This window comes from Thermomonas sp., assembly GCF_029945965.1.
Taxonomy (GTDB): domain Bacteria; phylum Pseudomonadota; class Gammaproteobacteria; order Xanthomonadales; family Xanthomonadaceae; genus Thermomonas.
This window is the reverse complement of sequence record NZ_JAQSDO010000015.1, coordinates 809,952-867,622: the sequence shown is the minus strand read 5'-3', so window position 1 is coordinate 867,622 and position 57,671 is coordinate 809,952. Positions and strand designations below refer to the sequence as shown.

The following is a 57,671-nucleotide window of genomic DNA, read 5'->3' as shown; positions in this document are numbered from 1 at the left end:
GCCCGGGTGATGGCAAGTCGACGACTGCCTTGGTACTTGCGCGCAACTTCGCACAGCTTGGCAAGCGCGTGCTGTTGGTGGAGGCCGATCTGCGCAATCCGTCACTTGCACGCACACTGGGTCTGACCGACAGAACCATTGGCCTGAGCAACCTGCTGGCTGGTGGCTGCAACCTGAGCGAAGCCACGTTCGATACCGACGACCCCCTGCTACGCGTGATATTGGCAGGTCCCTTGCCGCCCAACCCCGCTGAACTGCTTTCGGGTTCGAAGCTGGTCTCGATGCTGACTGTTGCGGTCGAGCACTACGACCAGATCGTGATCGATGGGCCGCCTGTGCTTGGTCTGGCGGATACGCCGATCCTCTCGAATGCAGCCGATGGCACCCTGTTCGTGGTGGCTGCGGCAAACACCAAGATCAGTGCCGCACAACTTGCGGTCAAGCGAGTGCTGGCGGCAAGGGGACGCTTGGTCGGCGCGATCCTGTCCAAATACGATTCGAAAGCTGCCGGTTACGGTTACGGTTACGGGTACCAGTACAGTGCCTATGACGCACAAGAAACCAGGCCGAAGTTGACGAAGGGGTGATGGCATGAGGGGCGGCGTGTCGGGGAGCGCCCTGGAGTGGGCAGTTGCGCTGCTGCGTGCACCAGGTGAGCGCTACGTACTGCGTTTGCGCTCGTTGCCGCCAGAGATGGAAACGCTGCTGGCGGTGGCGGCGGAGGCCTCCCCGGAGGCACTGGCGGAGAATTCACGAAAGCTGGGCGAGCCAGAGGGCCGGGTTCGTGAAGCGGCCCGGTTCTATGCGCGCGAGGTGCTGTTCCATCCCGATGCAGATGCATATCGCACCCTTGGCGTGGCCCCCGAAGCTAGTCCGGAACAGATCAAGATCCATCACCGACTTCTGCAGCATTGGTTGCACCCCGATCGGCAACGAAGCGAGGACGACTCGGTTTTTGCCGCGCGCGTGAACACGGCATGGAACGAACTGCGCAACCAGAAGCGCAGGACTGCCTATGACGAAACCTTGCGTGAAAAACAAATGGCCAATCTCGCTGATCCCCATCAGGACCTGGTTCCAGGGCCAGCTGTGCGACGCAGTCCTGGCTGGGTGCAGCTTGAAGAAAACCCGCAGCCCAGTCACGGATGGCGGCATCGCCTGCCTGTGCTGACCCTGCTTGGTGTCTGTGTCCTGCTGGGTTGGCTGGCGATCCGTGACGGCCAACGTGAGCCCGCAGCCTGGGACTGGAAGGATGAGGGAGTACGCGTCGCGCAAGTCGATACACCTGACATGGACAAGTTGCAGGTCGCTCCTGCACGGGTAGCTGCATTGGTTTCCGCTCCACCCCCGGCTCATTCAATGCCGGCTCATTCAATCGCTCCTCCGGCACCGGCGACACGCCCATCGCAGCCGCCTGCCAAGCGTGTCGCAGCAATCAGGCCGCCACCGCCTGCCAAGCGTGTCGTAACAATCAGGCCGCCACCTCCTGTCAAGCGTGTCGCAGCAATCAGCCCACCCCCTGCCGGCCTCACCACTGCTCCTGCAGCACCCGCAACTGCGTCAAAAAACACAAAGAGGAAGTCTCCTGCGGCAGGGACTGTCATGGCTTCCAACGGGCCTCCTGCGGCACCGCTCAAGGTGGCTAAAGCCAGGCAACCTGCGGTTAAAGCTCTGGCAAGACTCTCGCCATTGCCGCAAGTCGTGGCTGCAGTGGCGCCTCCGAGCGCGCCGTCGGCACCGTCCGCACCAGCACCGGATTTCGCGCGAATCAATCAGGCAAGGCAGGTCGGTAGCCAATTGCTGCAATATTTCCGGAAGATCCGGCAGCCCCCACCGCCCATCTGGAACAGTCCCGCCATCATGTCCAGTGCGGGTGGCATGCGCACTGCATTGCATGATCAAGGCCAGGCCAGGCTGGACGAGCCCCAGTGGCGGATCAATGCCACGTCCGCGACGATGACCACTGCATTCCATGCAGGTGATACGGCAGCTTCGATGCGCGGGGTACTCGCGGTGGATATGGTGTGGCGGGAAGATCATTGGCTGGTGACAGGGGTCAGCATGGAGCGCGCCCAATGACGGCCATGGTCCGTGGCTTGGTTGCCGCGTGCGTCATCGGCTTCGCATTGCTGGCGGGATGGCGAGTCGTCGGCCACATGCAGGCGGAGCGTTATGCGCAAGCGGATCCAGATCAGGCTCTTCGTTGGCTACCAGGGCAACCCACAGCGATGGTTTCGCTTGCCCAGAAGCAATTGAGTGGCGGCCAGGACGAGGCGGCTGCGAGCACGGCACGTTTGCTTCTGGAGCAGGAGCCATTGGGAGGCGTGGCCTATCGCATTTTGGCCGAATCCACGGAACGCCAAGGGCGCCACGACAAGGCGCTTGAGCTCTACAGGATCGCCTCTCGCCGCGCCCCCCGCGATACCCGCGCCAACGCATGGCTGGTCGGGTCCTTACTTGAGCATGGAGCGTATCCCCAAGCACTCGCGTTGGTTGACCGCATGTTGCGGACCGCCCCGGAGCGGACGAAAGCGGTCAATCCCATACTCAGCAGTCTTGCCCCCCTGGCGCAGGACGACAAGTTCGCCGACGCACTTGTTTCTGTGTTGCAGGAATCTCCACCGTGGCGGAGCACGATGCTGCGTTTTCTGCGTGCGTATCCGGATGCGGCCAGCAGGGTGATGCAGGGGCTCCATGACAACGGCGGACTGTCCGCGGTCGAGTACGCAAGCTGGCTTGATGGACTCATCTCGGCGGGTAAGTGGGGTGAAGCCTATGCGCGCTGGGCGGGTGGCGCTGTCATGACAGGAGGGCGGTTGCCATTGCTTTACAACGGCGACTTTTCCCGCATGCCATCCAATGTAGGGTTCGATTGGCGGCTCAAGCTGGTGCCTGGCGTACTTGTCAGCTTCGAGCAGGTGGCAGGCATCCAGGGGAAATCCGTGCGTTTCCAGTTCCTCGATCAGCGGGTTCCACAATCAGGCCTGGAACAGCCACTGCTGTTGTCGCCAGGACATTATCGGCTTGGGATGCGCATGCGGGCGGATGCCCTGCGCGGTGAGATCGGCCTGCAGTGGGTGATGGCATGCGCCGGCAAGGCGGGTGAAATCGCACGAAGCGATCCGATTACTGGAACGTTTGGTTGGCGGGCCTCGGGCAATGAGTTCACGGTACCGGCAGAAAACTGCCCGGGACAATGGCTGCGACTGGTGAATCCGATTGGTCAGGGGGCGGGGCAGCGGCTGGCTGGCGAACTCTGGATCGCTGATATGGATATCAAACGCCTCCCGGATACTGGCGCTGAATGAAGCCCGGATTCTTGCATTCGTCTCTCGGCATTGTTAAAGTCGATGTTGTCTGAATTCTGCTGGCCAAGGAAGATCACCATGAGTAAATTCATTTATGTGCTGGTTGCATGCTCGGTTGCGATGTCGGCACCTGTGTTTGCGCAAGACCAAGCCCAATCCATTGTGCTGAAGGTTGACTCGGGTTCAATTCTTTCCAGCACGGGTGGGGAGTTCGTCTCAGCCGAAAACGGCCAGCAGGTCGTGAGTGGTCAGAAATTGATGGTCAACTCGGGTTCGTCCGCAAGGGTGGTCTACGACCGCGGAAACAACGACCCCAAGGATGATTGCGTGATTGAATTCAAGAAGCCCGGGGTTTATGACGTGCCTACGGATTGCACGCGTGCGGTTGCCTGGACCGGTTCCGGTTCCAGTCAACTCGGAAACGCGGCAATCATCGTTGGTACGGGCGTGGTGCTGGCAGCGTTGATTGGCAATAGTTCAGACAATAACAAGCCGACGCCTCCGCCCGTGAGCTTGGGCAATCGCTGATATAGGTTTCAGCCTTTCAGCTGCTGATGTAATCGACGGGGCAGGTCTTAAGGACCTGCCCCGTTCCGTTTTGGCAACGCACAAGCTAACCTGATCCGATGTCGAATCCATCACTAGCCGGTGACACCGCGCCGGGAATCCTCGTGCGGATGCTTGTTCCTGCATTGCTGGTTCTACTTGTTGCCAGTTGGTGTTTCGGCGGCGTGGTAGAGGACAGCACCTCGCAGGATGAGTGGTTGCAGTTGCTCGCCTTGCCGGTGTTGGCGCTAGCGGTAATCGCGTTGTCCGCGTCTCCGCCATCGGACCGGCTGCTACGTGCGGGCCTCCTGCTGGCCCTGTTGATCGCCCTGGTACCCGCCATCCAGCTCCTGCCACTGCCGAACGCGTTGTGGTCCATTGCTCCTGGCCGGGCAGGCGTGGCTGCCGACCTGGCGAGGGCAGGCATCGTCCAGCCCGCACATCATTGGAGTCTGACGCCCCATGCGAGCGAGCGGGCAGTTTGGGCGTTGTTACCCGCGCTTGCTGCATTCCTTGCTGCCTGCGCGCTTCCCGTCAGGTTCGCCAGGTTTTTCGCGAAAGCGTGCGTCGCCATTGTGTTGTTGAACGTCCTTTTCGCGCTGTTTGAGTCAGGCTTGCCACGCGACAGCGGCTTGCGCATGTATCCCGATGAGACGTCCGGTTTTGGCGGCCTGCTGATCAATCCGAATCACTTTGCCACTGCACTTGTCATCGGTTTGTGCTTGTCGATCGGGCTTGCAGTTGACGCCTGGCGCCGTGCAGGTGGTGCACTCACATTCGGGATGCAGTGGGTCTATGCAGGCGCAGGGCTGCTGTGCATGCTCGCGATCCCGATCACCACGTCACGCGCAGGCATCGTGCTGGTACCTCCTGCGCTGGTGGGTACTTTTCTGTTGACCGGTGTGCTGCCGATTTCCCGGATCGGGAAGTCCCGAGGCGTTACGATCGCGGCTGCTTTCGCCATGGTCCTGGGCCTCATTGGCGTGTGGTCGGGCTTTGGTTGGTTGGCGGTGGCGAAGCAGGAAGACCCACGCATGGTCATTGCAGACGCCACGTTCCGGATTGGCAAGTCGTACTTCCCGCTCGGTAGCGGGATCGGTAGTTTCCAGCCGGTGTTTGAACAGCACATGCCGGCCAGCCTGTGGATGCCGGAATACGTCAACCATGCGCACAACGAGTATGCGCAATGGTGGTTGACCGGCGGATTGCCGGCGATGCTGGTGCTCGCCTTTGGACTCATCGTATTTGCATTGGCCGGTATCCGGATCTTCAACGCCAAGGGGCGCAGCAGTGGAATTGTGGTTGCTGCGGCGTGTTGGGTCGGCATCGCTGCGGCCTTGGTCCACTCCTGGGTCGATTTCCCGCTAAGTACCACGACACTGATGACCACGACCGCGATGCTTGCCGGATTCATGCTCTCGGCGACTGCCGAGGTTGGCGAACGTGCAAGGCGTAAATATGGACGCCGGCCTGGCATGGAGAACGGCTGAATGGATTTTGCGGAAAAGTTGGCGCGTGCCCGCATCGCCATCGTGGGCCTGGGTTATGTCGGGTTGCCGCTGGCGGTCGAATTCGGCAAGCATTACGACACGATCGGCTTCGACATCAATGCCGAGCGTATCCGGCAACTGCAAGCCGGGATCGACACGACGCTGGAAGTCGATGCCGAGGAACTTGCGAGCATCACGCGGCTGGAATTCACCAGCGCGCTGAGTGACATCGCCGGTTGCAATACCTACATCGTGACCGTTCCCACCCCGATCGACGATGCCAAGCGCCCTGACCTCGGGCCGCTGGTGAAGGCGAGCGAAGCCCTTGGCATCGTGCTGAAGCCGGGCGATACCGTGATTTACGAATCCACCGTCTATCCAGGCTGCACCGAAGAAGTCTGCATGCCGATCCTTGAGCGATTCTCCAAGCTGCGCTATGACGGCCGCGCGTTTGTACCGTTGTCACCCGAGGAAGTGGCGCTGCGCAAGGCCGAGCGGCAGGAAGAATTGGATGAGCTAGGTGACGCCGCCAGCCTGGAGCCGGCGGCATACGATCTGCTTCTGGATCCAGAGGGTGCCGATGCCGATGCAGATGCGGGGCAACATCGCAAGATGTTCTCGATCGGTTACAGCCCAGAGCGCATCAATCCCGGCGACAAGCAGCATCGCCTCACCAGCATTCTCAAGGTGACCTCGGGCTCAACACCCGAGGCGGCCGACTTCATCGATGCGCTCTACGCCAGCATCATCACGGCAGGCACCCACAAGGCCAGCAGCATCAAGGTCGCCGAAGCCGCCAAGGTCATCGAGAACACGCAACGCGACCTCAACATCGCGCTGATCAACGACCTTGCGGTGCTGTTCCGGAAACTCGACATCGACACCCTGGACGTGCTGGAAGCCGCCGGCACCAAGTGGAATTTCCTGCCGTTTCGCCCGGGCCTGGTTGGTGGCCACTGCATCAGTGTGGATCCCTACTACCTGACCCACAAGGCCACACAGGTGGGCCACCATTCGCAGGTGATCCTTGCCGGCCGCCGCACCAACGATGGCATGGGCGCGTACGTCGCCGACCAGGTCATCAAGCTGATGCTGCGCAAGGGCATCAACCCGGTGCAGGCGCGCGTGCTGATCCTGGGGTTGGCGTTCAAGGAGAATTGCCCGGACCTGCGCAACACGCGCGTGGTCGACATCATCGACACCTTGCGCAGCTACAACGCGCAGGTCGATGTGCATGATCCCTGGGTGGATGTAGCCGAAGCCCAGCACGAGTACGGCATCATCCCGGTCGGCGATGTGGAGCAGGGTGCGTACGATGCCGTCATCGTCGCTGTCGGGCACGAGCAGTTCCGCCAGCTCGGCGGGGATGGCGTGCGTGCGTTCGGCAAGGCTTCGGGTAGCGTGGTCTACGACGTCAAATATGTCCTGCCGCGGGATGCGGTAGACGGGAGATTGTGAGGATGAGGAATTACGAAGCGCGCAAGCGCGTGCTGGTGACCGGTGGCGCGGGCTTCCTGGGGTCACACCTGATTGATCGCCTGCTGGAGCGTGGTAGCGAGGTCGTCTGTGCGGACAATCTGTTCACCGGCAGCAAACGCAACATCGAACACCTGCATGGCCATCCACGTTTCGAATTCGTCCGCCATGACGTCACCTTCCCGCTGTACATGGAAGTTGATGAGATCTACAACCTCGCCTGTCCGGCCTCGCCGATCCATTACCAGCACGATCCAGTGCAGACGACCAAGACCTCGGTGCATGGCGCGATCAACATGCTCGGACTCGCCAAGCGGCTGCGCTGCAAGATCTTCCAGGCGTCCACCAGCGAGGTCTATGGCGACCCCAGTGTGCATCCGCAAACGGAAGGCTACTGGGGCAACGTAAACCCCATCGGTATTCGTTCCTGCTACGACGAGGGCAAGCGCTGCGCGGAGACGCTGTTCTTCGACTACCACCGCCAGCATGGTCTCGACATCAAGGTCGCCCGTATCTTCAACACGTACGGTCCGAGGATGCATCCCAACGACGGCAGGGTGGTGTCCAACTTCATCGTGCAGGCGCTGCGCGGTGAGCCGATCACGATCTATGGCGAAGGCCAGCAGACGCGTTCGTTCTGTTACGTGGATGATCTGGTCGAAGGCTTCCTGCGCCTGATGGACACCGAACCGGGGTTCACCGGGCCGGTCAACCTTGGCAATCCTGTCGAATTCACTATCCGTCAGCTTGCGGAGCGTGTGATTGCATTGACCGGATCGTCTTCCGAGTTAGTGAACATGCCTTTGCCAGCCGATGATCCAACGCAGCGCAAGCCGGATATCAGCCTGGCAACCAGCAAACTTGGATGGCAGCCTGGCGTGCAGCTTGATGAAGGTCTTTCACGGACCATTGTCTACTTCGATGCGTTGCTCGGTGAGAATGGTGCGGAGAGTTGAGTGCGCTTGTTTGAATGATGGCATTCCGATACCCTGCGTTCAATCATTGAACGCAGTAGCCTAGTCGAGTGCAAGCCTGGTTCGTCGTCGCCACCAAACCAAGATCGGAAGCAGTGGCCCATGAGCATCTGACTCGGCAGGGCTATGTGTGTCTCCTGCCGCGCGTGCGGCGGGCATTTCGCACGGTTGGTGGGATGCGGGAACGGATCGAATGTCTGTTCCCGAGCTACCTGTTCCTGTCGGCAGATCCGGAACACGAATCGCTGGCGCCCGTGCGTTCCACGCGCGGTGCGATCGGACTGGTGCGTTTCGGTGGACAGCCAGCGCAGGTACCTGCAGAAGTGATCGAGCGTATCCGCGCTCGCGAAGATACCGAAGATGGCCTGGTGCGGCTGGTGGCTCCCGAGTTCGTGCCGGGTAGCAGGGTCTGCATCAACGAAGGTCCGATGAGCGGGATCGATGGCATCTTCCTTGGCGCCAGCGGCGTGGATCGGGTTCGCCTGTTGCTGGACCTGTTGGGCAACATGCGTGAAGTAGTGTTGCCGCGGCAGCAAATCGCCGTCGGTATTTGAGTTGTAGTTGGCGCATCGCGCCAGCCTGAAAACCCGGTCAAGCGGCGCAGCGGATTGTCACAACCGCAGGGCGGTAGCGTTCCAGGAGCAGTGTGAGGACTGCGGAAAATGGATGACGAATTGAGATTGCGGATCCTGCGGTTGCTCTCCGAGCGGCCCGAGATGAGCCAGCGTGAGCTGGCGCAAGCGCTCGAGCTGTCGCTTGGCAAGACCAATTATTGCCTGCGTGCGTTGATTGACCGCGGCTGGGTCAAGGTCAACAATTTCCGCACCAGCCAGAACAAGCTGGCGTATGCCTACGTGCTGACGGCAAGTGGACTGCAGGCCAAGTTGGCTGCTGCGGCACGCTTCTTGAGCCAACGGCAGGCCGAATACAGCCGCCTGGAAAATGAAATCGCACAGTTGCGCGACGAAGTCGCCAACGGAAATACCCCGTCTCTGCGCAGGGCTTCCCATCAATGAGCCATTACATTAATGAAGCAGGCATCAATGAGGGCGTCCCAAGCATGAAAACCGTTCTGGTCACGGGTGGCGCCGGTTACATCGGCAGCCATGCCTGCAAGGCGCTGGCCGCCGCAGGCTATACGCCTGTGGCCTATGACAACCTGGTCCATGGGCACCGCCAGGCGGTGCAGTGGGGACCGCTTGAGCAAGGCGACATCACCGATCGCGCGCGCCTGGATATTGTCATCACGCAATGGCAACCCGTTGCAGTGATGCACTTCGCCGCCTATGCCTACGTGGGTGAATCGGTATCCAATCCCGGCAAGTACTATCGCAATAACGTGGCGGGTTCACTGACGTTGCTGGAAGCGATGCGCGACCACGGCATCGACAAGCTGGTCTTCTCCAGTACGTGTGCGACCTATGGCACGCCGCGGTCGCTGCCGCTGGCGGAAGACCACCCGCAATTTCCGATCAATCCCTATGGCGCTTCCAAACTGATGATCGAACGCATGTTGTCGGACTTCGATGCAGCCCATGCGCTGCGCTCGGCAAGCCTTCGCTATTTCAATGCCGCCGGCGCGGACCCCGATGGCGACATCGGGGAGATGCATGACCCGGAAACCCATTTGATCCCGTTGGTGCTCGATGCTGCATGTGGCCAGCGTGCCGACGTGACGGTCTTCGGCACCGACTATGAGACTCGGGACGGCACCTGTATCCGCGACTACATCCACGTCAGTGATCTTGCCGACGCACATGTGCTGGCTTTGCAGGCCTTGGAAAATGGGGCTGGCACCAATGCCTACAACCTCGGCAATGGACGCGGCTTTTCCGTGCGTGAAGTGATCGATTGCGCCAGCAAGGTCACGGGCAGGCCAGTGCCCGTTGCATTCGGGGAGCGCCGCGCCGGCGATCCACCAGTGCTTGTCGGCGATGCCAGCCGCATCCGGCGTGAGCTTGGCTGGCAGCCGCGGCATGACGCGATCGAGTCGATCATTGGCTCCGCCTGGCGTTGGCATCAGGCTTTTGGCAGCAGGGCAGGTCAAGACGCATGAGCAAGCTGGATGACCAGATTCACGACGCGCATTTCAGTCATGCGCACTTGACCGAAATCAGCGCCTCCGGAAATTCCCTGCGCGAGGATCTGCGGGAGATCTGGGCCTACCGCGACCTGCTGGTACTGCTGATCCAGCGGGACGTCAGTATTCGTTACAAGCAGAGCACAGTCGGCATCGGTTGGGCTGTGATCCAGCCGTTGGTCACCATGGTGATCTTTACCGTGGTGTTCGGCAATTTCGCCAAGCTACCTTCCGAAGGCTATCCGTACGCGCTGTTTACCATGTGCGCACTGGTCCCTTGGACATTCTTTGCGCGTGCCCTGGCTGGTGCGAGTGGCAGCATCGTCGGTTCGGCGAACATGGTGACCAAGGTCTACTTCCCGCGCCTGATCCTTCCGATCAGCAAGACCGTCTCGGGTATCGTGGATTTCGGGGTCGCGTTCGGCGTTCTCGTCGTGATGCTGCTGATCTACCGGGTTCCGCCGAGCGTCGGCCTGTTGTGGTTGCCGTTGTTCGTGCTGCTGGCACTGGCCACAGCCTTAGGTATTGGGCTGTGGCTCACGGCGTTGAACGTCAAATATCGTGACATCGGCCTGCTGGTGCCGTTCCTGACCCAGATATGGATGTACGCATCGCCCATCGCGTACTCGACAACGATCATTCCTGCGAAGTGGATCTGGATTTACAGCCTCAATCCAATCAGCGGCGTGGTGGAGGGATTCCGCTGGGCACTGCTAGGCAAGGCTCCTCCCGCAATGGGACCACTCGCGCTCTCGTGCGCGGTGGTGGTGGTCATGCTGGTGAGCGGCCTGTGGTACTTCCGTCGCACCGAACGCACCTTTGCGGACATGATCTGATGGCGATTGCAGTCAAGGTAGAAGGGCTGGGCAAGCGCTTCCTGCTTGGGCAAACCTTTGAAAGCACACGTTCGAGTCGGGTTAGTGACCTGTTGCGCGATATCCAATTCGAGATTAAAGCCGTTGCGTAATTCTGATGCGAGCGTGGGAACAATTCTGAAAGAAGGACGTGCTCGGGTCGATGCGCTAACAACTTTACGGTTCATAGCGGCCTTTCTCGTGGTTGTGTACCACTTTGGACCATCCGCCGGGATTCCCGTTGCAAGTGGAATGGGTCCGTTAATGGTCACATTTTTCTTCGTGCTATCTGGATTCGTCCTTACAATTGCATATATGAAAGGCCACATGTTCAAGCCGGGCCCTTTCCTTATAAATAGATTATCGAGAGTCTGCCCGGCATTCTATGCCGCGCTCTTGCTTGAGTTGTTTTCTCGCTGGTTATATGGCCGCCCAATTGATTTTTCTGCGGTGGGGTTGAATCTCGCTCTCGCACAAGCTTGGGTTCCCGGGCAGGTAATGATACTGAATCCTCCAGGATGGTCTTTATCAGTAGAGTTATTTTTATATATTTCGTTTCCCTTGATAATTGCGGCCATATTTGCAGCACGAGTATCGATGAAGAATATTTTCATGTTGACTGGAGTTGCTTGGCTTGCAACTCAAGTCGTCAGCACAGTAATTATTGCTTCTGAACTCCCACTGATAACAGCACACGATCTTGTGTCCTATTTCCCCCCCATGCATCTGTGTAGCTTCATTTGCGGGATTTCTTGTGGTGTTTATTTTCTCGGCACTCTTGAATACGAAAATTCTCCAAGTCGATTGGCTGCAGCAGCGCTCATATCAGCGGCATTGGTTGTGCTGGGAAGCTGGAAGTCAAATTGGATTTCGCAGTTGTTTCCATTTCCGCTCGTGGTTGAAACGAGTTTGCTCGCTCCATTATTTGCGGTAATGATTTTTTCCGTGGCAAAGTTGCCCAAGGCTTGGCGCTATCCATTGGAAAAGCCAAGCTTCGTTTTTTTGGGCGAGATAAGTTTCGCACTTTACATATTTCAAGTGCCTGTCCACTGGCTATATGAGCGGTGGATGGGTGCGGCGCTTTCGGATATACCGATTGCTCGGCTTGTCCTGTTTGTGACGGTTCTTTTGTTGGTCTCGGCTGGGTCCTTTGTCTGTCTCGAAAAACCGGCAATGCGATTCATCAGAAGGCTCTATTCGGGAAGAAGTGTTAGTGCATATCATGTTTAACACTTGCCTTGCGAATCCGGTTTTCCAAGGCGCGTCCAGCTCAGCGAATGGGAAGAGTGGTTTGAGTATTCCCTCCATAAATGCCGTCACCATGAATGCGCACAGCTGGCTCTACAGCCTTAAACCGATCAGTGGCGTAGTGGAGGGATTCCGCTGGGCGCTACTCGGCAAGGCGCCAACTGCCGCAGGCCCACTCGCACTCTCGTGCGCGGTGGTGGTGGTCATGCTGGTGAGCGGCCTGTGGTACTTCCGTCGCACCGAACGCACCTTTGCGGACATGATCTGATGGCGATTGCAGTCAAGGTAGAAGGACTGGGCAAGCGATTCCTGCTAGGCCAAACATTCGAGAACACCCTGTCGAGCCGGGTTGGCGATCTGTTGCGCGGCCGTGGCCTGCGCCGTAATTCAGCGCCGACTGAAGAGTTCTGGGCATTGCGCGATGTCGACTTCGAGATCGCTGAAGGCGAAGCCGTCGGCATCATCGGCGGCAATGGCGCCGGTAAATCCACCCTGCTTAAAGTCCTGTCCCGCATCACCCCGCCCACGCTGGGCCGCGCCTCGGTCAGGGGACGCCTGTCGAGCCTGCTGGAAGTAGGCACGGGCTTCCATCCAGAACTGACCGGACGCGAGAACGTGTTTCTCAACGGTGCCATCCTGGGCATGCGCAAGGCCGAAGTTGAACGCAAGTTCGACGAGATCGTCGCGTTCTCCGGCGTGGAGAAATTCATCGACACGCCGGTGAAGCGGTACTCCTCCGGCATGTACGTGCGCCTGGCATTCGCCGTGGCCGCACACCTTGAGCCCGATGTGCTGATCATCGATGAAGTCCTGGCCGTGGGCGATATCGATTTCCAGAAACGCTGCCTCGGCAAGATGAACGATGTCGCCAGTGAAGGCCGCACCGTCATTTTCGTCAGTCACAACATGGCGGCGGTGCAGAAGCTTTGCAGCAAGGCGATCTGGATGAAGGATGGTCGGGTCGCGCGCTTGGGCGAAACGGGAAGTGTGATCGGTGACTATCTTGAATCGTCCAGTCAACCGCTTGAGCTTGATGCACCACGAGCACCAGGTTGCCTCTACACCCATGAACCGGTCGAAGATTCCAAATCTGATGCCCATGTAACCAGTCTGCAGCTGTCAGATATGGATGGCCGACCGCTTGACGAGGCAGCGACGTTCTCACCTTTGCGCTTCCGAATGAGTTTTACCGTGAAACGCCAGTTCCGCAGTTTTTCGGCGGTATTGCAGGTCAATACCGCCGATGGTGTTCCACTCATGTTGACCTCGACCACGCCTGACCAGCAACAGCCGTTTTCGGTAGTTCCGGGTCAATATACGGTGGACTGCGAGTTCGACCAGTTTCCTCTGGCCGCGGGTGAATATGTGTTGGGCTTGGGATTGGCAATCCCCGGTATTGAATACGTCTGGAGAAATGATGCGGTTTGTCGGCTGCACGTAGCTCCACGCGATGTATTTGCTTCTGGGCTCCCGCCGGCGTCGAATCGATATCTGGTCGCGACTCCCCACCGTTGGTCAGCCCCACAACCGGGTGAAGCATCAACCAAGGGCCACGTAGATGCCTGAAGTTCTGCTTTGTCGAGCCTGCGCCAGTGCCGGGTTGGTTGACCTGGGCCCGTGTGCGGAATCCGCTGCAGGCCCTGTGAAATATGCATCAGGACGGCTGTTTCGTTGTCCTGCATGTGCACTGGGTCAGCGTCATCCGATTCCGAGCAAAGAGGCCCTCATTGCGATGTATCGCGAGACTTCCGATGAGGAAATGGCCTACGAATACGAGGACAACGCAGCTTGGTCACTGGCGCGTGCCTCGCTACGCGCACGTTTAGTCGATCGGGCTGGCGTATTAGTCCTGGATATCGGATGTCATACCGGGGCGTTCCTGGCGGGCTTACCCGATGCGTGGCTGCGACACGGCGTAGAAAGTGCCCGCGAACCGGTAAGGATCGCGCAGGAGCAGCACGCGGTTACCGTGATCGGCGAACGCATCGAGACGATCGATGATGCGTGGGCCGGCAAGTTTGACGCCGTCACTATGTTCGATGTCCTCGAGCATCTTCCTGATCCGGGTGCAGCCCTGGCCGCTGCGGCAAGGCTTGTAAAGCCGGGTGGAACCCTGATGGTCAGTTCGGGCGATCTTGATTCGTGGACATGGCGATGGTTGGGCAGTGGACACTGGTACCTGCAGACACCGCAGCATCTGTCCGTCATCTCGAAGCCGTTCCTGCAGGACGTTGCCCGGCGCCAATGCCTGAAAGTGCGGGAAGTCCATTCCATTCCGCACCGGCACGCCAATCTTGCCGCGCGTTCGAGCGACGCAATTCGTGCCTTGTATTGGGGGATGCGGCGACGGGGTGGGGTTTGGCGCATTCCGCATCGCGTATTGCAATCGCTCCCAGGGCTTCGGCATCTGCGGCACATGCAGTCAGTGCCATGGACAATGAGCCTGCGCGATCATTTTGTCGCTACGCTCATTGTTGAGCCCGACTCTTCGTTGGACTGATGACTTGGTCGGCTGACTAGATGGGCTTTCTCAGATTCTACCTGGCGATGTGCGTCGTTATGGCTCATGCCAGCCCAGTACTTCCTTGGCCTGTGCTGGATGGCCGACAAGCAGTCCAGATGTTCTTCATGATTTCCGGCTTCTACATGCAGTTTGTGCTCTCAACGAAATATGCATCGCTGAAAAGTTTCTATACAAGCCGGCTGCTAAGAATATTTGTTCCATATTTCGTTGCATTGGCGCTAGTGGTTGTGATCTCTGTTCTGTCAGGACTCGTTTTGGGTGATTGGCTTGCATTCACTCCGTATTCGGCATGGAGAGAAAACGGAGTAACCGGTGTACTTATAACAGCGACAACAAACATCACTCTATTCTTCCAGGATTGGGTGATGTTCTTGACGCAAGATTCGGGCAAGTCACTTCAGTTCACTGCGAATTTTTGGAATAGCGCCAGCCCTTTATGGCACTACTTGCTGATCCCCCAAGCATGGAGTATTGGCGTTGAGTTGAGCTACTACCTTGTTGTACCCCTACTAGCCAGGAAGTTTTCGACAAAGATGCTGTGTGGCCTCATTGTCACATCTCAGGTCGCGCGGTTCTTGGTGTATGGGTATCTTGGCGCAGCACATGATCCCTGGACTTATCGCTTCTTTCCATTCGAGCTCGCCCATTTTGCCTACGGAATGTTGGCTGCGCGTCTTTATTTCATGCTGAAAGCCCGAAGAATTGGTTCATGGCAATCATCCTGGCAATCCTATGTTGCACTGGTTTCTGTTCTTTTGGTGGCATTTAGCATCAATGCGGCGCTAGTTCGGGTATTAAAGCCATACGTGAGTATTTATCTACCATTTGGTTCCGAAGTCCTAATTCTCGGTTCGTTTGTAGTTTGGGTTCCATTGATCGCAGGATTGTTTATCCTCACCAAAAATTCCACTATTGACAGGTTTCTCGGCGAACTTTCTTATCCGATATATCTTGTTCATTACGTTATTGTCGGGCTCGCTGGGGCCTTGGTTGCGCAGGGAATATTGATGGCAAATATGGTGGGTTGGTTTGCCGTCGTCGCTTCTATTCTGGTTTCAGTATTGCTCGTTGTCTTAGCTCTGAATCCTTTCGAACGCTGGCGTGCTCTGAAAATCGCAAGTCTTACTGGGGTGGGGGCGAGATCCAAAGTGAATTTTTCAACACTCAATTAAATTGGTTTCTCGGAATCTATCAGCATTACAGGAAATCGCATTCCCATGACCTTGTCCCCAGTCCTCCTCGTCACCGGTTCGGCCGGCCTTATCGGTTCGCAGGCGGTGCGTCATTTCGCCGCGCTCGGCTGGACCGTGCACGGCATCGACAACAACATGCGCGCCGACTTCTTCGGTCCAGATGGCGACACCACCTGGAACCTGCAGCGCCTACAACACGACATCCCGGGTTATCAACACCATGTGCTCGACATCCGCGATCGTGTGGCGGTTGACCGGGCGATCGCGGAGATCCCGGCAGACATGATTGTCCACGCCGCAGCACAACCCTCGCATGATCTGGCGGCAAGCCGTCCGTTTGATGACTTCGATGTAAACGCGGGTGGCACCCTTAACCTGTTGGAGGCGACACGTCGGCATCGCCCCGAAGCGACCTTCTGTTTCATGAGCACCAACAAGGTCTATGGCGACGCGCCCAACGAACTACCGTTGGTGGAACTGGACACTCGATGGGAGTACCAGCGGCCGGAGGATTTCGGCGGCATTGCCGAGGATTTCCGCATCGACCGCAGCAAGCACAGCCTGTTCGGCGCCAGCAAGGTCGCGGCTGACGTCATGGTCCAGGAGTACGGCCGCTATTTCTGTATGAAGACGGTTTGCCTGCGTGGCGGTTGCCTGACTGGCGCTGCCCACAGTGCAGCGGAACTGCATGGCTTCCTCGCGTATCTGGCGCGTTGCGTGGTTGAAGGGCGCCCGTATCGCATCTTTGGCTACAAGGGCAAGCAGGTGCGCGACAATATCGATGCCAGCGACGTCTGCCGCTTCATCGAGCGCTTCCATGCCGCGCCACGTTGTGGCGAGGTCTACAACATCGGTGGTGGACGCAGCAACAGCATCTCGATGCTCGAGGCCATCACCAAACTCGAGGCAATTGCGGACAAGCGCCTGTCCTGGGAATACGTGGACGAGAACCGCTCCGGCGACCACATCTGCTACATCTCTGATCTCAGCAAGATGAAGTCGGACTATCCGGGCTGGGATATTACGGTGCCGTTGGACAGCATCCTGGAAGACATCGTGCGGGTACTGCATGAGCGTTCCATTGACTGACTCTACTGCCGTTGGTGCAACTGCCGAAAAAACTCTATTGCTGGTGGGTTCGATCCCCGGCAACCGGAACGTGGGCCAGATCCTGCTCCGTGAAATGCTTGCTTGTGTGGACCGCGAACAATTCGTGGTGGCGGCTATGCTGGACTCGAAGGAGGCCGAACAAGCGGACCCAGTCGTGGGCACGCGCGTGTTCGAACGTCCGCATGAACACGCCAAACGCATGATTTCGGGTCGTATGGGCGGCATGCTTGCCGCTGCCAAGCGCTTCCGCGATTACGACCCCGCCATTGCAGCGTTGGTGAACGAAATCCGTGACTACGCACAGGCCAATCAGATCGATCGTGTCTGGGCAGTGCTGAACATGCCGTCGGTCATGGATGTCTGCGCGCAACTGATGAAAACATTGCGGGTACCGCTCCTGGCCCATGTGTGGGACGACGTTGGCCATTTGTCTCAGCAACGTGGACTCGATGCGTTCAGCCGATGGCGTATCGAGCGCCGGTTCGGACGGTTGTTGGCGACCGCGGAACACACCGCCGTGATAGGCGAGTCCATGGCAGCAAGTTACACCCAGCGGTACGGTGCCCGATGCCAGATCGTTCGGCATGGCGTGTCGGATTCGGTCGTGGCTCGCGGGCTGCCAACCAGTGACGAGGAATTCGTGATCGGGTTCTCGGGTGGAATGTATTGCCCCTCGGCGTGGACAGCTTTTCAGGCAGCACTAGGCAAACTTGGCTGGAAGGTCGGTGGCAAGCGCGTGAGATTGATCGTCATGAGTGGCCAGGTGACCTTTTCGGCCCAGTCACCCGCTCAAGTGGAATTCCTCGGTTGGCGCGATGACGAAGAAGTGCACGCACGCCTGTCCGGGTGCGATTTGCTGTACCTTCCGCAGCCGTTCGAACCGGCACAACGCGAGCTTTCGGAATTGTCATTTCCGACCAAGCTAAGCGCCTATGTTTCAACCGGTCGGCCTATTCTCGTGCATGCGCCTGAATACGCCTCAGTCTCCTTGTTTTCACATGAACATCCGGTTGGCGTGGTCTGCAATAGTCTAGTTCCGGAAAGATTGGCTTCCGTGATTGAAGGTTTGGCTATTGACGCGAAGCTTTACGCTGGGGCAGCCAGCGCATCGGCCAAGGTTGCCAATACAGTGCTCAGTCGCGGAAGCTTCCATGCGCAGGTCCGGACATTTCTAAGCGGTGCTGGCTCGTGAAGCGCATCCTGTTTTTCATGCAGACGTCCTCCCGGATCGGTGGGGTTGAAACTTGGCTGGACAGGACGAATGCGCACCTCTCAAAAAGTGGGTTTGAAGTCACTGTTGGCTTGGCAAAGGGACTCCGCTACAACGACCCCGAAAGTTACAGGCAGGCACATCCCGATTTGACGACGGTCGATGTGGACGGACGCGGACTGAACCGTGACGGTCGGGTACGCGCGTTGATGCGCTGTATCCGCAGTGTGCGCCCTGACATCGTGGTACCACTGGGAATAGTCGATGCCAACGAAGCAACGATCCGGTGCAAGCAGCAGAGTATAAATGTGCGATTGGTCGCACATGCACAGGGGAATCTCCCCACGATGCTGGCGGATCTGAATGACTATCGCGACTGGATTGATCGCGTGGTTTGTCCGGGCCGGCTAACGCGCAAGGTGCTGGTGCAATGGGCGGGATTTTTGCCTGACCGTGTCATCAATATCCCCAACGGCGCAGATCCGGTTCGGATTGCGCAGCAGCCTCGCTTGCCCGGTATGCCCCTTCGAATTGGCTATGTGGGGCGACTTACACCCCTGGACAAACGCGCCACTGATCTGATCGGGCTGCATCGCGAGCTGGAGTCGCTCGGCGTGGATTACACGCTCGACATTGTTGGCGATGGTCCTTGCGGCGAACAGATACGTGCGGCCTTGGGGGGCCAGGCTCCCCGTGTACAAATACATGGCGCTGTACCCCATGACGAGTTGTATGCAAGTGTCTTTCCGAACCTCGACGTACTTGTGCTCACGTCGGCTTCGGAGGCTTTCGGCATCGTGCTGGTCGAAGCGATGATGCATGGGGTAGTTCCGGTAAGCTCGCGCTACGACGGCTTCCATGCCGAGCGTCTGGTGGAAGACGAGCTCAACGGACTGTCGTATCCGGTGGGTGACATGCGCGCGGCAGCGCTGGCAATCGCGCGGTTGGCTGGCGACACGGCGCTATTGCATCAGCTTTCAAGTGCGTGCCTTGCCAAGTCCGCTGAATACACTTGGGCGCGTTCGCTCGAGCGTTGGCAATGCACGCTGGAAGAAGTCATAGCCGCGCCACTGGTTCTGGGCAGCAAGCCCCCGGTGATGCCTGCATCGCCTGTCACCGGATTCCTTGATCGGATCGGAATTCCTGCTGGACTATCCGATGTGGTGCGACGTACACGCCGGACGATATTAGGGTCGTCGGTGCCTGCAGGTGGGGAAGAGTGGCCTCTTTATTACCGCCATCATGATGCTGCGACCTTGGATGCCATACAAACGGCAATCAACCAAATGGATGTAGTCGGTACTGACTTCTCCATGCCAGCGGTCAAGGCACGCTCATGAGGTGCCGGTTGATTGCAATCCTTGCTGCAGTCGGGGAATTTGGCCCAGTGAGTTACTACAAGTGAGACTGTCGATGCGTCCTTCAGTATTGTTCGTTGCTCCCTCGGCTTATCTGCTTAGTGGGCTTGCCACCTGGCTCGAATACCTGACGCCCGGACTCGAAAGGTGTGGTTGGGACGCCAAGCTGTGCCTGGTGTCTGGGCGTCGCCATCATCTTCCGGAACCCTATCTGGCCGATCACCCGGCAACGAATGCGTTGATCGCGCATTGCGACACCGATACGCCCGTCGGTCGGCGGCGGGCCATCGAGAAAGTGCTGCAAGAAGCAAAACCCGATATCGCGATCTCGGTGAATATCCCCGATCTTTTCGTTGCGATGGACAATTTGCGCGCGTCCGGCAAGGGGGGTAAATCCCGCGCAATCCTGAGCGTGCATGGAATCGAACGCTTTCTGTATTCCGACATGCAGCATTTCGGGGGCATCCTGGATGGTGTTGTTTGCACCAACCAGCTTTCACGCGCGCTATCGACCTCGCTAGGTGCGGTGTCAGAAGATCGGGTGCTATATGCGGCTTATGGTGTGCCGGAACGTAAGCATCCTGTTGCCAAAAGTTTTGATGGCCGGTTGAACATCGTCTGTTGCGGGCGTCTGGAAACCCCCCAGAAGTGCTGCATGGACTTGGTTAGTATCGTGGCTGGACTGCGCGCGCGTGGCGTGCCATTTCGGCTGGATGTTGTCGGTGATGGTCCTGATCGCCCGCAGTTACAGACCATGCTGGCAAATGAAATTGCCGATGGCTCTGTTGTCATGCACGGATATGTGTCGGCAGATGATCTGGATACGCGAATCTATCCCGATGCGCATGCATTGATACTTACATCCTCTTGGGAAACCGGTCCAATCGTGGTCTGGGAGGCCATGGCCCATGGTGTCTGCGTGGTCAGCAGCCGATATGTTGGTAGTGGACTTGAGCAAGCGCTTGAGGATGGATCAAATGCCCTCTTATTCGATATCGGTGACACGGATTCAGCGGTGCAATCTCTTGAGCGGCTATGGCACGACGCAGGCTTGCGCGAGTGCTTGATTGAAGGCGGTAAGCAACTTGTCGAACAGCGCTATAGCATCCAGGCCTCGGTCGAAGCCTGGGATCGTGCACTCAAGCAAGTATTGGTTTCGGAGCCAGCCACGGCGGTTCGCCTGACTGCACCACCAGTGAAGGGACGTCTCGACAAGTTGTGCGGTCTTGAACTAGCAGAATCGTTGCGTGAATTGCTTGGGAGGCAATCGCCACTAGCCAATGATCCGGGTGGCGAATGGCCGCATTCGCATAGCGGTGTAGTTAGCGATGACGCATTCTGGGAACTTGCACGTGCATGCGATGGTATTCATGCAGGCAATCCAGTTGCGTAGCCTGCTCAATATCCTGCGTGGCGTGTGGCTTTTCCGCCACGACGCCGTGATCCAAGATCTCGGCAAGCGACGTCTTCAGCGCGTTGAGCTTGATTTGCTGCGACAAGCTGCACCAAAGGCTCGTATCAGCGATACGGTATTGTCGTATGGCCATCGTTCTGAACTTTTCAGCGCAGGCGAGGGGGCGCAGATACGTGAAGGCACGATGCTTGCCTTTGGTGATGACAGTAATGGGTATGGGCGGATCAAAGTTGGTGCGCGTACCTGGATCGGTCAGTACAACAATCTTCGGGCGGGTGGCGGAGACATCATGATTGGTGACGACTGCCTGATCAGCCAATTCTGCAGCATCGTGGCGTCCAACCATGGGCATGCACGCGGGATGCCAATCCAATCCCAAGGGGCAGATCCAGCCCGGTGCGGGATCGTCATCGGCAACGATGTCTGGCTTGGGGCCGGATGCGCGATCATGCCGGGTGTGACCATTGGCGACGGCGCGATCATTGGCGCGAATGCCGTGGTTACGAAAGACGTTCCAATGTTTGAAATTTGGGGCAGTGTCCCAGCAAGGAAACTGGGGGAAAGGCTGTGACTCATCCTTCTATTAGGCAAAAAATCGGTTGTTGGTTACACGAACGTTGGCGCACTGAAATTGTGCTGAGACTGCCGCACGTAGCACAAGCTTTAGGATTCAATTGGCTCGATCTGTGCAATCGTCGTCAGCGCCTTCGAGTCGATCCGCTAACGACTGGGCGCGAGTGCATGTGGAGGCACTCTTCGTCACTAACCGTAGCCAATATGTTTCCAGACATTGGACCTCGTTTGCTCAGGCATTGTTTGAAGGAGTGGCCGATAGAGTTGGATTCCACGGTGCCAACTACGGACAAATATTCTGAGCCAACCGTAAGTGTCGTGATCGGGGTGCGCGGTACTGCACGTCTGGAGCAGTTCAAGGCATGCATCAAGGCCCTACGCTCCCAAATTGACGTGAGCTACGAAGTCATCGTGGTCGAGCAAAGTTGGCATCCTGCTTTTGCATCAATTGTGCCAAAAGACGTCATTTACGTGCATCAGAAGTGCACCAGCCAGGACATGCCGTACAACCGTTCATGGGCGTTGAACCGAGGGGCGCGTGAGGCCAAGGGGCGTATCTTGCTCCTCCATGATGCGGACATGCTGCTACCCAAGGCAGCTCTCTCACATATCGTTGGTGTCATTGATCGTGGATTGGAGGCAGTACGGCTGCCACGCTTGATATTTTATCTTGATGCCGAAAGTTCTGAAGAAGTTCAGCGCGGCGAAAATTTTTTTGGTGTATTGGGACTTGAGCGCATCATTGCAAATAATCGCACTCCCATCGCAGTTACGAAGGAGTGTTATTTTTCGATCGGCGGGCACGACGAAAGATTCTATGGCTGGGGGGCGGAAGACGACGAATTCATGGAGAGACTTAGAACCCGCAATATTGGCGAAGGCGCAAGACTCCCTATTGTTCATCTTTGGCATGAAAGTGCCGCGAATGATGATGCAAGAGAGCGCAACGCATTGCTACTGGATCGACTGAGTTCAACTCCTACCCGTGATCGAATTGCATCCCTTCGGAATGGCGGCACGGGTGCAGAAGTGCCTTCATCGATATGGTCGAGATCATGATCACGCAGGTATGTAGATACCGGGCGAGGAACCAAGCCATCGCTTGGCGGGCCGCCCAGAGACCTTGAGCGAATGAATTGGAAATTGTTGGCAGGCCGCCTCCGCGGAGCATGGCTCGAATATCCTGAAACACGCCGGCGAATTGCTTCGATACCTGCAGGACCGCCCATCTTCCTGACTGGTACCCATCGTAGTGGTACGACATGGTTGGCAAAAATGCTAGCCGCCCCCGGTATCTGGTATATCCACGAGCCATTCTCCCCGGAGAAAGGGCGGTGGCCGAAATCATTCGACTATCGCCGAAGCGAGGTGGCGGATGCGGATGTGGATGCGCTGTTCGATGAGGTCCTTAGCGGCGGATTCCGGGCCGCTCTGAATATGCCAAACGCGGATTATCCGATGATGCCCTTGAGGCTTTTCAAGCCGCGATTGAAGCGCATGCTAATCAAGGATCCGCTGGGGTGCCTGCTGACGGAGTATTTAACGACGCGTTACCAGCTGCAAACCGTTATCCTGTTTCGGCACCCGGCAGGATTCGTGTCCAGCGTGCGTCGGCTGGGGTGGCCGCTCGGGTCATTCTTACGCCAGTTCCTCGACGATGGACAGCTGATGACCGAGCATCTAGAACCTCATCGGAACTTACTTGAGAAATATTCAGGTGAAGATAGTGTCGAGTCAGCAGCAGTGCTGCATGGCGCCTTGAACACTGTCCTATGGAGCTATGTCAAGCAGGGCGTTGGCTCACACGTCATGTTCGAAGACCTTTGCCAAGATCCGATCAACAAGTTGCAAGGGCTGTTCGAGGTGCTGCAGCTTCCGTACGACGAGCGCACGCGCGAGATCCATCAACGCGCCTGCTTTGGTGATGTCATGTCGGTCGAGAAGTACCATCCACATGCCGTCTCACGAAACAGCATGGCGATGGCGCGTTCCTGGGCTGGCAAGATTGCGAGCGATGAACTCACGCTCATCCGGGAAATCTGGCAGCAGTTCGGGATACCACTTTACGACCGGGATGAGGATTGGACGCCGTGAAAAAATACTCGGCGAGAAAGACAATATCGGTGGGACACCACATTGGCAAGCTTGGCATGTGCGCGAATTGGCCACAGATCATTGACCAGAAGGCGATCTGATTGCACTCGCCTGCTACCATCAGCACTATCATCCCCGCCTACAATCGGCCGATCATGTTGCGGGAGGCAGTGGCGTCGGTACTTGCACAGACCTATGAGCGAATCGAAGTCATCATCGTCGATGATGGATCCGAAGATGACACCCCCAAGGTTGCTGAAGAATTGGCGGCCTTGCATCCTGGTGTGGTGCGCTGGGTGCATCAGGCCAATGCTGGTCCGGGTGCAGCACGTAACTTGGGATTTGCGCATGCGCGAGGCGAGTACATCCAATACTTGGATTCCGATGACTTGCTGGAACCCAGCAAGTTCGAGTTACAGGTCGCCGCGTTGCAGGAACATCCGGAAACTGGTCTGGCCTACGGAATCACCCGGCGCGTCGATATGGCAACGGGTGAATCGCGTGTCTGGGCGCGTACCAGCGAAGAGATCGAGCACATTTTTCCATCATTTCTGATGAAGCGGGGCTGGGATACGAATGCGCCGCTTTGGCGGAGGACTACATGCGATGCGATCGGACCCTGGCTGGAGCTACGCTGTCTTGAGGACTGGGAGCACGATTTGCGTGCGGGCATGTTGGGCATTAGCGCGATCCATGTGCCGCAGCCTGGCGCGATCGTTCGCGATCACGAGGCCATGCGAGCAAGCGGCATGAGCAGCGGTTTTACCGTGGAGATTGTTCGGGACATGGCGCGTGCACACGAGGCAGTTTGGACACGTATGCGTGCACTTGGACTTCTTGACTGGAGTTACCTGGAAGAGTTCTCCCGAAAATTGTTCTGGATCGCGCGATTGTGTGGTGAGCGGGGGCTGGTTGAAGAAGCCGAAATAGCGCTAGGTATAGCGAAAGAAATGCGCATCTGCCATGGAACCTGTGCGTTGCAACTGTATGGCGTGGCCACGGGATTATTTGGTTGGCCGCGCACGGTATGGTGGTTGGAGACAACTCGATCACTGATTCAGCACAGTAAAAAACAATAGCAACGGTTGGTTTCGGTGACTGGATGAGAGCTGTGACCATAAATTCTCAGGCTGAGAAGCCTGCTCCCGATATCAAGAACAAATTCCGGATAAATTCCTAGTAGTGAATACCAGGCCCACAGTCTCTGTCGTAATGAGCGTCTATAACGATGCCGGTCGAATTGAGAGCTCGGTGGGGAGCATCCTTGGCCAAAGCTTTCATGACCTCGAGCTGATCGTGATTGACGATGGCTCAACTGATGGCTGCTCGCAGCTACTGGATGGGTTAGCGAGCGAGGATCCACGCCTGCGCATCCTCCATCAAGAAAATACAGGCCTCACACGGGCACTCATCCATGGTTGTGCCGAGGCTCGAGGCGAGTTCATTGCGCGGCAGGATTCCGATGATTGGTCACATCTGTTGCGAATTGCCGAACAGGTCGCACTGTTCGACAAGGATCCTCGGCTGGGGTTTGTATCCTGCACGACCGAATGTGTTGGCCCTGGCGGAGAGCATATGTCGTTCACCGAGCGGCCCGCGGATCCCGAAGTTGCGACGCACGGGTTGTTACACAACCGTCAGGGGCCACCCGCTCACGGTAGCGTTATGTTCCGCAAGGCTCTTTATGAAAAAGTCGGCGGTTATCGAGAAGAGTTTTACTATTCACAGGATTCGGACCTGTGGCTGCGGATGGGCGAGCAGGCGCTGATCGGATATATCCCAAACGTGCGCTACCGCTACATAAAAGAGCCCGGGAGTATTTCTGGTGTTGGAAGACCTCGACAATTAGAATTTGCCAGGCTTGTGCATGCTTGCAGGGTTTGTCGGGTCTCCGGGACAAGTGAGTCAGAGTGCCTGGATGAAGCGCGAAAGCTTATGGAGAATATTCGAAGTGAGAGGCTTGGCTCGCAAATCTCAGGCATCGACAAGAGTCCTGAAATTACCTATCTGATCGGATCGCAACTCGTGAAGAATGGCGACAGGCGCGCAATCGGTTATCTGCGTCAAGTTATTACTGCACGACCAATGCATTGGCGAGCGTGGGTTCGTCTAGTACAAGCGATCCTGATTACATCTGAGGAGAAACGTGATGATGGGTAACCAAGTCTTTCACTGTATTGCAGTTCTCGCAGGCCTACGCCCAGCGGCAACGCAATTGTCGGTCCCAGAAACTGATCTGCTCAGGGAACTGTCCAGCATGTCCGAGACTGTAACCGAGATCGGTGTGTTCGAAGGGCTTACGTCCCGCCGAATGATGGAGAAAATGCCGGAGAGTGGCGCTCTGTACTGCATAGACCCATTCATTCCCGGCCGCCTAGGTATCGCCTACGGCTATTGGATCACGTGGTCGCAGACCCGCAGAGCCCGGCGACCCGATATCAAATTGCACGTAATCCGGAAGTTCAGCTACGACAGCGTTATGGATGTTCAGCAAGAAATGGATCTGATCTTTATTGACGCCGACCACTCTTACAAATCAGTGAAACGGGACTGGGACGAGTGGTCGCCAAAGGTGAAGGTGGGTGGGCGACTTGCGCTGCACGATAGCCAGCCAATGCCCGGCCGCTGCCCAGAGACCAGTGGTCCTGTGCGGCTGGTGCGTGAGTTGGGTCCAACCCCTTCTGGGTTTGAACTCCAGGAAACCCGGGACACCATCACGGTGTATCGCCGCGTTTCATGAGCGGGAAGCTGGACATTCTGGTCGGGGCGGATGTTCTGCCGGATGCCAACTCTGGCGCCGCTGGCACCGTGATGGATACCAGTCATGCGCTTGCGAAACTTGGGCATCGTGTCGACTCGTTCTGGGCGGACTCGCTTGGACGCAAGGTTTCTCACGGAAATTTGCACTACATACTTGAACTGCCTCGTGCCTATCGGCGCGAAGTCGCCGCGCGGCTTGCTCGAAGGGGCTATGACGTGGTGCAACTCAGTCAGCCATATTCGTATCTGTCCGGCCGAATGGTGCTCGGATTGCCGAATCGCCCTCTGATGGTTTGGCGTAGTCATGGACTTGAAGCAAAAGTTGACGCGGCGATGCTCCGATACGCGCCGACCACCTCATCGACGGTACGTGGAGCGTTTCGTGCCTTGGTCGGACATCGGCTTCATTGGATTCAGCGTGAAGCGATGCACTGTAGCGACGGTGCGATCGTGCCATGTGCCGATGACAAGAAGTTCCTGGTCGAGCAGTTCGGTGCGCAGCCAGACCGGGTCGCAGTGATCTGGCATGGTGTGCCTGACGCCTACCTGGATGCACCAGTGTCGACCGATGAGCGGCGCTGGAAGAGGCTCCTGCATGTTTCGCAGATGTCGGCGAACAAGGGGCCCATGATCATGAATCGGGTAGTGGCGCAGGTCCTGCAGTCGCGAACCGATGTCTGTATGACCTGGATCTGCCCCCAGCCATTGCACGATGCACTGCTGTCCGCGTTGCCAGACGGCGTTCGCGACCGTGTGGACCTTCGGGGCTGGGTGGATCGAAGTTCCTTGATGGAAATGTACGACACCCATGGAATATTCTTATTTCCGACCTTGGCGGAGGGCGCGGCCAAAGTTGTGATGGAAGCCATGGCGCGAGGGATGTGCGTGGTGTCGTCAGACACTTCGGGTCCTACCGACTACATTCGCGACGGCGCCAATGGGCGCCTCGTTCCAGTTGGCGACGTGTCCGCGATGGCGTTATCTGCCGCCGACTTGGCGAGCGACGCTGAAATGTGCAGTCGCCTTGGCCACTCGGCAAGGGTGACCGCAGCAGAATTTCGTTGGGGGCGGTGTGCGAGTGCCATGACCGCGTTCTACGACCACCTGAATTCAATTCGACGTTATTGACACTTATGGCGGCCGGAGGACAACAGCGTCGTCGATCCATTGGCGGAGCCGCTGCGCGACGAGGATGAAAAAGCTGTGTCCGTAACCCTCCCCTTGAGTGTGGTGATTCCAACCTACCAGCGCGGTATGATCGCGCTCAACAGCGCGCGCGCATTGCTTGCGCTGGCAGTACCGCCTTCAGAAATTGTACTGGTAGATCAGACCGTTCGGCATCCAGCCGACATTGAGAGTGAATTGCAGGGATTGCATGACGCCGGGCAGCTTCGCTGGTTGCGCCTCCCTGAGCCCAGTATTCCGCACGCGATGAACGTGGGTTTGCAATCCGCGAAATCTAACATCGTCTTGTTCCTTGACGACGACATCGTGCCGGATCCGCATCTGGTGGCGAGGCACAAGGCTGCACAAGTACAAGCCTCGCTGGTGGCGGGCATGGTGCTGCAGCCCGGCGAACAGCCCGAGCATCTCCAGCCCGGAGAGTCATTCCGCTTCACCAGTGATACACCGGCCGTTATCCGCGAATTCATGGGCGGCAACTTTTCAGTGCGACGCGACATGGCGATCGCACTGGGCGGCTTCGACGAGAATTTCATTGGCGCGGCGTATCGCTTCGAGGCCGAGTTTGCGTGGCGCTATCGCACGATCCATGGGCTCATCCGTTATGAACCCGGCGCGATCATCCATCACTTGGCGGTGTCATCAGGCGGTACGCGCGCCCATGGGCATCACCTACGAACCATGCGCCCCACACATTCGGTCGGCGCTTACTATTTCTGGCTGCGGACTAGGCAGGAGGGCTGGTGGCGGGAGTTGCTTTGGCGACCACTACGGTCGATCCGCACCCGTCACCACATGCGCAACCCCTGGTGGATTCCATTGACGCTGCTGGCCGAACTGCGCGGCTTCTTCGCGGCATGCGCATTGTTGCGTCGGGGCCCACGTTTACTTCAATCGCATGGCTGAACTGGATTACCGGCGCCACATCGATGGCCTGCGGGCGCTTGCGGTCCTCGCCGTGGTTGCTTATCACGCAGGCGTGCCATGGGTGCAGGGCGGGTTTGTAGGTGTCGATGTTTTCTTTGTCATCTCCGGGTTCCTGATCACCGGCCTGTTGTTTAGGGAATTTTCGACAACCGGAGACATCTCTCTGGTCGGCTTCTATGAGCGCCGGGTACGCAGGCTCGCGCCTGCATTGCTTTTGGTGCTCGCCGCCACGTTGGCATTGGGTTCCGTCTTCTTGGTTCCGGTTGGCGGCGAACAACAGGGGCTGGCGAAGTCGGCAATTGCCACAGTACTGCTGGTATCCAACTTCTATTTTGCGAATGCCACGGGTGGATACTTCGACGCGCCGGCCGCAGCGCAGCCGCTGTTGCATACCTGGTCACTTTCGGTCGAGGAACAGTTCTACCTCGTCTGGCCAGGGCTAATGCTGCTGTTGGGTCGCTGGTCACACCGGCGTGGTATTGGGTTTGATCGGCCACTTGGCGGCTTGCTGGTGCTGGTCTTCGTGGTGTCCCTTGCACTATCCATAATCACGACAGCCAGCCATCGCGAGTTTGCATTTTTCGGATCTCCAACCCGTGCCTGGGAGTTTGCCGCCGGCGGCTTGGTGTATGTGTTCGCGACGAAGCGCAAGAAGCCGATCCTGTTCGCAGAACTTATTGCGGGTGCCGGATTGTTGGCGATCCTGTATTCCGTGGTGGCGTTCGATGCCGAAGCGATTCCGTTCCCGGGTTGGCACGCGACGATTCCGACCCTCGGTACGGCTGCCTTGATCATGGGATGCGAATATTCGCGCCATGGACTGGTGGCAAGGCTATTGTCAGTACGTCCGCTGGTAGCGATTGGTCTTGTGTCGTATGCGTTTTACCTGTGGCATTGGCCACTCCTGGTCATGGCACGCTTGTACACCTTGGGTGAAATCGGCACGGTAGGCATTGCCGGCGTGTGCCTGCTTGCCTTGGTGCTGGCGGCGCTGACCTATCGGTTCGTGGAAAACCCGATCAGGCGCAAACAGGTTGCATTGATGGCCACGCGCTCGCGGACATTTCGCGTGGGGGCGGTCGGCTGCGCATTCGTGGTCGTGCTGGCCGCAGGACTTGGGGCGTGGGCCAAGTTGGGTTGGACCCAGGCGGGCGGGGACGCGGCGCTGCAGACGGCGTTGGCAGACGTCCGGAATGTTCATGTGTCGTGTGAACACGAGCGGCCGTATAAAGGTGGTTTATTACAGCGATCCGATTGCGATCTTCCGAAAGGCGGCAGAGCGCCAGATATCATTATCTGGGGTGATTCCCATGCGGCCCATTACGTTCCGGCGCTGACGGAGTACGCAAGGCGTCGTGGCCTTTCGCTGCGCATTCGCTACATGCCCGAGTGTCCGCCTCTGCAAGGATATTCTCCAACCTTGATCGGGATACCTCGCGCCGTAGGTTGCGAGCGATTCAATCAGGATGTGCTGCAGGAAGTACAGCGGCTTTCCGCGCACAAGCCCTTAACGGTCGTGTTGGCATCACACTGGCCCGCCTACACCAGCAATTCGGCTGCCTTTGCAGCGGCACGTAGTGGGGCGGTGGCGACGTTGCGCGGAATTGCATCTGGGGGTGCGCGCGCGGTGGTGGTCGCGCCCACGCCTGACTTCCACCATGAAGTCCCTGCGTGCTTGGCGCGCAGGCCGCTCGCCACATGCTCGATCACCCGGCGTGATGCAGAGCAAGGCCGAAGCGTGGCGCTGGCAATGCTGGCTTCTGAAGTCGCCCATTCTCCGACAGCAACATTGTTCGATCCGTTCATTTCACTGTGCACTACAACATCATGCCCAGCCACTAAAGAAGGAGCTGTGATGTATTCGGATAGCCACCACCTGACGGTGGCGGGTTCGCTTCGTCTTGTAAATGGATTCGCTGGCGCACTTGGCGATAGTGCCGCTCATGGGCAAGGAGTCAAGTGACCATGAGAGATTTTCAGTAGATGCGCTCCTTGGCGAAATTTCAAGCGATGTTTGTGGCCAGCACCTCATTGAGCTTGCTGATCGTTCGTCCGTTCATGGCCCCGAGTGAGGAGCGCATGTGCCTCGCGGACGCGGTAGTACAGAGGAGCTTGGTTTGATGCGCGTCGCAATGGTCACCACACACCCGATCCAGTACCAAGTGCCTTGGTTGCGCATGCTGGCGAAGACCCCCGGCATTGACCTGCGTGTGTATTTCGCGATGATTCCTAATGCTGCGGAGCAGGGGCGGGAATTCGGCGTCGCCTTCGATTGGGATATTCCGCTGCTGGAAGGCTATGAATGGACGTTGCTCAAGAATCGCGCAAAGCATCCATCGCTGACGGAGTTCCGGGGTTGCGATACACCGCAGCTGTACCGGGAGATCCGCGAGGGCGGCTTTGAAGCGGTCATCGTCAATGGCTGGGTCACCAAAACCTGCTTGCAGGCGTTGCTGGCCAGTCGCCTGGCCGGGATTCCCTGCATCGTGCGGGGGGAAGTCAATGGAATGCGCCCGCGTGCCAGTTGGAAGTGTTGGCTGCATGCGCGCCTGTTAGCGCGATACGCAGCGTGCCTGTCGATCGGCACCAATAATCGGCGTTATCTGCTGGATGCCGGCGTGCCGGCCGCGCGTATCTTTGCCACACCTTATTGCGTCGAGAATGAGCGGTTCTCCACTGCAGCGGATGTCGCGAGAATCCAGCCAGGTCGCGACGCACTTCAGGCGCGTTTCGGACTGGATCCAGAACGCACGACGTTCGTGTTTTCCGGCAAGTTCGTCGACAAGAAACGCCCGGGCGACATCGTTGAGGCGATCCGGCGCCTTGACCCGAACGAACGTGCTCGCATGCAACTCCTGCTGGTGGGGGGCGGGCCAATGGAGCAGGAACTGCGAACTTCGGCAGCCGGCCTGCCCGTGCATTTCGCCGGATTCCTCAATCAGTCAGAGATCACGGCAGCCTATGCTGCGGCCGACTGCCTGGTTCTGCCGTCAGACCACGGCGAGACTTGGGGCCTCGTGGTCAACGAGGCCATGGCCTGCGGCTTGCCTGCGATCGTCAGCGATCAGGTCGGTTGCGCTGTGGACCTTGTGCAGGCCGGATATACCGGCGACGTGTTCCCTTACGGAGACGTGGCCGCGTTGTCTGCCCTGTTGGCTAGGCATGGGCTTGTGCGCAACGGATTGGCGAAAATGGGTGCTGCTGCAAGGGTTCAGGTGGAGGCGGGTTATAATTTCGAAAACGTACGGCAAGGCGTGCTTGCGGCGCTGACGACAGTGACAGGGAAGACGGTCTGATGGCGCTGTATGTCTTGTTGGGTCTCGCGGCGCTGTTCTCGTTTCGCGCCGCGACGGCATGGCGATATGGCTTCTTCCTGATGATCCTGCTGGCGGCAGTGCAGGATCCACTCCGCAAGCTCGTGCCTGGCACGCCTGGCTGGCTGGTGCTCATCACTGCCCCTGTGTTCCTCGCAACAGTGTTGGGGGCAGCGATGCGGACACGGGGATGGTGGGCAGTTTTCAAGCGTGCTTATCCGCAAATCGGTAACGCCTTGCTCATGTTGATCCTGTTGTGCGTGCCTGCCGCGATCCTGTCGGCAACCTATGGCCCGGGATCCTGGATGCTGACCATCCTCGGTGCATTCTCGTACGCGTCGATTTTCCTCGCAGTGATCACCGGCTTTCATTTCTCGCGTGACCCAAGGTCGGTGCGCAAGTTGCTGGTCGTTTACTGCTTGGCCAATGGCGTGATGCTTAGCGGTGCCATATTGGATTACTACAAGCTGTTCCCGGATATGCAGATCCTGGGCACCAAGGCGCTGGGCTTCGAATGGATGCGCTGGGGTTCTGGCTACACGGTGGATATGGTGGCGGGCTTCTATCGAAGCCCTGATGTGATGGGCTGGCATGCGGCTGCGGTCTGCATGCTGTCTCTGATATTGGGCATCGCAGGCAAGGGCAAGCGTCGTTGGTTATGGATCGCTTTAAGTGGCTTGGCCATATTTGCGTTGATGCTGTCTGGCCGGCGCAAAATGGTGTACATGCTGCCGGTATTTTTGCTTGCGCTGGTCTGGATCTACTGGCAGGCCGGGCGTGCGGGGCGAATAGTGGCCCTGCTCGGTTTGTTACTCATCCCGGTTGGTAGTGTCTGGCTGGTGAGCGACCAATTGAGTGAGGATTCCGCCAATGTTCGTTACTACAGCGGCGAAGGACTGAAAATGAGTGCGATGGAAAGCATCCAGGGACAAGGCTTCGGCGCAGTAGTAACGACCTATCAGCAATCAGGGATACTTGGTGAGGGGCTAGGGGTTGCCACGCCCGGTTCGCATAACCTGAAGGTGGCGCGACCACGCGTGTGGCAGGAGAGTGCGCCAAGCCGGATCATGGTTGAGCTTGGTGTGCCGGGTACGTTGGGATTCCTCTGGGTGATGATCGCGATCGTGCTTGCGTTGTGGCGAACGACGATTTCGCAACTACGCAAGCGCAGCACTTCGGCACCCTACGCGGCGGGACTGTTCGCATTCTTCCTGGCCAACGTCGGCAGTCTGACGGTGTCAGGCCAGATTCTGGCGGATCCTTTCATCGCAGCGTTCCTGGGTATCTTGGTGGGTGTCGTGTTGTCGCTCGTGCGTTTTCAGCCTCCCAAGACGAATGGGCCCTCACGTGCTGCCTGAAGGATGTGACGGGCGAACCAGGTTGCGTGTTGGGCTGCTTGTCACGGCACCAGTGGATGCGCCGGGCAGCATGCGTGCCTATGCAGACGTACTGATACAGGCGCTGGCACGGCATGCGCCAGATGTAGAGGCGCAGTTGTTCGAGCTCGCTCCTGTGGCGGCTTCCGGAGGCTTGGACCAACGGATGGAAATGTTGTCCCTGCCGCTAAAGGCGTGGCGCCATCGGAATGCGTCCGTTGATGTCTGGCACGTGCTGGACGGCAGCCGCGCGTATCTCGCATCTGCCCTACAGGGTGCTCCACTTGTGATTACAGCCCACGACATCATTCCTAGGTTGCAGCAGCGAGGTCGTTTTCCAGGGACGCCAACCGTTAGCGCGGCCGCGCGCTGGCTATGGCGTCGCAACGGGGTGGCGATGCGCAGTGCGCAGATGCTGGTCTGCGTGAGCGAGTGCACCAGGCGAGATGTCTCGAGCGAATACGGCGATCCACATTCCTCCAAGGTCGTCCCCTCTCCGGTGCGTCCATCACTGGCTGCATTCTCCGAAGTCGACGGTAGCCCGCGGGAGCAGGGCGTCATCCTGCATGTTGGCAACAATGGCTTCTACAAAAAACGCGAGCAGGCTTTACGCATTTTCGCCCGACTGGATCGCGCGCTGGCTCGAACGCTTGTCATGATCGGGCCGAAACCCACGGCGTCGATGCGGGCATTTGCGGAACAAGCTGGATTAGCCGCATCAATCCTCTGGATCGAGGATGTGGCGGATACGGTGATGGTGGATTGGTATCGGCGCGCATCCGTCCTTGTATTTCCATCGCTCTATGAGGGCTTCGGGTGGCCGGTGCTCGAAGCCATGACATTCGGCTTGCCGGTTGTGTGCAGTGATGGAGGTTCGCTGCCGGAAGTCGCCGGTTCGGCGGCGCCATGCGTGCCAGCAGATGACATAGACGGTTTCGTGCACGAGATCGAAGTGCTGCTGCGTGATCCGGAGTTGGTAAGGAGACGTGCGGAACAGGGGCGTGACTGGGCTGCACAGTTCAGCCTGGAACGGTTCGCTCGAGACATGGCCGATACTTATCGATCAGCACGCAACGACTTTGGAAAGGTGAAGCGATGATTGCGAAAAGCGCATTGATCTTCGGCGTGTCAGGCCAAGACGGGGCACTGCTTGCACGGCTGCTTGCCGACAAGGGATATCGAGTGCATGGCACATCGCGTGATGCTCAACTGAGCAGCTTCGGCAACCTCGATGTCGTAGGAGTGCGCGACCGGGTACAAGTGCATTCGGCCGCGACCACAGACTTTCGCAGCGTGGCCCAGGTCCTGAGCGAAGTTCAGCCGGATGAAACCTATTTGCTGGCCGGGCAGAGTTCTGTCGGATTGTCGTTCGGCCAGCCGGTGGAAACGCTTGAGAGTATTGCCCTTGGTGCGCTGAATGTACTCGAGGCGATCCGGTTCCTGAAACTGGGTACACGCCTCTACCACGCCGGTTCCAGCGAATGTTTTGGCGATGTGGGGGAAGCGGCCAACGAACGCACGGCCTTCAGACCACGAAGCCCGTACGCCGTCGCCAAGGCGAGTGCGCACTGGATGGTTGCGAATTACCGCGACGCATACGGTCTGTATGCATGCACCGGGATCCTGTTCAACCATGAATCGCCGTTGCGTCCAACCCGCTTCGTCACCCGCAAGATCATTGCCGCTGCGGTTCGGATTGCCGGTGGGAGTGGGGAACGCCTGCAGCTCGGCAACCTCGATATCGAGCGTGACTGGGGATGGGCACCTGAGTACGTTGATGCGATGTGGCGCATGTTGCAGCAGCGGGAGCCGAACGATTATGTGATCGCAACTGGTCGCATGCATGCCTTGAGCAACTTCGTTGCGATGGCATTCGATGTCGTGGGATTGGATTGGCAGCAGCACGTTGATTTTGACCCACAGCTGCGGCGGCCAAGCGACATCGCGCATAGCGTCGGCGATGCATCGAAGGCGGAGCATGAGCTTGGATGGAAGGCGTCAACGACACTTGAGCAAGTGGTGGCGCGCATGGTGGCGGCCGAGCAGGGTGAGTCGTGGCCGGTGGTGGCGAGCTGATCAATGCGAATCGCGGTCGATGCCCTGCCAATCAACAATTTCTCCGGACGAAATGTCCTGGGCGGGCATTTGCGTAATCTGGCCGCAGCCTCGGGCGGTCGCCACATTTTTTATGTATTCCATCATGAAGGCAATCGGGACTTGCGGCGGGATCTCGGCGACCACGTGCAATGGATTGAGTGCCGGGGTGTCGGTGCTGGTTGGACGAGGCGTTTGTGGTGGCAGCAATTCGCAATGCAGCGGCGGCTGGATGCGGTGGGTGCTGACCTTCTGATCTCGACGTCCGGTGCATTGGTGCCTGGCGTCAGCTCTCCGCAATTGGTTTTGGCGCAAAACCCCTGGTGCTTTTTCCCGCAATTCCATGCAGGAGCTGTGAATCGCTTGAAGGCGCGGATGCAGCGGCACGGTTACAAGAACGCGCAACGTCGTGCCGCGGCGATGTTCTACCTGTCGAATTACATGGCGCGGATCTACGCTGACAACGCCGCGTGCACGCCACGAGACGGCGCAACCGTGCTGGTGGGTGTTGATGACCGCATGTTCGAGAAGGCGGCTGCAATACCGTTGCCGGGTTTCGAACAGCGTGCAATGGAGATCGTCGTGGTGTCGGTAATGACACCGCACAAGTCGGTCGAGGACGTGCTCGACGCAGTGGCAATCTTGCGTGAGCGTGGCGTTGATGCGTGCCTGACGCTTGTGGGGCCTTGGTCGGATTCCGATTATCGCTCGGCGATTGAACAGCGGATCGGCACGAAGGGGCTGGCGTCAGCGGTGACGATTACGGGCGCAGTGTCGGACCAAGAGTTGATTCGGCATTATCAGAGGGCGAGAGTGTTCTGCCTGCTGAGCCGATGCGAATCGTTCGGAATTCCTGCGGTCGAGGCACAGGTGTTCGGCACCCCATGCGTGGTTGCAGATGTATGTGCGCCCCCTGAGATCGCGGGACCTGGTGGCTTTGCGGTTCCGGCGGGCCGAATCGATCTTGCTGCAGATGCATTGCAACCACTGCTGACCAGTGCAGATGCATGGCGAGCTGCATCATCACGCGCGCTGGCGAATTCCGAGCGTTTCCGCTGGTCGCGTTTGAGCCAGCCGATCATCGATTTCATCGACAAATGGCAGGCGCCGTGAGTCTGGATATTCATTCGGCACGTGCTGCCAGGCCATACAGCCGGCGCGAATATGTTGGACGCGCATTGTGGGCCCTGATGACGCCACTGTATCGTGGCAGTCCGCGCATCCTCTTTGGATGGCGCCGTTTCCTGTTGCGTTGTTTCGGTGCGAGGGTAGGGCGGGACGTACATATCGATTCAAGTGCACGCATCGAGATTCCCTGGAACATCGACATCGGCGACGGTGCTGCGATTGGCGCACACGCCTGGATCTACAGCCTGGGGCCGGTGCGCATCGGGCCACGCGCCACCATTTCGCATCGTGCTCACTTGTGTGCCGGCACCCATGACTACACCGATCCTGCGCTTCCGCTACAACGTACTGGCTTGACGATTGGCGCGGATGCCTGGGTGTGCAGTGACGCCTTTATCGGCCCCGGCGTGACGGTCGGAGAAGGTGCTGTAGTGGGCGCGGCCGCAGTCGCCATGCGTGATGTACCAGCTTGGAGCGTGGTCGCTGGTAACCCGGCACACTTCGTGAAGCAGCGGAAATTGCGGGTGGAGGGGGCGGCGTCGCCATGATTTCGGTCGTCATCCTGACCATGAACGAGGCCGCCAATCTGCCGCGTTGCCTGGCCAGCGTGGAGTGGAGCGACGACGTGGTCGTGCTGGACTCCGGCAGTACCGATCAAACTATTGCCATCGCCGAGCGTCAGGGTGCGCGAACAATGCTGCGCCAGTTCGATACGTTCGCCGGACAGCGCAACCATGCGATGGAACACGCCCGCTTCCGGAATCCGTGGGTGCTGCACCTGGATGCTGACGAAGTCGTGACCGACGCGCTGCGCCAGGAGTTGCAATCAATTGCCTTGGTCAGCGATGCCGCCTATCCGGTGTACCGGGTTCCCTCGAAGATCATCTTGATGGGCCGTTGGCTGAAGCATGCCGGCATGTATCCGGCGTATCAGGTTCGCTTCGGGCGGGCGGACGCGCTGCGCTTTATTGACCATGGCCACGGCCAGCGTGAGGTGCAGCCTGCGGAAAAAGTCGGCACGCTGTTGAATCCGCTGGACCACTACAATTTTTCCAAAGGTATCAACGACTGGTTCGCACGCCACCTGCGCTATGCGGAGTACGAAGCACGGCAGATGCTGGCCGAACTCGCGCAGCCATTGCGGATGGGAGACGTGCTCAGCATGGATGCCACGATCCGCCGCCGTGGCTTGAAGCGCTTGGCCGCGCGCATGCCGATTCGCCCAACATTGCGTTTTGTTTACAGCTATGTGCTGCGGCGCGGCTTCCTGGACGGCTTGGCCGGCCTTCAATACGCGCGCATGTTGGCTATCTACCAGCAATTTATCGACATGCAGTTGCGCGAACTAAGCGAGTGTTTCGGGAAGCGCGAATGAAGGAAGGTGTTCGCAAATTTCGACCTGACATACAAGCTCTTAGAGGTGTCGCAATTGTTTTAGTGCTTTTGTATCACGCACAAATCGGTGGATTAAGCGCGGGTTATCTTGGTGTCGATATTTTCTTCGTCATCTCAGGCTATTTAATCACTGGCCTGATAGGTAATGGAATCGATCGTGGTGATTTTAGACTCTCCGAATTCTATCTTAGGAGGGTAAAGCGATTGCTGCCGGCGGCTCTGGTCGTGCTTACGGCAGTTACTCTCGCAACCCCATGGTTTTTGCTTTCATCTGAGGCAACGAACTACCTGTATATTCTACTGGGGTCATTGACCTTCAGTGCGAATATTGCACTTTGGTTGCAAAACGGATACTTCGAACAGGCAGCGCATTTAAAACCACTTCTCCATATGTGGTCTCTAGCAATAGAAGAGCAATATTACCTATTTTGGCCCTCTCTGCTGTTGTTTACTCCACGCCGATACTGGTTGGCGGGCGTGTCTATACTGACAGCTGCCAGCCTTCTGCTTTGTCTAGCTTACGTAAATAGCAAGCCTGGAGCAACATTCTATCTTCTACCAACGCGCGCATGGGAACTTGGTGTTGGTTCAATAGCAGCTTTAATTCCCTTGGGTCGGATGTCCACGATGACGGTGCGCGGGCTTTTTTGGCCTGCATTGGCGGCGCTATTGGTTGTGCCAACTTTCGTCGTCATCAAATTGCACCCAGGTCCTTATGCGTTGGTGGTCTGCATTTCCACTGCGATATTAATATTGCGTTGCCATCCTGTATTGAATGGTGGTGCGCTGGTCGCTGTGCTCGCGTTTCTTGGCAATATCTCGTATTCGCTTTACTTGGTGCATTGGCCACTCATCGCCTTCGCTAATAGTGCATACGTATCAGGCGTACCAAGTTCGATACGTGCTGCACTTCTCCTAATGGCCATTGCGTTGGCCGTTTTGATGTACCGATTTGTAGAGAATCCACTGCATAGATATGAAGGTATGGCATGGAATCGCATTTTCCTTTCAGCTGCGACTGCGACCTTCGGTTTGGCATTGCTAGCAGTAGGCACGGCACGTTTTTCAAGAACCGAGCTGGATTTCAAGGTCTTGCGTCGACCTAACCCTGGACTTCTGGACTGTGATCAGCGGCATACATTTGATCACCCAGAAAAATGTTCTACATCTAAAAGCCCAACTTTGATGATTTGGGGGGATTCCTATGCAGAACACCTCGTGCTCGGTATCGATGCAACGACCAAACAAGGCATAGTACAAGCGACTCGTTCTGCTTGCGGTCCTTATCTAGGTATGGCGCAGCTGAGGTTTCCAGATTTGGAATGGCCTTGGGCGAAAGACTGTATTGCATTCAATGACTCCGTTCTGGGATACCTTCGTTCAAATCCGTCAATAGAAACTGTGGTTCTTGCAAGTGATTTCAAGACATACTGGGATGATACGAATAGCGATGTGCGACGAATTTTATTCCGGAATGGGGGCAGATTTTTCGAGAGGCCACGTTCAATCGATGCGACAATGGTGTCATTGCTGACTACTATTACCGCAGTTCGGAAGCTAGATCGAAAAGTGGTTCTGGTGGCTCCGCCTCCCGCATCAAATTATGATATCGGAGAATGCGTGGAGCGTGAGCAGAGCGGACGGATATTCGTACTACCGTCTACCGCAACAGAGAAATGCGCGTTGGATCGGAATTCCTATTTACTTGCGAGCGCTGATCAACGAGATTTTTTCCAGAAATTGAAAAATTTTTCTGAGATTGAGGTGGTAAATATTGATCAGGTGCTTTGCAGCGAATCATCATGCGCGACGACTATCGAAGGAATAGCTGTTTATGGATTTCATAACCACTTGTCCGTGGACGGATCTATCGCTTTGGCAAAAAAAATGAAGCTTGGAACTCAAATCGAGAGGCTTGCTAAATAATGAAAAAAGCACTGATCACTGGCATCACCGGTCAGGATGGCGCCTACCTCGCCGAGTTGCTGCTCGCCAAAGGCTACGAAGTCCACGGCATCAAGCGACGTGCGTCCAGTTTCAACACCGACCGTATCGACCACCTTTACCAGGATCCGCACGACAAGGGTCGGCGGTTGTTCCTGCATTACGGCGACCTCACCGACGCGACCAACCTGATCCGGATCCTGCAGCAGGTGCAGCCGGACGAGGTCTATAACCTTGGCGCGCAGAGCCATGTGCAGGTCTCGTTCGAGACTCCGGAATACACCGCCAATACGGATGCCATGGGCACGCTTCGCCTGCTCGAGGCGATCCGGATCCTAGGCCTGGAGAAAAAGACCCGCTTCTACCAGGCGTCCACATCCGAGTTGTACGGCAAGGTGCAGGAGATCCCGCAAAAAGAGACCACGCCGTTCTATCCGCGCTCGCCCTATGGCGTGGCGAAGCTGTACGCGTACTGGATCGTGGTGAACTATCGCGAGTCCTACGGCATGTTTGCCTGCAACGGCATCCTGTTCAACCACGAGTCGCCGTTGCGTGGTGAAACCTTCGTGACCCGCAAGATCACGCGTGCGTTGGCACGCATTTCGCTCGGACTTCAGGATTGCCTGTACCTGGGCAATATGGATGCCCGGCGCGATTGGGGACATGCGCGTGATTTCGTCGAGGCGCAGTGGTTGATGCTGCAGCAGGAAGAGGCCGAGGATTTCGTGATCGCCACCGGCGAACAGCATTCGGTGCGGGAATTCGTGGTGCAGGCCGCCATGGAACTCGGCATTCATATGGAGTGGCAAGGCAGCGGCGTCGAGGAGCGTGCCGTGGTGACGCAGTCACCCGAAGGTTCCGGGGTCTCCAAGGGTCAGTGCATCGTCGCCGTGGACGAGCGATATTTCCGGCCCGCTGAAGTTGAAACACTGCTCGGCGATGCATCCAAGGCCAAGGCGAAGTTGGGGTGGTCGCCGAAGACATCATTCGATGCGCTGGTCAGCGAGATGGTGCAGGAGGATCTGGCGTTGGCGAAACGCGATGCGATGGTCAGCGAAGCCGGGTTTCGTACTTTCAGCAACCACGAATAGGCAGGCTGGACACATGCAAACCGATATCTTCATCGCCGGCCACAAGGGTCTGGTGGGCAGTGCGCTGGTACGACGCCTGCAACGCGAGCCGGACACAAGGCTGCTGTTGCGCGACCGTGCCGAACTTGACCTGCGCAACCAGTCGCAAGTCGATGCTTTTTTTCGCGCCGAGCGACCGAAGCAGGTCTACCTGGCCGCAGCAAAGGTTGGCGGCATCCATGCCAATAGCACTTACCCGGCTGAATTCCTCCGCGACAACCTGCTGATCCAGACCAACGTGATCCATGCCGCGTGGGAACACGGAACGCAAAAGCTGTGCTTCCTGGGTTCGTCCTGCATTTACCCCAAGCATGCGGCGCAGCCGATGGCCGAAGACGCGTTGCTGACCGGCCCTCTGGAGCCGACCAACGAATGGTATGCGGTGGCCAAGATCGCCGGCATCAAGTTGTGCCAGGCGTATCGCCTGCAGTACGGCTTCGATGCGATCTCGCTGATGCCGACCAATCTGTATGGCCCGGGCGACAACTTCGACCTGCAGAACTCGCATGTATTGCCGGCGCTGATCCGGCGCTTCCATGAAGCGCGCCTGGCGGCTGATCCCGAAGTGGTGATCTGGGGCACAGGCACGCCGAAGCGCGAATTCCTGCACGTGGACGACCTTGCGGATGCAGCCGTCACCTTGATGCGCGACTACAGCGGCGAGCAGATCATCAATGTCGGAGTGGGCGAAGACCTGTCGATCCTTGAGCTCGCCCACATGGTCGCGCGCGTGGTGGGTTACGAAGGTCGAATCTCTACAGACCCCTCCAAGCCCGACGGCACGCCGCGCAAGTTGCTGGATGTCACGCGCATCCATGCCATGGGATGGAATGCATCGATTCCGCTCGAACAAGGAATCGCGCAGACCTACCAGTGGTACCTGGCGCAAGCCGATGGGCAGCGCCGGGACTGAGACTGCATCGGCGTGCGCATCTTCTGTTTCAATCGCTATGTGTATCCGGACCATTCGGCCACCAGCCAGTTGCTGACTGACCTGGCCGAACATCTGTCTGGCGCTGGATATGAGGTCGTGCTGGTTGGTTCTTCGCAATGCTACGACGCTGCTGACGCGGCGCTGCCAGCGCACGAGCACGTACGTGGATTCGAAGTGATGCGCGTCGGTGGTACGCGCTTCGGCAGGAATTCGCTGCTTGGCCGTTCCCTCGATTACATGAGTTATTTGCTGGCCGCGGCGCGCCTGCTGCGTCGGCATGTCGTCGAAGGTGACGTGGTGGTGCTGATGACCGACCCGCCGTTGCTGGGGACCTTGCTGGGACCGCTTGCACGCCGACGCGGCGCACGGGTAGTCAACTGGTTGCAGGACATGTTCCCCGAAATCGCGGAAGTCTTGCTGGGGGCTCCCATGCGCTGGGCCGGCCCACCCTTGCGCAGCTTGCGTAACCGGGGCCTGCGAATGGCCGATCGCAATGTAGTGATCTCACGTGCGATGGCCACGCGGGTTGCCGCGGCAGGCGTGGCCAACGAACGCATCGGGCTGATCGAAAACTGGACCGATGAGCAGGGCGTGCTGCCAGTTGAGCCGCGCCACAATCCGCTGCGGCGCGAGTGGGGCATGCAGGACAAGTTCGTGATCGGTTACTCCGGCAACCTCGGGCGTGCGCATGATTGGCAGACCATGCTCGAGGTCGCCGACACGCTGCGCGCACGTGAGGACATCCACTTCGTCCTGATTGGTGGCGGCAAGGGCGCGCACGCATTCGCGAATGCCGCCGGCTTGCGTGGCCTTTCGAATATTTCCGTGCAGTCCTACCAGTCGCGCGAGAACCTCTCCAACAGCCTTTCCGTGCCTGACCTGCACTGGTTCAGCCTGCATCCCGCACTGGAAGGCTGCATCCTGCCCAGCAAGTTGTACGGCATCCAGGCTGCGGGTCGTCCTGCACTTTTCATCGGTGCAATGGATGGCGAGTTGGCGAGGTTCCTGCGCGACACCGGGACGGGATTTGCGGTGGCGCCGGGATCCGCTAGTGAAGTGTGTGCTTCAATCGAAAGGCTGATCGGCGATCCCGCGCTGGCCGCGACGATGGGCATGCGGGCAAGGCAATACCTAGAGGCGAACGGCACGCGCAGCGCAGCGCTCATGCGCTGGCAGGCGGTCCTCGCCTCCACAAGTAGTCAAGGAAACCACTGACATGGCATCGAAAACCATCCTGGTCACGGGTAGCGCCGGCTTCATCGGCTCGCACGTCGCGCAGAAGCTGCTTGATCGTGGTGATCGCGTGATTGGCGTGGACAATCTCAACGACTATTACGACGTATCGTTGAAGCAGGCCCGCCTCGATCGCTTGCTGGCACATCCCGACTACACCCATGCAGCTATCGACCTGGCTGATCGCGCCGCGATGGAAGCGGTCTTCGCGGCGCAAACGCCGCAAGGCGTGGTCAACCTGGCTGCCCAGGCCGGGGTGCGCTACGCCGCGGAAAATCCACACATCTATGTCGACAGCAATATCATCGGATTCCTGCACGTGCTGGAAGGCTGCCGCCAGCATGGCGTGGAGCACCTCGTGTTCGCATCGACCAGCTCCGTGTATGGCGCCAACACCGCAATGCCGTTTTCCGAACACCAGTGCACCGACCATCCACTCTCGCTGTATGCGGCAAGCAAGAAAGCCAACGAGGCCATGGCCCACAGCTATGCGCACCTGTACGGATTTCCCTGCACCGGCCTGCGCTTCTTCACCGTGTATGGCCCGTGGGGGCGGCCCGACATGGCCCTGTTCCTGTTCGCCCGCGCGATCCTCGCCGGCGAGCCGATCAGGGTCTTCAACCATGGCCGCCACAAGCGCAGCTTCACCTACATCGACGATATCGTCGAAGGCGTGGTTCGCACGCTCGACCGACCACCCGGCAAGGACGCAGCTTGGGACAGCAACCGGCCTGATCCGGCCAGCAGCGGCGTCGCGCCCTATCGCATCTACAACATCGGCAACGAGCAGCCGGTGGAATTGATGCGCTACATCGAAGTCCTCGAACAATGCCTGGGGCGCAAGGCCAGCATGGAAATGCTGCCACTGCAGGCCGGCGACGTGCCCGATACCGAGGCGGACGTGTCGGACCTGGTGGCCAATGTCGGTTATCGCCCGATGGTGCCGGTCGAAGAAGGTGTCGCGCGCTTCGTTGCCTGGTACCGCGACTATTACAACGCGTAGTCCGGTTCCGCGGATGCTCGGTTACCCTGTCTTTTCGATATCCGGAGTGCATGCATGATTCCTGTGATCCTTTCCGGCGGCTCGGGCACGCGCCTGTGGCCGCTGTCGCGTGAGGCCCATCCCAAGCAATTCCTTCCACTTGCGGGTGAGCACTCGTTGCTGCAAGCGACCTGGTTGCGGGTTTCACCGTTGGCGGGACGTCCCCCGATCGTGGTGGCCGGCGAGGACCATCGCTTCATGGTCGCCGAGCAACTGCGTGAAGTCGGCTGCAAGGACGCCACCATTCTGCTGGAACCCGCGGCGCGCAATACAGCGCCTGCCATTGCCGTTGCAGCGTTGGAAGCCATGCTGGACGGCACCGATCCGCTGCTGCTGGTGCTTCCATCCGACCATGTCGTGACCGATGTCGAGGGTTTCCGGCGTGCAGTGCTCGCCGCAAGCGCGCATGCGATTGAAGGTGGCCTGGTGACATTCGGGATTGTACCGACGGGTCCGGAAACCGGATACGGCTACATCAAGGCGGAGGCGGGCGAGGGGATCCGCGCCGTCGCGCAGTTCGTCGAGAAGCCGGATGCAGAGAGTGCTGCCCGCTATGTCGAGAGTGGCGACTATTTCTGGAACAGCGGTATGTTCATGTTCCGCGCCTCGGTGTACCTGTCCGAACTGGAGGCGCGCCAGCCGCAGATGCTCGCTGCCTGCCGCGAGGCGATGGACAGGGCGGTCCGCGATGCCGATTTCATCCGACTGGACCGCGATGCCTTCAGCGCCAGCCCTTCCGATTCGATCGACTATGCAGTGATGGAGCAGGCGCCCGGTGTGTCGGTCCTGCCCATCGATGTCGGCTGGAGCGATGTCGGCAGTTGGGCAGCGCTTTGGCAAGTCGCTGGACAGGATGCATCCGGCAATGCACACCATGGCGATGTGATCTCGGAGGATTGCCGCAACACCATGGCCTGGGGCGATGGCCGCCTGCTGGCGTTGCTGGGCCTGGACGATGTCGTGGTCGTGGATACCGCCGATGCGGTGCTGGTTGCGCATCGCGACCGGGTGCAGGACATCAAGGGCATTGTTGCCAAGCTGAAGGCAGCGGGTCGCAGCGAACCGGTGTGGCACCGCAAGGTTTATCGACCGTGGGGAAGCTACGACTCGATCGATCTTGGCGAGCGTTTCCAGGTCAAGCGCATCACGGTCAATCCTGGCGCAACACTCAGCCTGCAGATGCACCATCATCGCGCCGAGCACTGGATCGTGGTCAGCGGAACCGGACGCGTGACCCGTGGTGAAGAGACATTGTTGCTTGGTGAAAACCAGAGCACTTATATCCCGTTGGGCGTGAAGCACCGGTTGGAAAATCCCGGTCGCGTGCCGCTGGAGCTGATCGAAGTCCAGTCAGGCAGTTACCTGGGCGAAGACGACATCATTCGTTTCGAGGATGTTTACGGACGCGGTTGAGCAAGCGCGCGACTGGCGGGGCTGGCTCGCGGCGGCCTTGCGCGATGGCGTCGCGTCAACATCGCTGGACGCCTCGCATATCCCGGACGTCCTCAATGCTGCTCGCGACCAGGGCGTTGCGGCGCTGCTGGAATGTCGACTGAGGGAGGGGGCGGCTCCCGCAAGCGTCCCTGCGCCGTTGCGCGAGCAATTGGCTGCTGAAGCACATGCCGCTGCAGCGCAATGGATGCTGCGTGAGCGTGAGTTGCGGCGAATTGGTGATGCGTTCGCGAACCACGGGTTTCGCGTGCTGCTGCTGAAGGGTAGTGCGTTGGGCATGTGGCTCTACCCACAACCTCACCTGCGCGTCGGCGGTGACGTCGACCTGCTGCTCGCATCGCGCGAGGAAGCGGAGCGCGCCGCCAACGTATTGTCGGCACTGGGTTATTCATTGGCGTTCATGCCGGGCTCGATGCACCATGAAATGACCAGTCGGCTTTTGGTGGATGGCGTCATGCGCTCCGAACTGGACTTGCACTGCAAGCTTGTGAACGCGCCTGCTTATGCGAATGTCCTGGCATTCGACGAGATGTGGGATTCGGCCATCTCATTGCCGCGCATGACCGTCGCGTTGCGTGGCCTGATGCCGGTGCATGCGCTCATGCACGCCTGCCTTAATCGCGCACTGGACATGCAGAACGCGATTCCGGATCGCCTAAAATTGCTCTACGACATTCGCTTGTTTGCACAGCGAATGGACGATGTGGAGTGGCAGGCATTCCAATCCCTGGCGCAATCTAGAAAGGTCGCCGGTGTTTGCATGCGTTCGCTTGACGATGCACGGCGGCTTTTGGGTGCTTGCGTACCGGAAAGCACTATTGCGGGTCTGGGCGAACTGGCCGGTGCAGAGCCAATCGATCCTCGACGTCTCGATGACTGGCGTTACATGTTCTGGCAACACCTGAAGGCACTCCCGTCCATGGCCGATCGTATTCGCTGGATCAGGCAAGGCCTGTTCCCGAACCGCGATCAGCTCCGGGAGTTGCATGGAAAAGGGAACTGGTTGACGCTGATGTTGCGACGCTTGCGTCGAGGAGTGTCGAGGCTGCGCGAATAGTGCGTCGCCTGTCATTGCATCAACGGAGGTACATCCAACACATGAGCGAGTTGCAGGAACGCATGACCACGATCGTCGAGGCTGGCTCGGGGGATGCTGTCCTGTTTTCGAGCGGCACCCAGTGGCACTATCGGGATCCAATCCCGCATCCACATCCGAAAAGGTGATGCCATTTGATCTTCTTCCACTTCATCCCGCGCGGCATGCGGGATCTCATGGACCCTGCGGGTTGGGACGAATGTTTCCTGATGCCCAGCCTGAGTGCAGTGTCGGGTGCAACTGCACGCGAATATCCGGCATGAGGATCATGAAGCTGCGAATGTGGCAGGGAAAGGACTGACCTATGTCTGCGATCGCAGGTGTATTACGGTTCGATGTTGAGCTTGACGCCTTGCGCGATACGCGCGCGGTGATGGCGCGGATGATGCATCGTGCACCGGATGGGGTTGGCTGGTTCGAGGATGCTGGATTCGCGCTGGCGCATGGCGCCCTCCATTCCACGCCGGAATCAGTGCACGAAAGGCAGCCTGTTTTGGTTGGTGACCGATGGGTGCTGGCGGTGGATGGCCGCATCGACAACCGGCAAGCCGTATCGCGCGAGCTTGGACTATGTGGTGAAGACTTGGATCATCTGACGGATGCTGACTTGTTCACACGAGCTTGGTTGCACTGGGGTTTGGGCTTTAGCAAGCATGTTGTTGGTGAGTTCGCGCTGGTTGTTTGGGATCGTCAGGAGCGCCGCCTTCAACTTGTTCGGGACGGCGTTGGTCAGCGGCCACTATTTTTTGCCAAGTCCACGCGGTTGCTCGCATTCGCTTCCGAACCCGAGTCACTATTAGGGCTTGATGGCATCTCGCATGCGTGTGATGAAGACGCGCTCGCCTATCTGCTGGCATCACATTTCCATACTGAGGATTACAGCAAGACGTTCTATCGTGATGTGCGCCGCGTGCTGCCCGGCGAGGTCCTGCATGCGACCGCCACGGGCGATGTGGCGCTTTCCCGTCACTGGCATATCCAGCCGGCGCGCCTTCCGAACTCACGGGATCCGCGTGAATATGTGGAGTCATTCCGTGAAGTCTTCGGCGAGGCCGTCCGTTGTCGCCTGCGGTCGCTGCATCGTCCGGCACTCATGCTCAGTGGCGGCATTGATTCGGCGAGCGTGCTTACGGCGTCGCATCGGGTAGACAGTCCCGCCGGGCTGCAGCGCCTGCTGCCGATCTCACTGGTCGGCGAATCCGGGCAGGCATGTGAGGAGACGAGGAACATCTTTCATTTGCTTGGCGATAGCGACGGCATCCGCGTCCCCATGGCTGGCTTGTCCGGCAACCCTTTGTTGCAGGAACTTTGTGACGCTACGTGGGCACGCGCGCATCCGGTCGATAATTCGATCCTTTACGCGCGCCTGTGCTGTCTGGTAGCGCGCCAGGCTGGCACCAATGTGTTGCTGGATGGTGCGGATGGCGACGTAGTGATGTACTCGGAAGGCAGCCAAGCGGGTACGCTGGCTCTGGCTGGTCACCCGTTGCGAGCACTGCGTGAGGCCAAGCTGTCTAGCCGTTTCCACACCTATCTGCAGGGCGTCTCGCCGTGGCGCATCCTGTTGCATGGGCTTGCCGCGACGCTCCAGCCATCGTGGTTGGCAGAATGGCGTTACCGGCAGAATGATGGGCGTCGCGGTGACGCAGGCTTGGGGCCGTGGATCGACGGGAGCTTCGCACGGCGGTTGCACTTGCGCGAGCGCAGCTTGGAGATGGTAATTCAAAATCGCCGCGTGCGGGCCCATGACGATCGCGCCGGTGTCCTGATCGGCACTTGGTGGAATCCCGGGCTGATCCGCAGCATGGAGGGTGCGGATCGCACAGCTGCCTGCTTCGGTGTGGAAGCCCGCCATCCCTGGTGTGATCAGCGCGTGTTGGAATTCTTCCTAGGCCTACCGGAAGATTTCGTGGCACGCGACGGCTGGACCAAGTGGATTGCTCGCACAGCGTATGCGGAGGACCTCGGTGGCGAAGTCGCCTGGCACACCGGCAAGCGGCACTTGGGCTCAGGCTTGGTAAGCCTTGTTGCCGACGCTGGCAAGGAGTGCATAGCTGCCCTGCTGGCGGAAGCAGAGGGCCGTCTGCATGGCGTGGTGGATGCCGAGGCATTGTCCGGCCTACGTGCAGTCTGGGCTAAGAATTGTAACGTTGGCGATGACGTGGACATTGACCAGGTCATGCTGATCGCGACTCTTGCGGCGTGGATGAAGCGCTTCGATTTACACGCTGGTTGACGGGCAGGCGGCGTCAGCCGTGCCGACGGGATAGCTTTGCCACGGTGGCAAGTGTCTGGTCGAAATTAGGGAACTTGGCGGGGAAACGCTGCATCACATCGGTGGCGATATCCGCAAGCGCGTGGGTGCCGTCCATCTGCTCAAGGATGGCACGTTCGATCTGACCATCCTCGGTCAGTGTGGGGAGATAACGGGATTCTGATTTGCGCAGCGCATCCATTTGCCCCGGCATCATCTGGAAAGTCGATTGGCGAAAAGAGGCCTTTTCCTGCCCCATCGCGCTGGTAATGGTCGTGTCCCAGCGATAAATCCAGTCGTCTTGCATGCGCCGCACTGCAAGCTTGGTGCTCATGGTGTCTCCGCTCACTACGGTGATTGGGCTTATCAATGGAAAGAACGCGCGTCCATAGACCAGCTCGGGGTTGAGGGGTGAATTGCTGAAGCCCAGGTCATCGTCGACCACGCCATCGAACCAGACGTAAAGCCCGTCCACCCGACCATCGTGCTCGATCGTCCAATCCAACTCTCCATCGAGCGATCGGATCGCATCGCCTGTGTAATCCACCGTTCCCCAATGCGCTGGTGTCCCCAGTAGTTGATCGGCGGACACCCGTTGCGGCTTTGCCCGCCACCAAGTGTTGACGACATGAGGCAGGGCTGCAGTCAGGTCCAGCCCAATCTTGTTGCATCGCCAAGGCGTCTCAAGGTTCTTGGTCTCCATAGGTGCGGATGCTGGTGCCGCATACAGCAAGTCACGTTTAGGCAGCAGCTGGCCACCGGGCTTGAGGTGGCGCTTGCGCGCATCGACCATGGAGGCGATGTTTTCAGCATGGAAAGGCATCGTGCCATGCAGGTCGCCCACCACGATGTCGGCTGGCTCTGGGAGTTGAATCTCGGTCGACAGATCTCGGATCCATTCGATGCGGTGGGCGCCGGGATTGTTCGAAGAGCAAAGCTTTGCGACTTCAATACTCGCATCGGGCTCCACCGCGAACACCCGGCGCGCACCGAATTGGCAGGCCAGGAGTGACAGGATGCCAGCGCCGCAGCCAATGTCCAGCACCACACTGTCGGGGGTGACATGCCGCCGCAGTGCTTCCATCCAAGGCCTAAATCGCGCCTCGTCGATGATCATGTCGCCATAGGCACGGATGCTATAGCCATCGTTGAAGCTGCTCATGCGGAAAACTTTACGATGCGGTCAATGTGTTCCCGCACCATGCAGATCAAGCGATCCTGATGGGCGAAATCGTGTGGGTATCGCAACGCGAAGGCTGGTATCGCCTTTGTGACCGAGCCTGCTTTTCGCAGATGTTCTACCGTTTGCGGACGGGCTGTGGGATCAAGTTTAAAACTATGTTCGATTAGCGCCATGCAGGCCGCCGCAGACGTCAATGGTTCGATGGACATGACCTCGTTCGCCAAGCGTGGATCGCTGAGCAAATAGACAGCGACCAGTCTTTGTGGTGCTAGGAGTTCGGTTGGCAAAGGTAATCCGATCACACGCTGTTTCCTGCTGTAGTCCGCGACGGGAGCCAGTGATTGGGGAGTGGCGAAGACCTCTTCGATGCTGTCTTCGTACAGCCGCAGTCCAGGATAGGCGGGTGTCGCCCACACTTGGCCCTGATGTGCCTCCAGCAGGACGCAGTCGTCGCAAAGCGCGGTAATCCCGCGCCGATGCAACAGTCCGGCCAATGTGGATTTACCCCAGCCGCTTTGCCCCAGAAAAAGGGCGGCGCCGTTAGTGGTGTGCGCCAAGCTGGCGTGGACCATCAAATGGCCTTGATGGGCCAAGAGCCGGGGCAACGCCTGGTCGATCAACAGATGCTCGAGCGTGCTGGCAGCTAACTCGCCGCACGCATCGACAGCGATGGTACCTGCCGTCGGATCCAAATGGAAATCGCATTGCTCGGGGGCACGCAACAAATAGCAACCAGAAGCGGCCGCCGTTTCGAAATCTATGAGGCCGACTTGTAGCGAGAGATCACCGTTCTCTTCACGCCATTCATGCCGCCACGTGAGTCCCAATTGCTTGGATCCCACAATTCCGGTACTTTCCCGCACGCACAAACTACTGGCTTCTTCAAGAGCCGGCCAAAGGATTGGGAGCGCAGGTAATGGAATAGAGCACGACAAAACGTGCCCTGCGAACATTCGATGATTGGTCACGTCGGAATGATGATCCGCGGTGCCGGAGCGCCAGACGTTTGCCGTGTATTCAGCTTTAAATTACGCTGGATTCATTACTGGCAATGTTTGGCCATTTGGTCGGGTGAGTTGTTGCCCGCATTGCAAGCCATGTTTAGTCCACCCACGGATTCGTTAGTCGGGCCCGTCCCGCCCGCCGTCAACGCCTGCACGCTGCCATACAGCTTCAATTGCGGTGTGGCATAAGGCCTGCCTTGCACTGATCCATCCTTGATTTGCTGCATGTCGAGCCCCCTGTTTTGCCTGATCCGAACCTTGCTGGTACGGCGCTTTGTTAAGTGTAAACATGAATTGTTGAGAAAGTCCACGGGTTGGCTATCAACCGGAGGCTCATGCCGTCACCGGGAGCTGAAGAAGCTGCGAAACCCGGAGTCGATTGAAAGCAGGCGCGTGCCTTCCAGTTCGACCCATGCATGCGCCGACAATTGGCCCGGATCTTCCTTCACGCCCAGTTGCAGCACCGGGCGCAGCCCACGCCATTGCAGCCAACCATATAACAGCAGGGATTGCCTTAAGCAACTGGCATCCACAACGCCATGACGGCCTGCGACGTTGGCCAACTTGGCCAGTGCGCGTGCATTGCTGATATCCGCTGCTGTTGCCGGACGTGTGTCGGCACGATGGGTGACCATTTCCACCATACGCCGGGTACGGCCATAGCCGAACAATGCGAGTGCGACGTGCACGAGGGTCACGCCCGCACCGCAGGCGATCAGGCGAGTGCGTTCGCGCCAGGACAGTGCCCGCCATCCGGCGAGGAGGCGACCCATTTACTCAACCTTGACCAAGCCCGCTTCGGACAGGCTAAGGACGAGTGTCAGCAGATCGTGCTCGATCCGGGCAGGTTCGGCATCGAATTCTTCGCAGAGGCTGGTGAGTATGTCCGCCAAGTCTTGGCGTTCCGGCAACAATTCCCAGATCCGGGTGCCGACCGGGTCCAGCCCGAAATACCGCTCACTCGCGAGGTCCAGTAGCACGACTTCGTCGCCAACCTCCTGCATCAGCACGTCATCCGATACCGTAATCCTGCTGGAAAGCGTGACGGAGGGGATGCTTGCGGTCATGCTTGAGCCATATGCGCGGAAATCATTGAGACAGGGTAGGCGAGTCGGAATGCAGGGTAAAGAGGTGGAAGCGGCGGTGATGCATAGCGATCCCCGGGCCTGGATGTGGGCCTGGTTGCGGCCGCATCTGCCGTCGTTGTCACTGGCATTGCTGTTAATGCTGGCCCAGAGCCTGGCGACCCTGCTGCAACCTTGGTTGGGTGGCGTGCTTACCGACCGACTGATGCTGAATCGAGGCTTGGGCCCGTTGCTATGGGTGCTGTTCGGACTGGTTTGCGCGCAGCAGGTCCTGGGCTATGTGGTTTCGCTGCAGTTGCAAAAAACATCGGGCCGTTTGGTGGCCGATGCCAGTGCTGAAATCTATTCGCATCTTCAGGCGCTGCCGCTAGGGTGGCATCAGGAACGTCGTCGTGGTGATGTACTGGCCCTGCTGACTGGCGACGTCTATCGGGTCAGCGGCTACGTCACTGGCACCTTGCTGCCGCTGATTCCCTTGCTGTTTACCTTGATTGGCGCGCTGGTAATGATGTTCCGGCAGGCGCCATTGATTGCGGTGACGGTGGCTGTATTGATGCCATTGATGTTCGTGGCGTTGAAGCTGTTCGGGCGACGCCTGCGACCGTTGGCGCATGTCTCGGCGCAGGCTTGGGCGGACCAGTCGACGTTGGCCGAGCAGAACATGGAGCTGCTGCCGGTGGTCAAGGCTTTTGCCACCGAGCAGGCGGAAGCCGCGAACTTCCGTGACAATGCTGATGCCGTCTATGCCATCGATCTGCGTCTGGCGCGCCTGCAGGGAGCGATTTCGCCGGTGGTATACATGATTGGTGCGGGTGCGGTGCTGTTGTTGCTGGGCGTGGGCGGGCATCTGATCGTGCGCGATCAGATGCGAATGGGCGAACTTGTCAGCCTGTTTTTGTACGGCATGGTGCTGGTCAACCCGATCGGCCAGCTTGCAACCGTGTATGGCGCCACGCAGGCGGCGCGCGGCACGGCACAACGTCTGCTCGAAGCGCTCTCGGCGCAGCCGGAAATCGACGAGGGCGTTGTCGAGCAACTCCCGCGCGGGGATATTCAGTTCGAGGCGGTGGATTTCGCTTATCCGGGCCGGCCAGCCCTGTTTCAGGGCTTCGACCTGCGCATTCGGGCAGGTGAAACCATCGCCTTGACCGGCATCAATGGCGCCGGCAAGAGCACGCTGGTGCAGCTGCTGCTGCGACTGGTCGAGCCCGCTTCCGGGCGCATCGCCATCGGCGGCATCGACCTGCGCGATTTCCGGCTGGAATCCTTGCGTGGGCAAATCGGCTTGGTGGCCCAGCAAGTCTTGCTGTTCAATGCCAGCGTTGCCGACAACATCGCCTATGGCCAGGCGAACACGACCCGGGGTGACATCGAACGTGCCGCCCGCTCTGCGCGTGCCCATGATTTCATTCTTGCGTTGCCGGACGGCTACGAAACGGTGATCGGCGACCAGGGAGTCAAGCTGTCCGGGGGGCAGAAACAGCGCCTGGTACTGGCGCGCGCGCTGCTCAAGGAACCGACGATCCTGATCCTCGACGAAGCCACGGCGATGTTTGATCCGCACGGGGAAGCGGAGTTCATCGAAGAATGCAAGCATGTGCTGCAGGAACGCACCGTCATCATGATCACCCATCGGCCTGCCAGCCTTGCATTGGCTGACCGGGTCCTGCGACTGGAAGGCGGGCGGTTGCATCCCGTGGTCGTGGCTTGCTGAATTCGGAGCAAGATATTTGCGGACTTCGATAATTCTGGCTACCCCTGCAATCCTCAGGATCGGCTATTCTGGCTAGCTGAGGCAACTGTCTTGCCGGAAGCCCGCGGGGACTGCTTGTTCGAAGCCTTGAATCTCCAGGGTGCGCTGTTGGCGTTCATCGCGACAAGTCTGTTGCTTTGGCTGCTCAGGCCCTTGGCCTCCCGCTATGACCTGCTGGATCACCCCGCCGGCCGCAAGGATCATGCCGCGCCGACGCCGGTGATCGGTGGCCTGGCGATGTTCATCGGCTGCCTGCTGGCGTTCGCTGCCTTCGATAGTGCGACGTCCACGACCCTGTCATTTTCGTTTGCATCGTTGCTACTGGTTGCAGCAGGCCTGTATGACGACAAGCATGATCTGCGCTGGTACTGGCGGATCCTGGTGCAGGTCATTGCGTCGTTGGTGATCATTTATTGGGGCGCGGTGCGGGTCGAGCAATTGGGTCCATTGTTTGGGCTCGGGAATGGATCGCTTGGGATGCTATCCGTGCCGTTCACCGTTTTTGCGACGGTCGGTCTGGTCAATGCGATGAACATGATTGATGGCGCGGACGGCCTGGCGGGATCATTAGGTTTGGCAGCGCTGTTGATGCTGTCAGCGGCGGCCATCTATGCCGGCAACCTGCCTTTGGCCAGTCGCGTGCTGATGCTGGCCGGCGCGCTGGGCGGTTTCCTGGTCTGGAACATCCGCCTGCCGTGGCGACCGCGCGCGCACGCTTTCCTCGGTAATGCGGGGAGTGCTTTCCTGGGACTTGTGATTGCCTGGGTGGCATTCCGCCTCACCCAGAATTCGGGGCATCCGGTCAATCCAGTGCTGGCGCTGTGGTTGTTGCCGATCCCGGTGATGGATTGCCTGGTGCTGATCGTGCGTCGTTTGCGCGAAGGACGTTCGCCGTTCGCGGCGGGGCGCGACCATATCCACCACATCATGCAGGATGCCGGATTCGGGCCGACCCGTGCGGCGATGTGGCTGACTATGTTTAGCCTGGTTTGCGGCCTGGTGGTCGGGCAGGCGATGCGCATGGATGTGCCGAATCCGTTGCTGCTGGTGGCCTTCGTTTTGCTTTGCATCGGCTGGTATTGGTTGAGTTGCGATCGTGCGCGCGCAGTGGCGTTTTTCGCGCGTTTGCGTCGGCCGTCTCGGGCTGTTGTAGAGCGCAGCTTGCCGCGCTGAACGAATCGGCGAAGCGGTGCAAGCCCCGCTCTACGGGGGTGTAGTTACCGGGCTGTTGTAGAGCGCGGCTTGCCGCGCTGGCGTGGAATTGTCGAAGCGGGGCAAGCCCCGCTCTACGGGGGGCGTAGGTGCCGGGCTGTTGTAGAGCGCGGCTTGCCGCGCTGGCGTGGAATTGTCGAAGCGGGGCAAGCCCCGCTCTACGGGGGGCGTAGGTGCCGGGCTGTTGTAGAGCGCGGCTTGCCGCGCTGGATCCCGGCGTGTGCCGGAGGCGACGCTACTACTCCAGCTGCGATTGCGCGAACGCCGCGTCCAGCGCTTCCATCGCATCGACAGGCTTGCACTTGGCGGCTTTCTCGTAGGCGGTTGCGGCGGCATCTTCATTGCGGCGCTCGTCCAGCAACAGCAGGATGTTGCCGTGTTCGATATGGGCGATCGGCGAGGCGGGCGTGAGCTTGAGCGCAGTCTTGATGTGGCCTTCGGCTTCCGATGCCTTGGCACCGTATGTGAGTCCGCCGATCATCGCGCCGATCTTGTTGATGATCTCGGCGTGGAAGAGCGCCAGTGCGGTATGTGCCTCGGCGTGCTTGGGTTCCAGCTCCAGCGCGGCATCCAGTGAAACACGCACTTTGGTGGCGATGCCCATCTTTAGCGCCTTGGCGATGCTCAGGCCCTGGCTGTAGCGGCCGAGCGCGAACGCATGCCGATAGTGGCTGTTGGCGTCGTCGGGCAGGGCCTTGATCGCGGCCTCGGCCACTACTGCAGCCTGTTCGTAACGCTTGAGTTGCTCGGCTTCGTCATCGATAAGGTAAGTCGCATGGATACCCAGGGCCTTGACTGCGACCGACGCGCCGATTGGACCTAGTGCGGTGCCGGCATCGAAGGCAGCCTTGAACTCGCCATGATGAAACGCGCGCCAGGCGTCCTGCAGGGCTTCGGCCAGTGCATCGGCATCGAGCTTGGGCGCGGATTTACCGGCGGCCTTGAGCAGGGCTGCCGCGCGCTTGGCATCCGGGTAGGACTCGCAGTCGCCGACATGTAGTTTCGGCCAGGCTTTCTTCAGGGCATCACCGGCATAGGCATAAGCCTTGGCGTCATGCGGGAATGCCGCCCAACCTGACGCGCCACTTTTTTTCGCTGCCATGCGGATGCCCCTGTGCTGATGTCGAACGCGCAGCATCCCGCATTCGCCAGACTGTCCGCAAGCCGAGCGGGGCAAGCTCTGACCGGACTGTTGTAGAGCGCGGCTTGCCGCGCTGGGATGGAATTATCGAAGCGGGGGCAAGCCCCGCTCTACAGAGGAGGGAAAACGGGACGCAGGAAATCAAGCTTGCTTAATCCACCCCGTCTCCTTTACCGATTTTGGTGTGTTTGCTCCATCGCTGCTTGGCAGGCTAGCCATATCCAGTCCCCCTCTCGGAGCCTGCCATGGCCGCGTTGAAGAACAAGAAGATCTCCCGCAAGAAGCATGCGGCCGCCATCGAGCCCACCGTGCGCCATCTCTGGCTCGCCTCGCTCGGTGCGTTGGTGGCGGTACGCCGCGAATCGAAGGCGGTTGCGCTGCGGGTTGCTGCTGGCGTTGAAGATGCGGCCACCCGCATTCGCCAGGCTGCCCGCAATGCTGAAGCCGACTTGCGCGGTGGCATTGCCGATGTGCGTGGCCAGGTGCAGCCGAAGATGATGAAGCTGAGTAGCGATGTAGAAGCGCGTCTGGCGCCGATCATCGACAAACTGGGCCTGGACAAGTTCGGCCTCAAGGCGAAGACCAGGCGGGCGCCAAGCAAGGGTCGCAAGCCGGCCAGCAAAAAGCCGACGCTGCGCCGCGCCACCCGTAAGCCTGTCAAGCGTGCTGCGAAGAAGGTTGCCAGCTGAGTTCCTGCCGATCTCCTGTCGGTGAAACAACAACGCCCGCGAAAGTGTGCGTTGTTGTTTGTGCGCCGCCTGCATAGCGGGGCAAGCCCCGCTCTACGGGGTGGAGGTGTCGAAACGGGCCGGGTTGTTGTAGAGCGTGGCTTGCCGCGCTGGGCGTGGAATTGTCGAAGCGGGGCAAGCCCCTCTCTACAGTGGGGTGGCTTGTCATGACGGGACCTGGTTGTTGTAGAGCATGGCTTGCCGCGCTGGGGTGTGGAATTGTCGAAGCGGGGCAAGCCACGCTCTACGGGTTTTCCGACCTGACGGTTGGATCATTTCTGATGGCAGAAAGGATCACGTCACTGCATCGTCGCGGCATGGCTAGTCCACGATTAACGAAAGGTAGAAGCTCTGAGCCGCATGCCGTGTATACGGTCACCATGGTTACGTGCGGTCGCTTGCCACTTTTTGCATGGGAGAGTGCTTCACGCCATGTTATCTCCAAGATTCGCTTGAGTGATGTTGAAGGCAGCAGTCGAACGCATGCTTGGGTGGTGATGCCCAATCATGTGCATTGGCTCTTCACGCTCGGAACCAGTGATCTGTCGACATGTGTAAGGCGATTCAAATCGCGCTCCGCGCGTGCATTCAATTCGGCCCGGTTAAAGGTTGGCCCTGTTTGGCAAGCGGGATTCTTTGATCATCGCCTGCGGGGAGAAGATGATCTGCGGGCGCAAGCCAGGTACATCATCGCCAACCCTGTTCGGGCTGGTTTGGTGGAGACCATTTGCGACTACCCATTTTGGTGGTGTCAATGGCTGTCTCGCGACGATTTTGAGTGTGACATTGGGGCCCTGTAGAGCGCGGCTTGCCGCGCTGGGGCGTGGAATTGTCGAAGCGGGGCAAGCCCCG

56 protein-coding genes and 1 pseudogene (1 of these 57 only partly in view) are annotated in these 57,671 nt (G+C 58.7%); 50 read left to right on the top strand and 7 right to left on the bottom strand.

Going from position 1 to position 57,671, the window contains the following annotated elements:
• Positions 1 to 587, top strand: partial view of a polysaccharide biosynthesis tyrosine autokinase gene (locus tag PSV05_RS10235; RefSeq protein WP_300064763.1) — the end only. Its footprint begins 1,642 nt before the window's first position; only the last 587 of its 2,229 coding nucleotides appear in the window; its start codon lies off the left edge, out of view; the stop codon is at positions 585 to 587.
• A 163-nt stretch (positions 588 to 750) separates the two neighbouring features.
• On the opposite strand, the gene PSV05_RS10230 is transcribed toward PSV05_RS10235, so the two are convergent.
• Entirely contained in the window at positions 751 to 1,275 is a 525-nt protein-coding gene (locus PSV05_RS10230; RefSeq protein WP_300064760.1) for a hypothetical protein, read from the bottom strand.
• 585 nt (positions 1,276 to 1,860) lie between these two features.
• On the opposite strand from PSV05_RS10230, the gene PSV05_RS10225 reads away from it, so the two are divergent.
• The 33 genes and pseudogenes from PSV05_RS10225 to PSV05_RS10065 all read left to right on the top strand — a co-directional run bounded on the left by PSV05_RS10225 (position 1,861) and on the right by PSV05_RS10065 (position 35,087).
• Positions 1,861 to 2,079 (top strand): hypothetical protein, encoded by a 219-nt coding sequence (locus PSV05_RS10225; RefSeq protein ID WP_300064757.1) that lies wholly within the window; start codon positions 1,861 to 1,863, stop codon positions 2,077 to 2,079.
• The gene (locus tag PSV05_RS10220; protein WP_300064754.1) at positions 2,076 to 3,308 is read left to right on the top strand and encodes a tetratricopeptide repeat protein; all 1,233 of its coding nucleotides are present in this window, start codon (positions 2,076 to 2,078) and stop codon (positions 3,306 to 3,308) included. The genes PSV05_RS10225 and PSV05_RS10220 overlap by 4 nt, the downstream gene beginning before the upstream one ends.
• Positions 3,309 to 3,386: 78 nt before the next feature.
• The gene (locus PSV05_RS10215) at positions 3,387 to 3,836 is read left to right on the top strand and encodes a hypothetical protein (protein WP_300064751.1); all 450 of its coding nucleotides are present in this window, start codon (positions 3,387 to 3,389) and stop codon (positions 3,834 to 3,836) included.
• A 98-nt stretch (positions 3,837 to 3,934) separates the two neighbouring features.
• Positions 3,935 to 5,344, top strand: coding sequence for an O-antigen ligase family protein (locus PSV05_RS10210; protein WP_300064748.1), 1,410 nt, complete (start codon positions 3,935 to 3,937; stop codon positions 5,342 to 5,344).
• A complete protein-coding gene (locus PSV05_RS10205; RefSeq protein WP_300064745.1) occupies positions 5,345 to 6,802 on the top strand; it encodes a nucleotide sugar dehydrogenase in 1,458 nt (485 codons plus the stop codon).
• A gap of 2 nt (positions 6,803 to 6,804) precedes the next feature.
• On the top strand, positions 6,805 to 7,776 hold the full coding sequence (locus PSV05_RS10200) for a UDP-glucuronic acid decarboxylase family protein (protein ID WP_300064742.1): 972 nt from the start codon (positions 6,805 to 6,807) through the stop codon (positions 7,774 to 7,776).
• A gap of 68 nt (positions 7,777 to 7,844) precedes the next feature.
• Positions 7,845 to 8,348, top strand: coding sequence for a transcriptional activator RfaH (locus PSV05_RS10195; RefSeq protein WP_300064739.1), 504 nt, complete (start codon positions 7,845 to 7,847; stop codon positions 8,346 to 8,348).
• A 108-nt stretch (positions 8,349 to 8,456) separates the two neighbouring features.
• Entirely contained in the window at positions 8,457 to 8,810 is a 354-nt protein-coding gene (locus PSV05_RS10190) for a MarR family EPS-associated transcriptional regulator (RefSeq protein ID WP_300064737.1), read from the top strand.
• Between the two features lie 44 nt (positions 8,811 to 8,854).
• A complete protein-coding gene (gene galE / locus PSV05_RS10185) occupies positions 8,855 to 9,850 on the top strand; it encodes a UDP-glucose 4-epimerase GalE (RefSeq protein ID WP_300064734.1) in 996 nt (331 codons plus the stop codon).
• A complete protein-coding gene (locus PSV05_RS10180) occupies positions 9,847 to 10,710 on the top strand; it encodes an ABC transporter permease (protein WP_300064731.1) in 864 nt (287 codons plus the stop codon). The genes galE and PSV05_RS10180 overlap by 4 nt, the downstream gene beginning before the upstream one ends.
• Positions 10,710 to 10,841 (top strand): hypothetical protein, encoded by a 132-nt coding sequence (locus PSV05_RS10175; RefSeq protein ID WP_300064728.1) that lies wholly within the window; start codon positions 10,710 to 10,712, stop codon positions 10,839 to 10,841. The genes PSV05_RS10180 and PSV05_RS10175 overlap by 1 nt, the downstream gene beginning before the upstream one ends.
• A 13-nt stretch (positions 10,842 to 10,854) precedes the next feature.
• Positions 10,855 to 11,958 (top strand): acyltransferase, encoded by a 1,104-nt coding sequence (locus PSV05_RS10170; RefSeq protein ID WP_300064725.1) that lies wholly within the window; start codon positions 10,855 to 10,857, stop codon positions 11,956 to 11,958.
• Positions 11,959 to 12,049: 91 nt separating this feature from the next.
• On the top strand, positions 12,050 to 12,244 hold the full coding sequence (locus tag PSV05_RS10165) for a hypothetical protein (protein WP_300064722.1): 195 nt from the start codon (positions 12,050 to 12,052) through the stop codon (positions 12,242 to 12,244).
• 146 nt (positions 12,245 to 12,390) lie between these two features.
• Positions 12,391 to 13,542 carry an ABC transporter ATP-binding protein gene (locus PSV05_RS10160; RefSeq protein ID WP_300064719.1) on the top strand — a complete coding sequence of 384 codons (1,152 nt, stop codon included), beginning with the start codon at positions 12,391 to 12,393 and terminating at the stop codon, positions 13,540 to 13,542.
• A 193-nt stretch (positions 13,543 to 13,735) separates the two neighbouring features.
• Positions 13,736 to 14,476, top strand: coding sequence for a methyltransferase domain-containing protein (locus PSV05_RS10155; protein ID WP_300064717.1), 741 nt, complete (start codon positions 13,736 to 13,738; stop codon positions 14,474 to 14,476).
• Positions 14,477 to 14,496: 20 nt separating this feature from the next.
• Positions 14,497 to 15,672, top strand: a complete 1,176-nt coding sequence (locus PSV05_RS10150) for an acyltransferase (RefSeq protein ID WP_300064715.1) — start codon at positions 14,497 to 14,499, stop codon at positions 15,670 to 15,672.
• Between the two features lie 45 nt (positions 15,673 to 15,717).
• Positions 15,718 to 16,782 carry an NAD-dependent epimerase/dehydratase family protein gene (locus PSV05_RS10145; RefSeq protein WP_300064713.1) on the top strand — a complete coding sequence of 355 codons (1,065 nt, stop codon included), beginning with the start codon at positions 15,718 to 15,720 and terminating at the stop codon, positions 16,780 to 16,782.
• Positions 16,763 to 17,995: a hypothetical protein gene (locus tag PSV05_RS10140; RefSeq protein WP_300064710.1), complete on the top strand. Its 1,233-nt coding sequence runs from the start codon at positions 16,763 to 16,765 to the stop codon at positions 17,993 to 17,995. The genes PSV05_RS10145 and PSV05_RS10140 overlap by 20 nt, the downstream gene beginning before the upstream one ends.
• A complete protein-coding gene (locus PSV05_RS10135) occupies positions 17,992 to 19,353 on the top strand; it encodes a glycosyltransferase family 4 protein (RefSeq protein WP_300064707.1) in 1,362 nt (453 codons plus the stop codon). The genes PSV05_RS10140 and PSV05_RS10135 overlap by 4 nt, the downstream gene beginning before the upstream one ends.
• A 73-nt stretch (positions 19,354 to 19,426) precedes the next feature.
• Positions 19,427 to 20,764, top strand: a complete 1,338-nt coding sequence (locus PSV05_RS10130) for a glycosyltransferase family 4 protein (RefSeq protein WP_300064704.1) — start codon at positions 19,427 to 19,429, stop codon at positions 20,762 to 20,764.
• Between the two features lie 427 nt (positions 20,765 to 21,191).
• Positions 21,192 to 21,356: pseudogene (locus PSV05_RS10125) on the top strand (DapH/DapD/GlmU-related protein); the annotation flags it as partial.
• A 266-nt stretch (positions 21,357 to 21,622) separates the two neighbouring features.
• Positions 21,623 to 22,417 carry a galactosyltransferase-related protein gene (locus tag PSV05_RS10120; RefSeq protein WP_300064701.1) on the top strand — a complete coding sequence of 265 codons (795 nt, stop codon included), beginning with the start codon at positions 21,623 to 21,625 and terminating at the stop codon, positions 22,415 to 22,417.
• A 72-nt stretch (positions 22,418 to 22,489) separates the two neighbouring features.
• On the top strand, positions 22,490 to 23,452 hold the full coding sequence (locus PSV05_RS10115) for a sulfotransferase (protein ID WP_300064698.1): 963 nt from the start codon (positions 22,490 to 22,492) through the stop codon (positions 23,450 to 23,452).
• A 101-nt stretch (positions 23,453 to 23,553) separates the two neighbouring features.
• The gene (locus PSV05_RS10110) at positions 23,554 to 24,531 is read left to right on the top strand and encodes a glycosyltransferase family A protein (RefSeq protein ID WP_300064695.1); all 978 of its coding nucleotides are present in this window, start codon (positions 23,554 to 23,556) and stop codon (positions 24,529 to 24,531) included.
• A gap of 103 nt (positions 24,532 to 24,634) precedes the next feature.
• A complete protein-coding gene (locus PSV05_RS10105; RefSeq protein ID WP_300064693.1) occupies positions 24,635 to 25,612 on the top strand; it encodes a glycosyltransferase family A protein in 978 nt (325 codons plus the stop codon).
• Positions 25,602 to 26,192, top strand: coding sequence for a class I SAM-dependent methyltransferase (locus tag PSV05_RS10100; protein ID WP_345782253.1), 591 nt, complete (start codon positions 25,602 to 25,604; stop codon positions 26,190 to 26,192). The genes PSV05_RS10105 and PSV05_RS10100 overlap by 11 nt, the downstream gene beginning before the upstream one ends.
• Positions 26,189 to 27,340, top strand: a complete 1,152-nt coding sequence (locus PSV05_RS10095) for a glycosyltransferase family 4 protein (protein ID WP_300064687.1) — start codon at positions 26,189 to 26,191, stop codon at positions 27,338 to 27,340. Before PSV05_RS10100 ends, PSV05_RS10095 begins: the two co-directional genes overlap by 4 nt.
• A 39-nt stretch (positions 27,341 to 27,379) precedes the next feature.
• Entirely contained in the window at positions 27,380 to 28,300 is a 921-nt protein-coding gene (locus tag PSV05_RS10090; protein WP_300064684.1) for a glycosyltransferase, read from the top strand.
• Positions 28,293 to 30,284 carry an acyltransferase family protein gene (locus PSV05_RS10085; protein WP_300064682.1) on the top strand — a complete coding sequence of 664 codons (1,992 nt, stop codon included), beginning with the start codon at positions 28,293 to 28,295 and terminating at the stop codon, positions 30,282 to 30,284. The genes PSV05_RS10090 and PSV05_RS10085 overlap by 8 nt, the downstream gene beginning before the upstream one ends.
• A gap of 247 nt (positions 30,285 to 30,531) precedes the next feature.
• A complete protein-coding gene (locus PSV05_RS10080) occupies positions 30,532 to 31,617 on the top strand; it encodes a glycosyltransferase family 4 protein (RefSeq protein ID WP_300064679.1) in 1,086 nt (361 codons plus the stop codon).
• Positions 31,618 to 31,697: 80 nt separating this feature from the next.
• A complete protein-coding gene (locus PSV05_RS10075; protein WP_300064676.1) occupies positions 31,698 to 32,993 on the top strand; it encodes a hypothetical protein in 1,296 nt (431 codons plus the stop codon).
• Between the two features lie 52 nt (positions 32,994 to 33,045).
• The gene (locus PSV05_RS10070; RefSeq protein ID WP_300064673.1) at positions 33,046 to 34,110 is read left to right on the top strand and encodes a glycosyltransferase family 1 protein; all 1,065 of its coding nucleotides are present in this window, start codon (positions 33,046 to 33,048) and stop codon (positions 34,108 to 34,110) included.
• A complete protein-coding gene (locus PSV05_RS10065; protein ID WP_300064670.1) occupies positions 34,107 to 35,087 on the top strand; it encodes a GDP-mannose 4,6-dehydratase in 981 nt (326 codons plus the stop codon). Before PSV05_RS10070 ends, PSV05_RS10065 begins: the two co-directional genes overlap by 4 nt.
• On the opposite strand, the gene PSV05_RS10060 is transcribed toward PSV05_RS10065, so the two are convergent.
• Complete coding sequence (locus PSV05_RS10060; RefSeq protein ID WP_300064667.1) at positions 35,088 to 35,450, bottom strand: hypothetical protein; 363 nt, start codon at positions 35,448 to 35,450, stop codon at positions 35,088 to 35,090.
• Between the two features lie 18 nt (positions 35,451 to 35,468).
• On the opposite strand from PSV05_RS10060, the gene PSV05_RS10055 reads away from it, so the two are divergent.
• The 12 genes from PSV05_RS10055 (at position 35,469) to PSV05_RS10000 (ending at position 48,695) form a co-directional block, all read left to right on the top strand.
• A complete protein-coding gene (locus PSV05_RS10055; protein WP_300064664.1) occupies positions 35,469 to 36,218 on the top strand; it encodes a glycosyltransferase family 4 protein in 750 nt (249 codons plus the stop codon).
• Between the two features lie 77 nt (positions 36,219 to 36,295).
• A complete protein-coding gene (locus tag PSV05_RS10050) occupies positions 36,296 to 36,781 on the top strand; it encodes a putative colanic acid biosynthesis acetyltransferase (RefSeq protein WP_300064663.1) in 486 nt (161 codons plus the stop codon).
• On the top strand, positions 36,778 to 37,608 hold the full coding sequence (locus PSV05_RS10045; RefSeq protein WP_300064660.1) for a glycosyltransferase family 2 protein: 831 nt from the start codon (positions 36,778 to 36,780) through the stop codon (positions 37,606 to 37,608). The genes PSV05_RS10050 and PSV05_RS10045 overlap by 4 nt, the downstream gene beginning before the upstream one ends.
• A complete protein-coding gene (locus PSV05_RS10040) occupies positions 37,605 to 39,554 on the top strand; it encodes an acyltransferase family protein (RefSeq protein ID WP_300064657.1) in 1,950 nt (649 codons plus the stop codon). The genes PSV05_RS10045 and PSV05_RS10040 overlap by 4 nt, the downstream gene beginning before the upstream one ends.
• Positions 39,554 to 40,663, top strand: coding sequence for a GDP-mannose 4,6-dehydratase (gmd, locus tag PSV05_RS10035; RefSeq protein WP_300064655.1), 1,110 nt, complete (start codon positions 39,554 to 39,556; stop codon positions 40,661 to 40,663). The genes PSV05_RS10040 and gmd overlap by 1 nt, the downstream gene beginning before the upstream one ends.
• Before the next feature lie 13 nt (positions 40,664 to 40,676).
• On the top strand, positions 40,677 to 41,615 hold the full coding sequence (locus PSV05_RS10030; protein WP_300064652.1) for a GDP-L-fucose synthase: 939 nt from the start codon (positions 40,677 to 40,679) through the stop codon (positions 41,613 to 41,615).
• A gap of 12 nt (positions 41,616 to 41,627) precedes the next feature.
• Positions 41,628 to 42,851, top strand: coding sequence for a glycosyltransferase family 4 protein (locus tag PSV05_RS10025; protein ID WP_300064649.1), 1,224 nt, complete (start codon positions 41,628 to 41,630; stop codon positions 42,849 to 42,851).
• 1 nt (position 42,852) lies between these two features.
• Entirely contained in the window at positions 42,853 to 43,872 is a 1,020-nt protein-coding gene (locus PSV05_RS10020) for an NAD-dependent epimerase (RefSeq protein ID WP_300064646.1), read from the top strand.
• 54 nt (positions 43,873 to 43,926) lie between these two features.
• Complete coding sequence (locus tag PSV05_RS10015) at positions 43,927 to 45,324, top strand: mannose-1-phosphate guanylyltransferase/mannose-6-phosphate isomerase (RefSeq protein WP_300064643.1); 1,398 nt, start codon at positions 43,927 to 43,929, stop codon at positions 45,322 to 45,324.
• Positions 45,305 to 46,420 carry a nucleotidyltransferase family protein gene (locus tag PSV05_RS10010; RefSeq protein WP_300064640.1) on the top strand — a complete coding sequence of 372 codons (1,116 nt, stop codon included), beginning with the start codon at positions 45,305 to 45,307 and terminating at the stop codon, positions 46,418 to 46,420. The genes PSV05_RS10015 and PSV05_RS10010 overlap by 20 nt, the downstream gene beginning before the upstream one ends.
• Before the next feature lie 41 nt (positions 46,421 to 46,461).
• Entirely contained in the window at positions 46,462 to 46,587 is a 126-nt protein-coding gene (locus tag PSV05_RS10005; protein ID WP_300064637.1) for a hypothetical protein, read from the top strand.
• Positions 46,588 to 46,895: 308 nt separating this feature from the next.
• The gene (locus PSV05_RS10000) at positions 46,896 to 48,695 is read left to right on the top strand and encodes an asparagine synthase-related protein (protein WP_300065466.1); all 1,800 of its coding nucleotides are present in this window, start codon (positions 46,896 to 46,898) and stop codon (positions 48,693 to 48,695) included.
• A gap of 13 nt (positions 48,696 to 48,708) precedes the next feature.
• Here the strand turns inward: PSV05_RS10000 and PSV05_RS09995 are convergent, their stop codons facing one another.
• From PSV05_RS09995 to PSV05_RS09980, 4 genes are all read right to left on the bottom strand, one after another.
• Positions 48,709 to 49,830, bottom strand: a complete 1,122-nt coding sequence (locus PSV05_RS09995; RefSeq protein WP_300064634.1) for a 50S ribosomal protein L11 methyltransferase — start codon at positions 49,828 to 49,830, stop codon at positions 48,709 to 48,711.
• A 41-nt stretch (positions 49,831 to 49,871) separates the two neighbouring features.
• Entirely contained in the window at positions 49,872 to 50,864 is a 993-nt protein-coding gene (locus PSV05_RS09990) for a hypothetical protein (RefSeq protein ID WP_300064631.1), read from the bottom strand.
• Positions 50,865 to 51,241: 377 nt separating this feature from the next.
• Complete coding sequence (locus PSV05_RS09985; RefSeq protein WP_300064626.1) at positions 51,242 to 51,673, bottom strand: lasso peptide biosynthesis B2 protein; 432 nt, start codon at positions 51,671 to 51,673, stop codon at positions 51,242 to 51,244.
• Positions 51,674 to 51,967 (bottom strand): PqqD family protein, encoded by a 294-nt coding sequence (locus PSV05_RS09980; RefSeq protein WP_300064623.1) that lies wholly within the window; start codon positions 51,965 to 51,967, stop codon positions 51,674 to 51,676. It lies immediately after the preceding gene.
• Between the two features lie 79 nt (positions 51,968 to 52,046).
• Between PSV05_RS09980 and PSV05_RS09975 the strand changes: the two genes are divergently transcribed.
• On the top strand, positions 52,047 to 53,699 hold the full coding sequence (locus PSV05_RS09975) for an ABC transporter ATP-binding protein (RefSeq protein ID WP_300064620.1): 1,653 nt from the start codon (positions 52,047 to 52,049) through the stop codon (positions 53,697 to 53,699).
• Positions 53,700 to 53,789: 90 nt separating this feature from the next.
• Positions 53,790 to 54,911 carry an MraY family glycosyltransferase gene (locus PSV05_RS09970; protein ID WP_300064617.1) on the top strand — a complete coding sequence of 374 codons (1,122 nt, stop codon included), beginning with the start codon at positions 53,790 to 53,792 and terminating at the stop codon, positions 54,909 to 54,911.
• Between the two features lie 277 nt (positions 54,912 to 55,188).
• Here PSV05_RS09970 and PSV05_RS09965 read toward each other — a convergent pair whose 3' ends face one another.
• Positions 55,189 to 56,052 (bottom strand): hypothetical protein, encoded by an 864-nt coding sequence (locus PSV05_RS09965; RefSeq protein ID WP_300064614.1) that lies wholly within the window; start codon positions 56,050 to 56,052, stop codon positions 55,189 to 55,191.
• 284 nt (positions 56,053 to 56,336) lie between these two features.
• Here PSV05_RS09965 and PSV05_RS09960 point away from each other — a divergent pair, with 284 nt between their 5' ends.
• Entirely contained in the window at positions 56,337 to 56,780 is a 444-nt protein-coding gene (locus PSV05_RS09960; RefSeq protein WP_300064611.1) for a hypothetical protein, read from the top strand.
• 206 nt (positions 56,781 to 56,986) lie between these two features.
• Positions 56,987 to 57,619 carry a transposase gene (locus PSV05_RS09955; protein ID WP_345782252.1) on the top strand — a complete coding sequence of 211 codons (633 nt, stop codon included), beginning with the start codon at positions 56,987 to 56,989 and terminating at the stop codon, positions 57,617 to 57,619.
• The last annotated feature ends 52 nt before the right edge of the window (positions 57,620 to 57,671 follow it).

Excerpts from the sequence above, each read along its gene's own strand:
- PSV05_RS09995 (WP_300064634.1), bottom strand. The coding sequence starts at position 49,830 with ATGATCATCGACGAGGCGCGATTTAGGCCTTGGATGGAAGCACTGCGG.
- PSV05_RS10165 (WP_300064722.1), top strand. The coding sequence starts at position 12,050 with ATGAATGCGCACAGCTGGCTCTACAGCCTTAAACCGATCAGTGGCGTA.
- PSV05_RS10150 (WP_300064715.1), top strand. The coding sequence starts at position 14,497 with ATGGGCTTTCTCAGATTCTACCTGGCGATGTGCGTCGTTATGGCTCAT.
- PSV05_RS10020 (WP_300064646.1), top strand. The coding sequence starts at position 42,853 with ATGGCATCGAAAACCATCCTGGTCACGGGTAGCGCCGGCTTCATCGGC.
- PSV05_RS10225 (WP_300064757.1), top strand. The coding sequence starts at position 1,861 with ATGTCCAGTGCGGGTGGCATGCGCACTGCATTGCATGATCAAGGCCAG.
- gmd (WP_300064655.1), top strand. The coding sequence starts at position 39,554 with ATGAAAAAAGCACTGATCACTGGCATCACCGGTCAGGATGGCGCCTAC.
- PSV05_RS10065 (WP_300064670.1), top strand. The coding sequence starts at position 34,107 with ATGATTGCGAAAAGCGCATTGATCTTCGGCGTGTCAGGCCAAGACGGG.
- PSV05_RS10140 (WP_300064710.1), top strand. The coding sequence starts at position 16,763 with ATGAGCGTTCCATTGACTGACTCTACTGCCGTTGGTGCAACTGCCGAA.
- PSV05_RS09980 (WP_300064623.1), bottom strand. The coding sequence starts at position 51,967 with ATGACCGCAAGCATCCCCTCCGTCACGCTTTCCAGCAGGATTACGGTA.
- PSV05_RS10100 (WP_345782253.1), top strand. The coding sequence starts at position 25,602 with ATGATGGGTAACCAAGTCTTTCACTGTATTGCAGTTCTCGCAGGCCTA.
- PSV05_RS10010 (WP_300064640.1), top strand. The coding sequence starts at position 45,305 with ATGTTTACGGACGCGGTTGAGCAAGCGCGCGACTGGCGGGGCTGGCTC.
- PSV05_RS10190 (WP_300064737.1), top strand. The coding sequence starts at position 8,457 with ATGGATGACGAATTGAGATTGCGGATCCTGCGGTTGCTCTCCGAGCGG.
- PSV05_RS10060 (WP_300064667.1), bottom strand. The coding sequence starts at position 35,450 with ATGGAATTGCGGGAAAAAGCACCAGGGGTTTTGCGCCAAAACCAATTG.
- PSV05_RS10215 (WP_300064751.1), top strand. The coding sequence starts at position 3,387 with ATGAGTAAATTCATTTATGTGCTGGTTGCATGCTCGGTTGCGATGTCG.
- PSV05_RS09975 (WP_300064620.1), top strand. The coding sequence starts at position 52,047 with ATGCATAGCGATCCCCGGGCCTGGATGTGGGCCTGGTTGCGGCCGCAT.
- PSV05_RS10210 (WP_300064748.1), top strand. The coding sequence starts at position 3,935 with ATGTCGAATCCATCACTAGCCGGTGACACCGCGCCGGGAATCCTCGTG.
- PSV05_RS10040 (WP_300064657.1), top strand. The coding sequence starts at position 37,605 with ATGAAGGAAGGTGTTCGCAAATTTCGACCTGACATACAAGCTCTTAGA.
- PSV05_RS09955 (WP_345782252.1), top strand. The coding sequence starts at position 56,987 with ATGACGGGACCTGGTTGTTGTAGAGCATGGCTTGCCGCGCTGGGGTGT.
- PSV05_RS09985 (WP_300064626.1), bottom strand. The coding sequence starts at position 51,673 with ATGGGTCGCCTCCTCGCCGGATGGCGGGCACTGTCCTGGCGCGAACGC.
- PSV05_RS10045 (WP_300064660.1), top strand. The coding sequence starts at position 36,778 with ATGATTTCGGTCGTCATCCTGACCATGAACGAGGCCGCCAATCTGCCG.
- PSV05_RS10030 (WP_300064652.1), top strand. The coding sequence starts at position 40,677 with ATGCAAACCGATATCTTCATCGCCGGCCACAAGGGTCTGGTGGGCAGT.
- galE (WP_300064734.1), top strand. The coding sequence starts at position 8,855 with ATGAAAACCGTTCTGGTCACGGGTGGCGCCGGTTACATCGGCAGCCAT.
- PSV05_RS10155 (WP_300064717.1), top strand. The coding sequence starts at position 13,736 with ATGGCCTACGAATACGAGGACAACGCAGCTTGGTCACTGGCGCGTGCC.
- PSV05_RS10050 (WP_300064663.1), top strand. The coding sequence starts at position 36,296 with ATGACGCCACTGTATCGTGGCAGTCCGCGCATCCTCTTTGGATGGCGC.
- PSV05_RS10200 (WP_300064742.1), top strand. The coding sequence starts at position 6,805 with ATGAGGAATTACGAAGCGCGCAAGCGCGTGCTGGTGACCGGTGGCGCG.
- PSV05_RS10145 (WP_300064713.1), top strand. The coding sequence starts at position 15,718 with ATGACCTTGTCCCCAGTCCTCCTCGTCACCGGTTCGGCCGGCCTTATC.
- PSV05_RS10005 (WP_300064637.1), top strand. The coding sequence starts at position 46,462 with ATGAGCGAGTTGCAGGAACGCATGACCACGATCGTCGAGGCTGGCTCG.
- PSV05_RS10205 (WP_300064745.1), top strand. The coding sequence starts at position 5,345 with ATGGATTTTGCGGAAAAGTTGGCGCGTGCCCGCATCGCCATCGTGGGC.
- PSV05_RS10180 (WP_300064731.1), top strand. The coding sequence starts at position 9,847 with ATGAGCAAGCTGGATGACCAGATTCACGACGCGCATTTCAGTCATGCG.
- PSV05_RS09960 (WP_300064611.1), top strand. The coding sequence starts at position 56,337 with ATGGCCGCGTTGAAGAACAAGAAGATCTCCCGCAAGAAGCATGCGGCC.
- PSV05_RS10085 (WP_300064682.1), top strand. The coding sequence starts at position 28,293 with ATGGCTGAACTGGATTACCGGCGCCACATCGATGGCCTGCGGGCGCTT.
- PSV05_RS10130 (WP_300064704.1), top strand. The coding sequence starts at position 19,427 with ATGCGTCCTTCAGTATTGTTCGTTGCTCCCTCGGCTTATCTGCTTAGT.
- PSV05_RS10075 (WP_300064676.1), top strand. The coding sequence starts at position 31,698 with ATGATCCTGCTGGCGGCAGTGCAGGATCCACTCCGCAAGCTCGTGCCT.
- PSV05_RS10220 (WP_300064754.1), top strand. The coding sequence starts at position 2,076 with ATGACGGCCATGGTCCGTGGCTTGGTTGCCGCGTGCGTCATCGGCTTC.
- PSV05_RS10015 (WP_300064643.1), top strand. The coding sequence starts at position 43,927 with ATGATTCCTGTGATCCTTTCCGGCGGCTCGGGCACGCGCCTGTGGCCG.
- PSV05_RS10115 (WP_300064698.1), top strand. The coding sequence starts at position 22,490 with ATGAATTGGAAATTGTTGGCAGGCCGCCTCCGCGGAGCATGGCTCGAA.
- PSV05_RS09965 (WP_300064614.1), bottom strand. The coding sequence starts at position 56,052 with ATGGCAGCGAAAAAAAGTGGCGCGTCAGGTTGGGCGGCATTCCCGCAT.
- PSV05_RS10095 (WP_300064687.1), top strand. The coding sequence starts at position 26,189 with ATGAGCGGGAAGCTGGACATTCTGGTCGGGGCGGATGTTCTGCCGGAT.
- PSV05_RS10175 (WP_300064728.1), top strand. The coding sequence starts at position 10,710 with ATGGCGATTGCAGTCAAGGTAGAAGGGCTGGGCAAGCGCTTCCTGCTT.